Raw genomic sequence first — 55,457 nt, 5'->3', positions numbered from 1 at the left:
CGATAATCAGGTGGTCGGGGTAGGCGGCGGCCAATGCCTGGGCCTTCGCCGTTGCCAGTCGTAGCACCAGCGCTTCGGCGCTTTCCCCGGCCAGTGGGGCTTCATCGACCTGGGGAGCATCGCAGATAAAAGGCAGATGCAGTTTTTCCAATAGCATCTTGCGGTAGGTCGAGGTGGAGGCAAGCAGGAGTCTTTGCATAATTTTTTTCTTAAACCGTAGCGTAAATAGAGTAGGCATTTTAAACTGTCCGCCGCTGAGGAAGCGAATATTGGTGAAAGGTGCCGTTTTACGGCCTTTTTCTTTGACTCTAAGTCGTTACAAAGTTAATATGCGCGCCCTATGCAAAAGGTAAAATTACCCTTGACCATTGATGCGGTACGTACCGCTCAGAAACGCCTGGACTATGTTGGTTCCTATGCGCCTGAGCAGGTTACACGTGTCGCCGCCTCTGTGGTCAGTGTGGACAGTGATGTTGAGGTCTCGTTATCCTTTGATATTGATAACCAGCGCCTCGCGGTGATAACAGGGCATGCGGACGTCCAGGTAATGCTGATGTGCCAACGCTGTGGAGTTCCGTTTGAACATCATGTTCACACAACATATTGTTTTAGCCCGGTCGTCAATGATGAGCAGGCTGAGGCATTACCGGGAGCGTACGAGCCGATCGAAGTCGATGAGTTTGGCGAAGTCGATCTGCTGGCAATGATTGAAGACGAAATTATTCTTTCACTGCCTGTCGTCCCGGTACATGAATCTGAACACTGTGAAGTGTCCGAAGCGGATATGGTGTTTGGCAAACTGCCTGAAGAGGCGGAGAAACCAAATCCATTTGCCGTATTAGCCAGTTTAAAGCGTAAGTAATCAAGGAGTAAGGTCCATGGCCGTACAACAAAATAAACCAACCCGTTCCAAGCGTGGCATGCGTCGTTCACACGATGCTCTGACCACCGCCACTTTGTCTGTTGATAAAGCATCTGGCGAGACTCACCTGCGTCACCATATCACTGCCGACGGTTTCTACCGCGGTCGCAAGGTTATCGGCTAAGTAGCGATACCTTGACTCGTCTAACCCTGGCGTTAGATGCAATGGGCGGGGACTTCGGTCCCTGCGTCACAGTGCCTGCTTCATTGCAGGCACTGGCCTCTAATTTACAGCTTCATCTTCTGCTGGTCGGCAATCCCGACACCCTCTCTCCCTTACTTGCCAAAGCCGATCCGGTTCTTCTGGAACGTTTGCAAGTTGTGCCCGCTGAATCTGTGATTGCCGGCGACGCCAAACCCTCACAAGCGATACGCGCCAGCCGCGGTTCTTCCATGCGCATTGCGCTGGAACTGACTAAAAACGGCGATGCGCAAGGTTGCGTCAGCGCAGGTAATACCGGCGCGTTGATGGGGTTGGCGAAAATGCTGATCAAGCCGCTGGACGGTATTGAACGGCCGGCGCTGATGACGGTGATCCCGAATCAGCTGGGGGGCAAAACCGTGGTGCTGGATCTGGGCGCCAACGTCGAATGCGACAGTACCATGCTGGTGCAGTTCGCGGTGATGGGGGCGGTTATGGCCGAAGAGGTGGTGGGGATTGCGCAACCTCGCGTGGCGCTGCTGAATATTGGTGAAGAAGAAACCAAAGGCCTGGATAATATCCGCGAAGCGGCCGCCGTGCTAAAAAATACTCCGGCAATCAACTATATTGGTTACCTGGAAGGTAACGATCTTCTCACCGGTAAAACCGATGTGTTGGTCTGCGACGGCTTTGTGGGTAACGTCACCCTGAAGACCATGGAAGGGGTGGTAAGAGTATTTTTATCGCTGCTGAAATCATCCGGAGACGGTGGCAAGCAGGCGTGGTGGTTAAAATTGTTGGGCCGTTGGTTGCAAAAACGGGTGGTAAAGCGGTTCGGCCACCTGAACCCCGACCAGTATAATGGCGCATGTCTGTTAGGATTGCGCAGCACCGTAATCAAGAGCCACGGCGCTGCAAACCCACACGCGTTTGCAGTGGCAATCGAACAGGCTGTGCAGGCGGTGCAGCGGCAAGTCCCTGACAGGATTGCTGCGCGCCTTGAAGCTGTATTACCTAAGAGTGACTGATCGTACATGTATACAAAGATTCTCGGTACGGGGAGTTATTTACCCGTACAAGTGCGCACCAACGCTGACCTTGAAAAAATGGTGGATACCTCTGACGAGTGGATCGTCTCACGTACGGGTATCCGTGAACGCCGTATTGCCGCCGCTGATGAAACAGTCGCGACGATGGGCTTCCATGCGGCTGAAAAAGCGCTGGAAATGGCAGGTGTGGCTAAAGAAGACATCGGGCTGATCGTTGTGGCTACCACCACCTCGAGCCACGCATTCCCAAGTTCTGCCTGCCAGGTGCAGCAGATGCTGGGCATCAAAGACTGCGCGGCATTCGATCTGGCTGCGGCCTGTGCCGGTTTCACCTATGCGTTGAGCGTCGCCGATCAGTATGTTAAAAACGGCGCGGTGAAGCATGCTCTGGTGATCGGCGCAGACGTCTTGTCACGCACGCTGGATCCAGAAGATCGCGGCACTATCATTCTGTTTGGTGATGGCGCAGGCGCGGTGCTGTTGGGGGCTTCTGAAGAGCCGGGCATTTTGTCGACCCATCTGCACGCCGACGGCAGCTACGGTGGTTTGTTGACCTTGCCGTTCAAGGATCGTCAGGATCAGGACCAGCCGGCCTATGTCACCATGGCAGGTAATGAAGTCTTCAAGGTTGCGGTTACCGAACTGGCTCACATCGTTGATGAAACGCTGCAGGCCAATAATCTGGATCGCAGCGCGCTGGACTGGCTGGTACCGCACCAGGCTAATTTGCGTATTATCAGCGCGACGGCGAAAAAATTGGGTATGGGGCTGGATAAAGTGGTAGTGACGCTCGATCGTCACGGTAACACCTCTGCTGCCTCGGTCCCTGCAGCGCTCGACGAGGCTGTGCGTGATGGGCGGATCCAACGCGGTCAACTGGTGCTGCTGGAAGCCTTTGGCGGCGGCTTTACCTGGGGCTCGGCGCTGGTTCGTTTCTGATATAACAGGAAGAAAAAATGACGCAATTTGCTTTTGTTTTTCCAGGTCAGGGGTCACAGACTCTGGGCATGCTGGCCGATTTGGCCACTCAATATCCGATCGTTGAAGCGACCTTCAGCGAAGCCTCTTCCGTCCTGGGTTACGACCTGTGGCAACTGGTGCAGCAAGGGCCGGTGGAAGAACTGAACAAAACCTGGCAGACGCAGCCGGCATTGCTGGCCGCTTCCGTAGCGATTTTCCGCGTCTGGCAGCAGCAGGGCGGTAAAATGCCTGCCATCATGGCTGGTCATAGCCTGGGTGAATACTCAGCATTGGTGTGCGCGGGCGTGCTGGATTTCCAGGCGGCAATCCGTCTGGTTGAGCTGCGCGGCAAACTGATGCAGGAAGCGGTGCCGGAAGGCACTGGCGCGATGTCCGCCATTATCGGCCTGGACAACGCAGCCATCGCCAAGGCTTGTGAAGAGTCTGCCCAGGGGCAGGTAGTTTCACCGGTGAACTTCAATTCACCGGGCCAGGTGGTGATCGCCGGTAATAAAGAAGCGGTTGAACGTGCTGGTGCGGCCTGTAAAGCCGCTGGCGCCAAGCGTGCGTTGCCATTGCCGGTGAGCGTGCCTTCGCACTGCGCACTGATGAAACCGGCTGCAGACAAGCTGGCGGTGGCGTTGCAGGAGATTACCTTCAATGCTCCGCAGGTCTCGGTGGTGAATAACGTCGATGTGCGTACTGAAACCGATTCAGAAGCGATCCGCAGTGCTCTGGTGCGCCAGTTGTACAGCCCGGTACGTTGGACCGAAAGCGTAGAGTTTATGGCAGCACAGGGCGTTACCTTGCTGCTAGAGGTTGGTCCGGGTAAAGTTCTGACCGGGCTGACTAAACGTATTGTTGACACCCTGACGGCGGCGGCGGTTAATGACGCAGCCAGCCTGACAGCGGCGCTTGAACAATAAAGAGGAAAACAATGAGCTTCGAAGGTAAAGTTGTTCTGGTCACCGGCGCCAGCCGGGGTATTGGCCGGGCTATTGCAGAAACGTTTGTGGCACGTGGCGCCAAAGTCATCGGCACCGCCACCAGTGAAAGCGGCGCTGAGGCTATCAGCAGCTACCTGGGTGCAAGCGGCAAAGGGTTTGCGTTGAATGTGGTCGATGCTCAATCAATCGACAGCGTTCTGGCATCTATTCGTGCTGAATTTGGCGAAATCGACATTTTAGTGAATAATGCCGGTATTACGCGTGATAACCTCCTGATGCGTATGAAGGACGACGAGTGGCAGGATATCCTGAACACCAATCTGACTTCCGTATTCCGTCTGTCAAAAGCGGTAATGCGAGCTATGATGAAAAAGCGGTTTGGCCGTATCATCACCATCGGTTCCGTAGTTGGTACCATGGGGAACGCAGGGCAGGCTAATTACGCGGCGGCTAAAGCCGGTCTGATTGGTTTTAGTAAGTCTTTGGCACGCGAAGTTGCTTCGCGTGGCATTACGGTCAACGTCGTGGCACCTGGCTTTATTGAGACGGACATGACACGGGCGTTGACAGATGATCAGCGTGCAGGCATTTTGTCATCAGTTCCAGCCAATCGGCTGGGGGATGCTAAAGAAATCGCCAGCGCTGTTGCTTTTTTAGCCTCTGATGAGGCTGGCTACATCACCGGTGAAACGTTGCATGTCAATGGCGGCATGTACATGATTTAAAAAATGCGAAAACTATTTGCGTTATTTGGGGTAAAAACCGCAAAATAGCGTAAAATCGTGGTTTGACCAGCCGGGATTTAGTTGCATCTTTTTCAACATTTTATACACTACGAAAACCATCGCGAAAGCGAGTTTTGATAGGAAATTTAAGAGTATGAGCACTATCGAAGAACGCGTTAAGAAAATCATTGTTGAGCAGTTGGGTGTTAAACAGGAAGAAGTTTTAAATAACGCTTCTTTCGTTGAAGATCTGGGTGCTGATTCTCTTGACACCGTTGAGCTGGTAATGGCTCTGGAAGAAGAGTTCGACACAGAGATTCCAGACGAAGAAGCTGAGAAAATCACTACTGTTCAGGCAGCTATTGATTTCATCAACGCCAGCCAGCAGTAAGAGAACATATCTAGGCGGTCACTCGACCGCCTAAGTTTTTTCTATCCCTAGTGTCATATTTTCCCTCCTTGGAGGACAAACGTGTCTAAGCGTCGAGTAGTTGTGACCGGACTGGGCATGTTGTCTCCTGTCGGCAATACGGTAGAGTCCACATGGACAGCTCTTCTTGCCGGTCAGAGTGGCATCAGCCTGATCGACCATTTCGATACCGCAGCCTATGCGACCAAGTTTGCTGGCCTGGTAAAGAATTTTAATTCAGAGGATTTCATCTCACGCAAAGATGCGCGCAAGATGGACGCCTTTATTCAATACGGTATCGCTGCCGGCATGCAAGCCATGCAGGATGCACAATTGGATATCACCGAGGCTAACGCCAGCCGCATTGGTGCCGCTATCGGCTCCGGCATTGGCGGCCTGGGTTTGATTGAAGAGAACCACAGTTCACTGGTTAACGGTGGCCCACGGAAAATCAGTCCGTTTTTTGTGCCGTCAACCATCGTAAACATGATTGCAGGCCACCTGACCATCATGTACGGCATGCGTGGCCCGAGCATTTCGATCGCCACCGCCTGTACTTCAGGTGTGCATAACATTGGCCATGCCGCGCGTATCATTGCTTACAATGATGCCGACGTCATGCTGGCCGGTGGGGCAGAGAAAGCCAGTACTCCGTTGGGTGTCGGCGGCTTCGGCGCAGCACGCGCGTTGTCGACCCGTAACGAAGATCCTCAAGCGGCCAGCCGCCCATGGGACAAAGACCGTGACGGTTTTGTGCTGGGTGACGGTGCCGGCATGATGGTGCTGGAAGAGTACGAACACGCCAAAAAACGCGGCGCCAAGATTTATGCTGAAGTTGTCGGCTTTGGGATGAGCAGCGATGCTTATCACATGACGTCACCACCTGAAAACGGTGCGGGCGCAGCGCTGGCGATGGAGAATGCATTGCTTGATGCCGGTGTGACTACGTCACAAATTGGTTATATCAATGCGCACGGCACCTCAACGCCGGCCGGTGACAAAGCTGAAACGCAGGCGGTGAAGTCGGTATTTGGCATCGATGCCCAGCGCGTGATGGTCAGCTCGACCAAATCGATGACCGGCCACCTGTTGGGTGCCGCAGGCGCGATCGAGTCGATCTTCACCGTATTGGCCTTGCGTGACCAGGCCGTGCCGCCAACCATCAATCTGGATAATCCGGATGAAGGTTGTGATTTGGACTTTGTTCCGCATGAAGCTCGCCAGGTGAGTGATATGCAGTACACGCTGTGTAACTCCTTCGGTTTCGGCGGCACCAACGGTTCACTGATCTTCCGCAAGGTATAATGCCTCTGCTGGCAGACGGTAAAAAAGCCCGGTTTTTTAAACCGGGCTTTTTTTATGGCGCTGACCCGCGACTCGGAAAGCTCTGCTTGTCGGCGCTGTAGCCAAACGGCAAGCTGCTGCTAACGGCACCTGCGCCTGTTATTCTGTAGTGATACCAACGCAGTCAGGGGGAGTCTATGTACTGGATTAATGGACATCAGCACGATGCGCTAGCGCCAAGCGATCGCGGTTTGCAGTTTGGTGACGGCTGTTTCACTACCGCCCGGGTGATTGAGGGGAAAATAGACCTGCTGCCCTGGCATATCGAACGGCTGCAGTTGGCAGCGCAACGGCTGATGCTGCCATCCTGTGACTGGAACGCTTTGCAAGGTGAAATGGTGCGCGCGGCAGAATCTATCCCTTTGGGCGTGGTCAAAGCGATACTGACACGCGGCAGCGGTGGCAGGGGATACAGCCCGCAAGGGTGTGAGGCTCCTACACGCATAGTCTCTCGTAGCACCTATCCCATGCACTATTTGCCATGGCGAGAGCAAGGCATCAGCCTGACGCTCAGTCCGGTAGCGCTGGGACGCAATCCCCTGTTGGCAGGGCTGAAGCATTTAAACCGTTTGGAGCAGGTGTTGATCCGCACGCATCTTGACCAGACAACCGCCGACGAGGCGCTGGTGCTTGACACTGCCGGTATGCTGGTGGAATGCTGTGCGGCTAATTTGTTCTGGCGTAAGGGAAAAGCGGTATTTACGCCAGATTTGAGCCAGGCAGGCGTGTCTGGGCTGATGCGTCGCCGGGTTATTGAGCTTCTGGCGAGCAGTGAATATTCACTGCATTGCGTCAGCGAACCTCTCGAGACGCTGGCCGATGCTGAAGAGGTGCTGGTGAGCAATGCGTTAATGCCGTTGCTGCCGGTCAATACTGCGCAATCATGGTGTTACCCTTCACGCCAACTTTATGATTTTTTGCGCCCACACTGTTAACGATGGCTGATTGATGAAGAAAAGAAAGCTGAAGTTCGTTTCTATTATTGTTGTTCTGGTATTGGGCCTGCTGTTTTGGGGCTACCAGAAGGTTGAACGCTTCGCGGATACGCCATTGGCGATCCAGCAGGAAGCCATTTTCAAGCTGCCGGCAGGGACCGGTCGGGTTGGCCTGGAAGGGCTGCTGGTACGCGATAAGCTGATCCACAATGGGAAGTGGTTCCCATGGTTACTGCGCCTGGAACCGCAATTGGCGGAGTTTAAGGCCGGAACCTACCGTTTCACGCCAGGCATGACGGTGCGGGAGATGCTTAAACTGTTGGCCAGCGGTAAAGAAGCCCAATTCAGCGCACGCTTTATTGAAGGCTCCCGCCTGCGTGACTGGCTGCTGGTGCTGCAACAGTCAAAATATCTCAAACATACCTTGGCCGGTAAAAGCGAAGCGGAAATCGCCGGGGCGCTGGGCTTGCCGGAAGGCACCAACCCGGAAGGGCGCCTGTACCCGGATACCTATCTGTACACCGCAGGCATGAGTGATATGGCGCTATTGAAGCGTGCCCACCTGCGTATGATTAAAGCATTGGAGAGCGCCTGGCAGGGCCGTGAAGCCAACCTGCCGTACAAAACGCCGGAAGAGCTGCTGACCATGGCCTCAATCATTGAGAAAGAGACTGCGGTGCCGGAGGAACGTACCAAAGTGGCCTCGGTATTCATTAATCGCCTGCGTATTGGCATGCGTTTGCAGACCGACCCGACGGTGATCTACGGCATGGGTGAGGCGTATAATGGCAACATTACCCGCAAGGATTTGGAAACGCCGACGCCGTACAACACCTACGTGATCAACGGTCTGCCGCCAACGCCGATTGCCATGCCAAGCCAGGCTTCGCTGGAAGCCGCTGCCAATCCGGCGAAAACGCCTTATTTGTACTTTGTTGCCGACGGTAAGGGCGGGCATCAATTTACCACTAACCTGGCCAGCCATAATCAGGCGGTGCGTGCCTATCGCCAGGTGCTAAAGGAAAAGAATGAAAAGTAAATTCGTGGTTATCGAAGGGCTTGAAGGTGCGGGCAAAACGACCGCACGCGATACCGTAGTCGACGTACTGCGCGAGCATGGCATCAACGACATTGCCTTTACCCGTGAACCGGGCGGCACGCCGCTGGCGGAAAAACTGCGCGACCTGTTCAAACGCGGCGTGGATGGCGAACTGCCGACCATCAAGGCCGAGGTACTGATGCTGTATGCGGCCCGTGTACAGTTGGTGGAAACGGTGATCAAACCAGCGTTGGCGCGCGGTGCCTGGGTGGTTGGCGATCGGCACGACCTGTCTTCTCAAGCCTACCAGGGCGGCGGCCGGGGTGTGGATCAACAACTCATGGCCTCGCTGCGTGACACGGTATTAGGCGATTTTCGTCCTGATCTGACGCTTTATCTGGATTTGCCGCCGATAGTGGGCCTGCAGCGTGCCCGAGCACGGGGCGAACTGGATCGTATCGAACAGGAGGCATTGCCGTTCTTTGAACGTACCCGCGCACGTTATCAGGAGTTGGCGGCGCAAGATGCGTCCATTACCACTATAGATGCTTCTCAATCGCTTGATCTGGTGACGGCGGCGATTCGCCGTTGCGTCAGCCAATGGTTACAGCAGCAGGAAGGCGCGTAATGAACTGGTACCCGTGGCTGAATACCCCTTACCGCCAGTTGGTCGGGCAATATGCTACCGGGCGCGGCCATCACGCACTGTTGTTGCATGCCGCTGCGGGCCATGGTGAGGATGCGCTGGCCTATGGCCTGAGCCGTTGGTTGATCTGCCAACGTCGCAACGGTGAGAAAAGCTGCGGTGAATGCCATAGCTGCCGGTTGATGCTGGCGGGAAATCACCCGGATTATCACGTGCTGACGCCGGAAAAAGGCAAAAGCAGCCTGGGGGTGGAGCCCATCCGCCAGCTGATTGAGATCCTTTATTCTCATGCGCAGCAAGGCGGTGCCAAGGTGATCTGGCTGCCGCAGGCGGAATTGCTGACCGAGGCTGCCGCCAATGCCCTGTTGAAAACGCTCGAAGAGCCGCCGGAAAAAACCTATTTCCTGCTGAGCTGCCGTGAACCTTCACGCCTGCTGGCGACGTTGCGCAGCCGTTGTTTGTACTGGCATCTCGCCAGTCCGGACGAACAGCTCAGTCTGCAATGGCTGAATCGGCAGACGCCGGGTAATCAGATTGATCTCCTGACCGCCTTGCGCTTGCATGACGGCGCGCCGTTGGCCGCAGAGCAGTTGCTCCAGCCGGAACGTTGGCAACAACGTAGCATGCTGTGCACGGCCCTGAGTGCCGCTTTGCCGCAGCACGACATGTTGTCGCTGCTGCCGGTATTGAATCACGAAGACGTCGCTGAGCGGCTACACTGGCTATGTTCATTGTTGATGGACGCCATGAAATGGCAGCAGGGTGCCGCCAGCTTTGTTCTGAACCAGGATCAGCAACCGCTGGTGCACCAGTTGGCCAGCCGTCTGAGCAGTACGTCGTTGCAGCAAGCCGTGCAGCAATGGCTGCATTGTCGCCATCAGTTGCTTAGCGTCGTCGGCGTTAACCGCGAACTGCTGCTGACCGAACAGTTACTTGGCTGGGAGCAGTTGCTCGGCGCTACCGGCTATTTCCACCCTCATTCGCTGTAAAAGAGTTAAATATTATGTTGTTAGTAGATTCTCATTGTCACCTCGACGGCCTGGATTACCAAACGCTGCATCAAAATGTGGATGATGCTTTGGCGAAGGCCAAGGCGCGCGATGTCGGTTACGTGCTGGCGGTGGCCACCACTTTGCCGGGCTATCAGGCGATGACGCAATTGATTGGTCAACGCGATGACGTGGCCTTCTCCTGCGGGGTGCATCCGCTCAATCTGGAGGGGGGTTACGACTACGCTGAGCTGCGCCGCTTGGCGGCCGCGGAGCAAGTGGTGGCACTGGGTGAAACCGGGCTGGACTACTTCTATCAGAAAGACAATCTTGAGCTGCAGCAAGCGTCATTCCGTGAACACATTCGTATTGGCCGCGATCTGAACAAGCCGGTGATCGTGCATACCCGCGATGCACGGGAAGACACACTGGCTATTTTGCGTGAAGAAAATGCCCAGGACTGTGGCGGTGTACTGCACTGCTTCACCGAAGATTGCGCTACCGCAGAGGCGTTGCTGGATCTGGGGTTCTACATTTCTTTCTCAGGCATCCTGACCTTCCGCAATGCAGAGCAACTGCGTGAAGTAGCGCGCTATGTGCCACTGGATCGTATTCTGGTGGAAACCGACTCGCCGTATCTGGCCCCGGTGCCGCATCGCGGCAAAGAAAACCAACCTGCCTATGTGCGCGATGTGGCTGAATACATGGCGGTATTGAAGGGCGTGAGCCTGGAAACGCTGGCCGAAGCCACCACCGCCAACTTTTCACGCTTATTTCACATCGAACTCTAATCTTTGACCTAGGCTATAGCTGTGGTTAACAAAATCTGAATTCTTTTTAAGCTCGTAATTAATCGCCGAAACGGGTAATGTTCCCACCCGTTTTTCGGGCGATGTGCGGGCGTTTTTTGCTCATTCTTAACAAAAAATATGCAATGTAAGAAAAATACCCGGTTTTGTTCATCGAAACGTGACTGTCATCAAACATTGCGCAGCCTATTTATTTTACTCTGCGTAATAATTCAAGGGGTGCTCAGACACCCTGAATTGCAGGGGTTTTTCTCCCCCCCTTGCAACGCGAAGAATCGCGAAAAGTAGCAAAGCACTATTACTCAGGAGCACACTCAACTATGTTCAAGAACGCATTTGCAAACCTGCAAAAAGTAGGTAAGTCGCTAATGCTGCCGGTATCCGTATTGCCTATCGCAGGTATCCTGCTGGGCGTCGGTTCCGCCAACTTTAGCTGGCTACCCGCGGTAGTCTCACACGTGATGGCGGAAGCCGGCGGTTCCGTTTTCGCCAACATGCCGCTGATTTTTGCCATCGGTGTTGCCCTGGGCTTCACCAATAACGACGGTGTCTCCGCGTTAGCTGCGGTAGTGGCTTACGGCATCATGGTGAAAACCATGGCGGTGGTTGCACCGCTGGTGCTGCACCTGCCGGCTGAGGAAATTGCGGCCAAACACCTGGCGGATACCGGTGTGCTCGGGGGAATTATCTCCGGCTCCATCGCTGCCTATATGTTTAACCGTTTCTTCCGCATTCAGTTGCCGGAATATCTGGGCTTCTTTGCCGGTAAGCGCTTTGTGCCGATTATCTCCGGCCTGGCGGCAATCGTTCTGGGCGTAGTGCTTTCCTTTATCTGGCCTCCAATCGGTACGGCTATCCAGACCTTCTCCCAGTGGGCGGCTTATCAGAACCCGGTAGTGGCGTTTGGTATCTACGGCGTGGTTGAACGTGCGCTGGTACCGTTCGGTCTGCACCATATCTGGAACGTGCCGTTCCAAATGCAGATTGGTGAATACACCAACGCTGCGGGTCAGGTGTTCCACGGCGATATTCCACGTTATATGGCGGGTGACCCAACTGCGGGTAAACTGTCCGGTGGCTTCCTGTTCAAAATGTACGGTCTGCCAGCTGCGGCGATTGCCATCTGGCACTCAGCCAAGCCGGAAAACCGCGCTAAAGTCGGCGGTATCATGATCTCCGCTGCGCTGACCTCGTTCCTGACCGGTATCACCGAACCGATCGAGTTCTCCTTCATGTTCGTTGCGCCGATCCTGTACGCAATCCATGCCATCCTGGCTGGCCTGGCGTTCCCGATCTGTATCCTGTTGGGGATGCGTGACGGCACCAGCTTCTCACACGGTCTGATCGACTTTATCGTCCTGAGCGGCAACAGCAGCAAAATCTGGCTGTTCCCAATCGTCGGTATCATCTACGGTCTGGTGTACTACACCATCTTCCGCGTGCTGATTGCCAAGCTGGATCTGAAAACCCCAGGGCGTGAAGATACGGTTTCTGAGCAGGTTGCGCAGGGTGGTTCTGAAATGTCTGCGGCGCTGGTTCAGGCCTTTGGCGGTAAAGACAACATCACCAACCTGGATGCCTGCATCACCCGTCTGCGCGTTAGCGTGGCGGACGTGAGCAAGGTTGACCAGGCTGGCCTGAAAAAACTGGGTGCTGCCGGCGTCGTTGTCGCAGGCTCTGGCGTTCAGGCTATCTTTGGTACCAAATCTGACAACCTGAAAACGGATATGGACGAATACATCCGTAATCATTAATTCAGGCAGGGGAGTTTTGAGGGAGGCGAAAGCCTCCCTTTTTTATTGGCGAGGATTTATTTTACTGCGTGCTTTTGCAGATACTGTTCAAACACCGCCAGGGTGTCGTTAGAAATGTGATGTTCAATCCCTTCGCTGTCCAGCTCCGCCGTTTCATTCGGTACTCCGAGGCACACCAGCAGATCAACCACAATCCGGTGGCGACGCCGTACCTTCTGCGCCAGTTGTTCACCCTCTTCGGTCAGAAAAACCCCACGATAAGGGCGTGACTCTACCAAGCCAGCACTTTTCAACCGGGCGATGTTCTTGATCGCAGTCGGGTGCGAAACGCCGAAGCGTTTGGCGATATCCGTGGTTCTGGCTTCGCGGGTGGTGACCAGCAGGTCGGCAATCAGCTCAACATAATCCTCTATCAGCGCATTGGATTGCGCCTCACGAGCGCGGGTGAAGCGCAGGGCATGTTCAGCCTCATCCGGCATTTCAGCCACCACGGGGCGTTCTGCGTCGTCTGGTGCGCTTGTTGCCATAGTCTGAGACGTCCTTTAAACGTTAAACCAGTAAGTTGCAGGTCAGTGCGGTTCCGCCATACGTTAGTCCAAAGGCGGCGTATTATCAATTCGGCTGGCGTATTCGATGACAATAAGAAATATTTGTACACAAAGGCAGTTAATCTTCCATTTTGCATAAAGTGTAGCCGATGCTACATTGCTGTGAGTGTTGGGTGAAAAATAACCAGAATAAGATTGAGGGTAAATCATGCGTGATGCGGCAACCACCACATCGTTAACCGAACGGACCAATGCGGCAATTAGTAACGCACTTGCCGGGCGCAAGCGTGGTGCATTCACGCCGCTACTGTTCGCCGGCCCCGCAGTGATTGCCTCTATTGCTTATATGGACCCGGGTAATTTCGCCACCAATATTCAGGCCGGTTCGAAATACGGCTACAGCCTGTTATGGGTGGTGGTGATGGCCAACCTGATCGCCATGCTGTTTCAGGCGCTGTCGGCCAAGCTGGGCATCGTCACTAACCGTAATCTGGCAGAGATGTGCCGCGACCAGTTTTCTCGCCCGGTGGTCATTGGCATGTGGTTGCTCAGTGAGGTGGCGGCAATGGCTACCGATCTGGCGGAGTTTCTCGGCGGTGCGATAGCGCTGGCATTACTGTTCCATATGCCGCTGTTGCCAGGAATGGGGGTGACGGCGGTGATCACCTATGCCTTGCTGATGGTGGAGAAAAAAGGCTTCCGCCCGGTAGAACTGATGATCGGCGGGCTGGTCGCGGTGATTGCGCTGTGTTATCTGGTGGAGATGTTTATCGTGCCGGTCGATTGGGCGGCAGCGGGCATGGGCATGGTCACACCGCAATTGCCGGATGCACAGGCGCTGACTATTGCCGTTGGTATCATTGGTGCCACCGTGATGCCGCACGCCATCTTCCTGCACTCTGGCCTGACCCAGCACCGTGCGCCAGCCAGTGACAGCGGCGAGCGCCGTAAACTGCTGCGTTTTTCCAATATTGAAGTGGTGATTGCACTGTCTATTGCCGGGTTGGTGAATATCGCGATGGTGATTATGGCCTCCAGTGCCTTCCATGCCGGTAACAGTGATGTGGCGGAGATTGGCACCGCTTACCACACGCTGACGCCATTGTTTGGCGCCGCCGCCGCCGGTATCTTCCTGATGTCGCTGATTGCCTCCGGTATTTCCAGCTCGGTGGTGGGTACCATGGCGGGCCAGATGATCATGCAGGGGTTTGTCGGTTTCCGCATTCCTGTCTGGGTACGTCGTATGGTGACCATGATCCCGGCGTTCATCGTGGTCGCGTTAGGGGTTAATGCCACCGATGCACTGGTTTACAGCCAGGTGGTACTGAGCCTGGCGCTGCCGGCGCCGATGATTGCTCTGGTGATGTTCACCCGCCGTCGCGACATTATGGGCGAATTTGTCAATAGTCGCCTGACCAGCCTGGTGTCAATCATCGGGACGGTGATTATTCTTTTGCTCAATATGGTGTTACTGCTGCAGACCTTCGGCGTTGCTATCCCCGGTCTGGGCTGACCGACAAGCCGTGCAGTTTGGCTGTCACGGCTTGTGGCTTCGCTATCATTTCCGTTAAGGCGTTGTTTTCGGTGACGGGTTCTGACCATGGGTCAGCGCTTTTTCGTCGTTGGAAATACTGCCGGTATTTGCTGCCCACACGCCTTCCTGAGTCTTGGTTACTTTTTGATGGGTGGCATTCAGATTCTGGCCGACGGCGGCAATATGATTGGATTCCACGCCGCCGGTATTTTCCCCCCAGGGAATGGTCTGATCGTTGGCCTGGGCGATGCCGCCTAAAGCCAGTGGTATCAGCAGCAGCGCGATATTAATCAGGTTTTTTACTCTCATCGTCTTAATCTCCACTTATGCCCATGACACCCGGTTAGGGGATGCATGGTGTTATCAGGAAAATACAACGAGGGGGAGGGATAGCTAGGGTCAGTCGGGTTCTGGCTGGCGATAAGGGATCCACAATTCGCCCTGTTTGATCAGTGTAGGCAGTGGTGCCAGCCAGAGTGGTCGCGCTAATGTAAACGGAGTCCGCAATTGCTTACGGGGTATGTGATATTGTTGCAAGTGAAATAATTAGCGCTATTCGCTTAATGATGCAGGGATAAACCCTGGGTATTTTCCGACGCAATTACAAATTTCCCACGCCACCGTCGATCAGCAACTCACTGCCCACCATAAAGGCGGACTCGTCAGACGCCAAAAACACCGCCGCCTTGGCCAATTCCAGCGCCGTGCCCATGCGGCCAATCGGTACCAGTGCGCGGATCTCGTCGCGCAGTGTTTGCTCATCGGCCTCCTTCAGCCCGAGCTTGCCCAGCGCCGGGGTTTCTGTCGGGCCGGGGCTGAGGCCGTTAACCCGGATGCCGCGCGGATGTAATTCACCGGACAGCGTTCTGGCCAGCGACAGCAGGCCGGCTTTGCTGGCGGCGTAAACGTTGCTTAACGGCAGGCCAATATGCGCGCTGACCGAGCCACACAAAATAATCGATGCAGGATTGGCCAACAGTGGCAACAGTGCCTGGATCAGAAAGAACGGCCCCTTGAGATTGATGTCCATCAGCCGCTGATAGCTTTGCTCATCCCATTCCTGCAACGGATGGTGGGTGACGTCGCCGGCGTTGACGTACAGCACATCGAGACGCGGCCAATGGCTGGCCAGCTGCTGTGCCAAACTACGCTGCCCAGCAATATCCCCGGCATCGCTGCGCAACAACAGAACCTTGCTCAGAGCTTCACCCGCCGCGTCGAGGCCACTTTGGCTGCGGCCGGTGATCGCCACGGTGGCGCCTTCGGCAATAAACTGGCGCGCAGTTTCCAGACCAATACCGCTGGTGCCGCCGGTGATCAACGCATATTTACCTCTAAGTCGTGACATAGCCCACTCCCGTTTGTTGTCGATGCAGGCATTATTTGCGCTATAGTACCTTTTGCATAGTAGGCACCTTTTGGATACTAAAGGACAAGGTGGGATGAAATGACCGACGCAGGGCGTTCGACAGTGGAAAAAAATTTAGCGACGTTACCGGCAGCGGGTGAACCTTGCCCAATGGTGGGCTTCGTGAATCTGGTGGCGGGGAAATGGGCGATCCCGATCCTCTACCGACTGATACTGATCGACAGCCCGGTGCGTTTCAGCGAGCTGCAGCGTGCCGTGGCACCGATCGCCCAGAAAGAGCTGACACGCCAACTGCGGCAGTTTGAGCAGCGTGGCCTGGTCACGCGGCAGGTATTCCCGGAAGTCCCGCCGCGTGTTGAATACCAAATTACGCCGCTGGGCAAAACGCTGCGCCCGACGCTCGACTCGTTGGCCAACTGGATGCGCGCGCATGCACCCCAGTTGATATGAACTACTCGTCGCCAATGCCCGGTGGGTTGATGGTTGAGCGTGGGACCTTCTCATCGCGTTCGCCCCAACGGTCCAGCACCTGGCCATACTCGCCACTGGTGATCACCCCATTGATGGCGGCGTTGATGGCTGCAACCAGACCGTTATCTTTTTTGGTGGTCACCGCCACATAGGCCACGTTCGGGCCAATCCCGACCATTTTGGTTTTGCCGGTCAGTGCCGCCTTGTAGGCACCGGTAGAGTGGGGGCCGAAAAATGCATCGGTGCGTCCGGACTGAATGCTCAGATTGGCGGCGGCATCGTCGGTAACATAAATCGGCTGCACCGGTGCCAGACCGTTGGCGCGGTTCTGTTTATCCCAGCCAAGCAGGATATTTTCCTGATTGGTCCCCGAGCCGACAATAACCCGTAGCCCGGCAATGTCCGCAGGCTGGTTGATTGAGGTGATTTTGCTGGTGGATTTCACATAAAAACCCAGCGTATCCACGCGGTAGGTGGCGAAATCAAACTTGGTCTTGCGCAGTTTGGTGACGGCAATATTGAAAATGGCGGCATCGTACTTGCCCGAACTGATCCCGAGTGGCCAGTCTTCCCAGGAGGTGGGCACCAGATTAAGTTCCAGCCCCAGGCTGTCCGCCACCAGTTGTGCAATATCCGGGTCGCTGCCAATCAGCGTTTTATTGTCTTCGGCAAACAGCGCCAGTGGCGGAGAATTTTCAGACGCCACCGCGACGGTCAGCTTGCCCGGTACGGCAAAAGGGTAATTAGCCGGGATCAGTGCCACTGCGGCTGGGTTTTTCGCTGCACGCAAATGTTGCTGATTAGCCTGCAGGTCAATAATGCTTTTGGTTTCAGCCGCTGCATGGCCGCACAGCAGCAGCGCGCTCAGTACCAGGGTTTTGCATCGCATGTTGTCACCTATCCGTTTTTAATCATAGGGTTACTATTGGCGGCGGCCACAGGCAAGTAAAGCAACAATAGTGAATAACCAAAGTGAAAAAAATCAGATGAATGCCGCCGGGCAACGCTGACAGCGGCGCTATTTCCCTGATCGGTTGTCTGATTCTGCATCACTCAACGCGGAAAGTGCGCAATCAGGTTGAAAGCAGTAGAATTTGTCACTCATACTGCGTACAGCTTATTTTCCTCAACAAGGAACGCCAGATGGCCGAAGAAACGATTTTCAGTAAAATTATCCGCCGCGAAATCCCTGCTGATGTGGTCTACCAGGACGAACTGGTTACAGCCTTCCGTGATATTTCACCTCAGGCCCCGACCCATATTCTGATCGTGCCCAATGTGCTGATCCCCACCATTAACGACGTCACCGTTGAGCACGAAGCTGCTCTGGGCCGTATGATCACCGCCGCCGCCAGGATTGCCGAACAGGAAGGCATCGCCGAAGACGGCTACCGCCTGATTATCAATTGCAACCGTCATGGCGGCCAGGAGGTCTATCATATTCATATGCATTTGGTCGGTGGCCGCTCTTTGGGGCCGCTGCTGTCACGCTAATCGAGGAAAATAATGCGCTATAGCAAAACCCTGCGTTGTCTGATGGCGCTGACGTTGCCCGCCATTATACTGATGGGCTGTAGTAGCCCGCGAGGCATTGCGGTTAACGAACGTCAGACGGTCGTGATGGATTCGCCAGTGCTGACCGCGGGCATTCTGGCCGACAATCCGTCGATTTCGAATGCTTCCGGGCGGGTGATGGCGACCTCGGAGCTCAGCAACAGCCAACCAACGCCGGTCACGGTGCACTACCGCTTCTACTGGTATGACGATCAGGGGTTGGATATCCGGCCTTTTGAAGCGCCGCGCACCATTACTATTGCGCCAAATTCAGATGCCACCATTTACTCGCTCAATGGCAACCTCGATGCCAAGCGCGTGCGTCTGTATCTATTCTTGTAAACTCTTGGTTCATTGAGAGAGGGGTTAATGAAAAAGTATCTATTTGTCGCGCTGACCGCGTTGGTGTTAACCGGTTGTCTGTCGCGCCCGCCGGAGCCGGAACAACCGCAACCGCCAGTGACCGTTGAGCCTGTGACGCCGCCGGTGACCGAAGAACCGCAGCCGCCGGTGACCGAACCGGTGCCGCAACCGCCAAAGATTCAGCAGCTCGATTGGCTGAGCAGCGTACAGCCGCTGGTCAATCAGATGCTGAAAGCCGATGGCGTTAATCCGGGCAGCGTGTTGTTGTTGGACAGCGTGAAGAATAACACCAACGGTGCGCTGCAGACCGCGAAAGCGACCTCCGCACTGCATAAGGCTTTGGCATCAAATCAAACCTTCTCGATCGTGCCGGAAGCGCAGTTGGCCACCGCCAAGCAGACGCTGGGCCTGTCGGCGGATGACAGCCTGGGTTCACGCAGCAAGGCAATTGGTCTGGCGCGTATCGTCAGCGCGCAGTACGTGCTGTACAGCGACGTCAGCGGTGATGTGAAGTCACCCACGCTGGATATGCAATTGATGCTGGTGCAAAGCGGTGAAATCGTCTGGTCAGGTAATGGCGCCGTTACACACTGAAGTCGCACTGCGAAGACTGATTGAGCACGAACTGCCGGCGGTGAAAACCGCCGGTTGTCGTTTCAGTCCGGTGCAGGGACTGACCGGTGAAAGCTGGCGGATTGAAGGCGAAGGCGTGCAGTTACTGGCTCGCCAGCAAAGTCCAGAAAAAAGCGCGTTGGGTGTCAGTCGTCGGCGTGAGGCTCGGGTGTTGTGTCGTGTCGGTAAGGGCATCGGGCCGCAGGTTTTAGCGCAGAGTAATCAGTGGATTATCTTGCAATGGCTCAATGGTGACGTTGTCACTGAGGCCAGTTTTACCCGGCTGAATGAGGGCGGCAGTCTGGCTGAGTTGATGGCCGGGTTACATCAACAATCGCCCAGTGGCTACCCGCTGAGCCTGCATCGGCAGTTTACTCGCTACTGGCAGCAGCTGGATCCTCGACGCCTGACACCCGCCTGGCTAAAGTTGCATCAGCGTTTTCTGCATCATCGGCCCCCAACGCCGCTAAAACTGGCTCCCCTGCATATGGATATTCATCCGGGCAATCTGATTGCACAGGGCCAAGGCTTGCGGCTGATTGACTGGGAGTATGCGGCCGACGGGGATATCGCGCTGGACATCGCCGCACTGTTTCGCGGCAATGCCTGGTCGCCAGCCGATCAGCAGCAGTTTTTAGGGCATTATGCACGCATCGGCTACTCAAATTTACCCTTGCTGAGCGCGCAGGTGCAGCGTTGGTTGCCGTGGGTAGATTACCTGATGCTGTTATGGTTTGAAGTGCGCTGGCAACAAACCGGCGATCCTGAATTTTTGCGTTGGGGCGCAGTGTTGCACCGGCGTTTTTGTTTAACATCCCCATGTTCTGAATAAATATTGAAGTGAGGTGGCCGTGGGCCCAGTAATGTTAGATGTCGCCAGCTATGAGCTGGATGCAGAAGAACGTGAGATCCTGAAACACCCGCTGGTGGGCGGCCTGATCTTGTTCACCCGCAATTTCCACGATGCGCAACAGCTGCGTGAGCTGGTACGCCAAATCCGCGAGGCTTCTCACGATCGGCTGGTGGTAGCGGTGGATCAGGAAGGCGGCCGCGTGCAGCGCTTCCGCGAGGGGTTCACCCGTCTGCCGGCGGCGCAGTCATTTGCCGCATTAAACGAAGTGCATGAGGGCGGGCGTCTGGCACAGGAAGCAGGCTGGTTGATGGCGGCGGAAATGATCGCGCAGGATATCGATATCAGCTTCGCACCGGTACTGGATATTGGCCACGTCAGTGCGGCGATTGGCGAGCGCTCGTTCCACAGCGATCCGCAGCAGGCGCTGGTGATGGCCGAGCGCTTCATTCTGGGCATGCACAGCGCCGGGATGAAAACCACCGGTAAGCATTTCCCTGGCCACGGTGCCGTCAGTGCCGATTCGCACAAAGAAACCCCCCGCGATCCACGTCCGTTGGCTGAGATCCGCGAACATGATATGTCGATCTTCCGTGAATTGATTAACCGTCAGCTGCTGGATGCCGTGATGCCGGCGCACGTCATCTATACTGAAGCAGACCCACGTCCCGCCAGCGGCTCGCCTTACTGGCTAAAACAGATCCTGCGCCAGGAGTTGGGTTTTGACGGCGTTATCTTCTCGGACGATCTGTCGATGGAAGGGGCGGCAATTATGGGCAGCTATGCCGAGCGCGGTCAGGCAGCATTGGATGCGGGGTGCGACATGATCCTGGTATGCAATAACCGCGCAGGGGCGGTCAGCGTGCTGGATATCCTGTCCCCGGTCAAAGCAGAGCGGGTGAAGCGGTTATATCATCGCGGTCAATTCACCCGTCAGGAGCTGCGTGATTCCGCGCGCTGGCAGCAGGCGCATAAAGAGCTGAATGCGCTCAGCGAACGCTGGGAAGAGCACAAGCAGCATAATGCGGGGTGAACCCAGGACGTCGTAGTGCGGCGTAAATGATGAGGGCTGCGGTGCGGCCCTCCGTTTGTTGCGAGGATCCAGATGATTATCTATTTACATGGCTTTGATTCCACCAGTCCCGGCAATCATGAAAAGGTATTACAGCTACAGTTTATCGATCCTGACGTACGCTTTATCAGTTACAGCACCTTGCACCCACGCCATGACATGCAGCATTTGTTGAAAGAAGTGGACAAGGCGGTTCAGCAGGGAGGAGATAAACATTCGCTGATCTGCGGAGTGGGCCTCGGGGGTTTTTGGGCCGAACGTATCGGCTTTCTGTGCGGTATCCGCCAGGTGATCTTCAACCCCAATTTGTCTCCTGAACAACATATGCAAGGCAAAATCGACCGGCCGGAAGAGTATCGCGATATCGCCACCAAGTGCGTGGAAGACTTCCGTGAGAAAAATCGCGATCGCTGTCTGGCGGTGCTTTCCCGCCACGACGAGGTGCTGGACAGTCAGCTCAGTGCTGAACTGTTGCATAAATACTATGAAATTGTCTGGGATGAACAGCAGACCCACAAGTTCAAAAACCTGTCGCCACATCTGCAACGCATCAAGGCATTCAAGACTCTGCCTTAACAGTTTCATAACGCCCGACAGCGCCGCAATGATTGTTCTGAACAGGCAAGAATTGCGGCATTTCTTTGCCTGAAAGCCCCGTTTTTCCCGTTGAGGGCCAAAATTTAAAACTGTGATCTCGCGCTAACTATTTGAATCACAATCCTCAAAATTTCCCTTCGTCCAGGCTTTAACCAAAAAAGTTTGATGTACATCAATTTTGGTATGACCAAATAACCCCACATGCTATTCTGACTTCAGATAGCAGGTTTATTTTAAGCGAACCCTATGTATTCTAAGGATATTATTTATTTACCCTTAGGCAACAATTGGTTCACATTTAGGGGGTTATTTTGACAACGCCAAAGAAAAAAATCGTCATTGTCGGTGGTGGTGCCGGTGGTCTGGAACTGGCGACCAGCCTGGGCCATAAACTCGGTCGTAAGCACAAAGCAGAAATTACGCTGGTAGACCGCAATCACAGCCATCTGTGGAAACCTTTGCTGCATGAAGTAGCAACCGGCTCCCTTGATGACGGCGTCGACGCGCTGAGCTATCTGGCACATGCGCGCAATCACTCTTTCAGCTTCCAGCTGGGTTCGCTGACCAACATTAATCGTGAAACGCAAACCCTGCAGTTGGCGCAAATCTGCGATGAGCACGGCGCTGAACTGGTTCCTGCGCGTGAACTGCCTTATGACATCCTGGTGATGGCGCTGGGTAGCACCTCGAACGATTTCGGTACTGCCGGCGTGAAAGATCACTGTATTTTCCTGGACAACCCGCACCAGGCGCGTCGTTTCCACAACGAAATGCTGAACCTGTTCCTCAAGTTCTCGGCACAGCCAGGGCAAAAAGAGCGGGTGAATATTGCCATCGTTGGCGGTGGCGCCACCGGGGTGGAACTGTCTGCCGAGCTGCATAACGCGGTGAAGCAACTGCACAGCTATGGTTTTGAAGGCCTGGACAACAGCGCGCTGAACGTGACGCTGGTCGAAGCGGGCGAGCGTATTCTGCCTGCGTTGCCGCCGCGTATTTCCGCCGCTGCGCATCAGGAATTGAACAAACTGGGCGTGCGCGTCTTGACCAACACCATGGTCACCAGCGCGGATGCCAAGGGGTTGAACACCAAGGGCGGCGAATTTATTGATGCCGATCTGATGGTGTGGGCGGCCGGTATCAAGGCGCCGGACTTTATGAAGGACATCGCCGGGCTGGAAACCAACCGCATTAATCAGCTGGTGGTGGAACCCACGCTGCAGACCACGCGCGATCCGAATATCTTCGCTATCGGTGACTGTGCTTCCTGTCCGAAAGAGGGCGGTGGCTTTGTGCCACCACGCGCCCAGTCGGCGCACCAGATGGCATCCCGCTGCTTTACCAACATTCTGGCGCTGATGAACGGCCAGACGCTGAAGCCTTACGTGTATAAAGACCACGGTTCGCTGGTGTCTCTGTCCCGCTTCAGCACCGTTGGCAGCCTGATGGGCAACCTGATGCGCGGTTCGATGATGGTTGAAGGCCGCATTGCGCGCTTCGTCTATATCTCGCTGTACCGTATGCACCAGGTGGCTTTACACGGTTATATTAAAACCGGCCTGATGATGCTGGTCGGCGGCATCAACCGGGTGATCCGCCCGCGGTTGAAAATGCACTGATAGTTGCCGATCTTGACCCACCCACGCCGGTTCGCCCGCGTGGGTTTTTTTATGCCGGTCCCCGTGCGATGGGGCAGTTACGGGCTGATTATTCAGCACAATGTCCCGTGACTATGGGTAAAAGTCTTAAGATTCCTCCTAAACAATGGGGGTAGGGGCGATTTCCAGCATCATTGGTCACATTGTCTTATTGCGAGGTTCTGGAACATTGTGCAGACTTTATCTTGTTTACAGACGGCGCGTCGCGCACGCCGTAAACCGGAATACCACGTGCCGCCAATGCGCAAAATAATAAGCGCGGTGCAATGTCGGTAAAATCCCCGGTACAAATGCGTGGTAACACTTTCAGGAGGATTTCCTGTGAACAAGTCAATGTTAGCCGGTGTGGGTATTGGTATTGCAGCCGCTCTGGGTATTGCTGCGGTGGCCAGTCTTGATGTTTTTTCTTCAGGTCCGCAGTACGCGCAGGTTATTGCCGCAACGCCGATCAAAGAAACCATCAAAACACCGCGTCAGGAATGCCGCAATGTGACCGTCACTCATCGTGCGCCAGTGCAGGATGAGAACCGCATTGCCGGTTCGGTTCTGGGTGCAGTAGCCGGTGGCGTTATTGGCCATCAGTTCGGTGGTGGTCGTGGTCGTGATGTGGCGACGGTGGTGGGTGCCTTGGGCGGCGGTTACGCCGGTAACCAGGTACAGGGTGCGATGCAGAATAACGACAGCACCACCAGCACGCAGCAGCGTTGCAGAACGGTCTACGACAAATCACAGAAAATGCTGGGTTACGACGTGACCTACAAGATTGGCACTCAGCAGGGCAAGATCCGCATGGATCACGATCCCGGTACCCAGATCCCGCTGGATAAAAGCGGCCAACTGGTGCTGAATAAAGCCTAATCAACAGACAAGAATTAAACCCGCGGGCAGTGTTAGTTCTGATCGTTTAACGCAGTTAAGCGAGCGGCATTAATATTGACGCGGGTTTCTGTATTCTTCATCCCCACCGTTTTATCCCCAGGCCAGTTCTGACGTGACTTCCGACCTAATGTATCCGTGCGATTTATCCGGGCATACCTTCAATAGTGCAACAGTGTTTGTTATATTATTGTGCAGTTGAGTGGGTGTGATGGCGTCATCTCGCACCGGCCCAGTCCAGGTATTTGGTCTCCCGGAGACAGAGATAAAAACATGTTAGATTTTCGCTTTCCGACTGCAATGCAAATGGTACTTAGCGTGGCCGTGGCTGAAAAGCTGGGCGTGCGTTCGACCAGTGCGGTGCTTGCCGCCGGTCTGGAAGCCAACCCTAGCTTTATCCGCAAGCTGATGGTGCCCTTGACCAAAAATGGCATCATTGTTTCGACCCTGGGCCGTAACGGCTCAATTCACCTGGGCCGCCCGGCGGAGCAGATCACCCTGCGGGATATCTATCTGTCCGTTATTGAAGATAAACGCATTTGGGCCGCTCGACCGGAAGGGCCGGCGCGTTGCCTGGTCAGTGCCAACGCCTGCTGGTATTTCAAGTCGGTGGTGAACGAAGCGGAAGAGGCATCGCTGAACGTGCTGGCGCGCTATACGGTGGCGGATTCTCTGGCTGAGCTGGAGCGGGGCGACAAGCGTGCCTGCGCGGCATATGCAATGCAGGACGTGAAAGACGAAGAGACAGCAGAAAAATAGTCTGCGGTAGCTGCGGTATTAAACATAAGACAAAGAAAAGCCCGGTTTAAACGCCGGGCTTTTTTGTGGCTATGGCAGGCGAATTATTCCGCCACGGGTTGCCGTGTTTTGCGTGTCACCATACGGCGCAGAGTAACGTAGAACACCGGAGTCAGGAACAGCCCAAACAGTGTGACGCCCAGCATGCCGGAGAATACCGTGATGCCGGTGACGCCACGAACCTCGGCGCCGGCACCATGTCCGAGGATCAACGGAATAGTCCCGGCGATAAAGGCGATGGAGGTCATTACAATCGGCCGTAGTCGCAGACGACAGGCTTCCAGCGCCGCTTCCATAATACTTTTGCCCTGTAGCTCCAGTTCACGGGCGAACTCGACGATCAAAATGGCGTTCTTGCAGGCCAGGCCCATCAACACTACCAGCCCCACCTGTACGAACACGTTGTTATCACCGCCGGTCAACCAGACCCCGAACAGTGCCGACAGCATGGTCATCGGCACGATCAGGATCACCGCCAATGGCAGCGTCCAGCTTTCGTACAATGCTGCCAGCGCCAGGAAGGCCAACAGCACCGCCACCGGGAAGACAATAATGGCCGCATTGCCCTGGGTGGACTGCTGATAGCTCAGGTCGGTCCACTGAATGTTCATGCCGTTCGGCAACAGCTTGCTGGCCATGACCGTCAGTTCGCTCATGGCTTGTGACGATGACAGCACTCGCGGATCGGCATCACCAATCAGATCTGCCGCCGGGAAGCCGTTGTAACGGATCACCGGATCCGGGCCGTAGGTGGTGCTGATGCTGACCATGCTGCCAATCGGCACCATTTCCCCCTTATCGTTGCGGGTGCGCAGGTTGGCGATATCTTCCACGCTGTCGCGGAACTGACCGTCGGCCTGCGCCATCACCTTCCAGGTGCGGCCATAGCGGTTGAAGTCATTGATATAAGACGAACCGAGATAGGTCTGCAAGGTGCTGAACAGGGCATTGAGCGGCACCCCTTGCGCCTTGGCCTTGTCGCGGTCAATCTTCGCGTCCAGCTGCGGTACATTGGCCTGATAAGACGAGATCGGGAAGCCCATGCCCGGAGTTTGCATGATCGCGCCCGACATGGTGTTGATTGCGGTTTGCAGCGCGCCATAACCCAGACCGGCACGGTCCTGAATATACAGGGAGTAACCGGAACCCTGGCCGATACCGAGGATCGGTGGCGGCATAATCGAGAACGCAAACCCTTCCTGGATCTGCGAAATCTTGGCGTTAATCTCGGCATTGATCTGCGCCGCGCTGCGGGTGCGGGTGCTTAAGGACTCCAGCGCAAAGAACACGGTGCCGGTGTTGGGCGTATTGGTAAATTGCAATGCATTCAACCCGGGGAAGGAGACCGCATCCGTCACCCCATCGACGCTCAGGCCGATGGCGCTCATCTTGCGGATCACCGCGTCGGTGCGCTCCAGCGACGCGCCCTCAGGCATTTTCACGCCACCAATCAAATAAAGCTTGTCCTGCGTCGGGATGAATCCACCGGGCACGGTTTTAAACATCACCCCGGCAGCGCACAGCAGCAGCACGTACACCACAAATACCGCGCCGCGTTTGCCCAGCGCCCGGGAAACCCCACGTTGATAACGTTGTGAGCTGCTGGCAAAGAAGCGGTTAAACGGACGGAACAGCCAGCCGAACAAGCGATCAATCAGGCGTGATGGCATGTCTTTCGGTGCGCCATGCGGTTTCAACAGCAACGCCGCCAACGCCGGTGACAGGGTCAGCGAGTTGATAGCCGAGATCACGGTCGAAATGGCGATAGTCACGGCGAACTGCTTATAAAACTGGCCGGTGACGCCGGACAGAAACGCCATTGGCACGAACACTGCGCACAGCACGACGGCGATGGCGATAATCGGGCCGGATACTTCACGCATTGCCTGGTGCGCCGCCGCCAGCGGTGACAGACCCTCTTCGATATTACGCTCGACGTTCTCCACCACCACGATGGCATCATCGACCACGATACCGATGGCCAGCACCAGTCCGAACAGGCTCAGCGTATTGAGCGAAAAGCCCAACAGATAGAGCGCCGCAAAAGTACCGACGATGGAGATCGGTACGGCCAGCAGTGGAATGATAGACGCACGCCAGGTTTGCAGAAACAGAATGACCACCAGTACCACCAGCAGCACCGCTTCAAGCAGGGTATCTACCACCGAGCTGATCGAATCGCGCACGAATACCGTCGGGTCGTACGGTGATTGCCAGCTCATGCCGTCCGGAAAGCGGGTCGACAACTCGGCCATTTTGGCCCGCACCGCGTTGGACAGCTCGATAGCATTGGCCCCCGGAGCCTGGAAGATACCAATCCCCACCGCGTCCTTATTATTGAGCTGGGCACGCAGCGCGTAGCTGCCGGAGCCCATTTCAATGCGTGCGACGTCGCGCAGGCGAACGACTTCGCCGTTGTCGCCGCTCTTGAGGATAATATTGCCGAACTCTTCCTCGGTCTGCAGGCGCCCCTGCGCATTGATTGACAGCAGATAATCGCTGCGGGTCGGCATCGGTTCCGCACCCAGTTGCCCGGCAGAAACCTGTACGTTCTGCTCCTGCATGGCAGAGACCACATCAGAAGCGGTCAGCCCGCGTGAGGCCACCTTGTTCGGATCGAGCCAAATACGCATGGCGTACTCACCGGCACCGAAAATCTGTACCTGACCGATGCCGGGCAGGCGGGCCAGCTCATCCTTGACCTTCAGAGTGGCGTAGTTACGCAGGTAGAGCGAATCGTATTTACCGGAAGGGGAAACCAGATGGACCACCAGCGTCAGGGCCGGGGATTGCTTCTGGGTTGTCACCCCTTGCCGCCGCACGTCTTCCGGCAGGCGTGCTTCGGCCTGCGCCACGCGGTTTTGCACCTGAACCTGTGCCTGATCGGGGTCTGTTCCTGGGCGGAAGGTGACGGTGGTGACCAGCACGCCGTCAGAACCGGCCACCGACTTCATGTACATCATGTTTTCGACGCCGTTGATCGCCTCTTCCAGCGGGGTTGCCACCGTTTCAGCGATCTCTTTCGGGTTAGCGCCGGGGTATTGGGCACGCACCTGCACGCTGGGCGGCACCACGTCCGGATATTCGCTGATCGGCAGCAGCGGGATGGCAATAACACCGCCGACAAAAATCAGAATCGACAGTACCGCGGCAAATATCGGCCGGTCGATGAAAAAACGGGAAAAGTCCATGGATCAGGATCCTTTACTGGGGCTTAGTTAAGTGCGGAAGCGTCGGCGTTGATCGCCACGTTTTTGGCAGCGACCGGCATACCCGGCATAAACACTTTTTGCATGCCGTCGACGATCACCCGGTCACCGGCAGCCAGCCCCTTCTGTACAATACGTAGCCCGCCAGCTACCCGGCCCACTTCGATATCGCGTCGTTGCGCCTTGCCGTCCTTATCGACGATATAAACAAACTTGCGATCCTGATCGGTCATTACCGATTTATCGTTGATCAACATGGCATTGAACTCGGCACTGCCGGGCATCTGCACCCGGGCGAATAACCCTGGAGTGAAGCGGCGCTCAGCATTTTCCAGCAGGGCGCGCATGCGAATAGTGCCGGTACCGGCGTTCAGCTGGTTGTCGGTAAAATCAACAATGCCCTGGTGTGGATAGCCGTCTTCACCGACCAACCCGACCTTCACCGGCAGCTTTGTCGTGCGCCGCCCATCGTTTTGGTAACGCAGAAAAGTGGCTTCATCGACGTCGAAATAGACGTAAACCTTGTCGAGCGACACCAGCGTGGTGAGTACACTGGCACTGTCGCCGGTGGTCACCAGGTTACCGGCGGTGATCATCGCGCGACTGGCGCGCCCGTCAATCGGCGCAATCACTCGGGTAAAATCGAGGTTCAGTTGCGCCAGATCGAATTGGGCCTGAGCCGCCAATACGTTGCTCTGCGCCTGCGCGGCAGAGGAACGGCGTTGTTCCCACACCTCGGTCGATATCGCCTGGCTGCCGATCAGTTTCTCGGTACGGCCGGATTCGCTGCGGGCCAGTGCCGCCTGATTGCGTGCCCGAACCAGTTCGGCCTGTGCCTGCTCACGAGCGGCGCGGTAGGTACGATCGTCGATGGTGAACAGCACCTGGCCTTTTTTCACTTCATCGCCTTCGGTGTAATTCACTTTATCGATATAGCCGGAAACCCGTGGCCGTAGCTGGACGCTTTGCACCGCCTCGATCCGACCGTTAAAAGCATCCCATTGACTGATGGGTTTTATCACTACGTCGGCGGTGCTGACGGCCGGTGGTGGGGGAGCCGCATTTTGAGCGGCGCTGTTGTCACACCCGGCCAGCAGAGCGACCAGCAACGCGACGGCAGAGAGGCGTGTGCTGATACCGATGCCGCTTTGGCGACGGTGTGAATGAAACAATGGGTTTGGCTGGCTTGGCATTATTTTTCTTTCCAGTAGTAAGCACGATCTGGCGATACACCCGGCCCTGTTATCCGGGTAACTTCCCTGGCCTGTGACCGGCGGCAGAGCGGTTGCACCGGTCATTGGTGCAACGGTTAGGTTTTGAAACACATTGTTGTCACATTAATGTATCAATATCGGTTACATTAATTGGCTGGATTATAGAAGTGCCTCTCAGTTAAATGCAATAATAAAAATTGCATTTAATGCGAAACTGCTGCAACGTAATGACATCGGGCAGCGGATCTACCTGCCAAGTCATGGGAGCGTCAGCATGAACAGCACGGGTTTTATTACTGATTTGATTGAGTGGATTGATAACAATCTGGAAGAGAAGCTGGATATCAATACCGTAGCGGGCCGCGCGGGGTATTCCAAATGGCACCTGCAGCGAATGTTCAAACGCCAGACCGGCTACGCGTTGGGAGAGTATATTCGCATGCAGAAGCTGAGGGTCTCGGCAGAGCGCCTGGCCAACAGCGGCGAACCGATCGTCAGCGTGGCGATCTCACTCGGCTTTGACTCGCAGCAGTCCTTCAATCGCAGTTTTAAACGCCACTATGGTCAAACCCCGGGCGACTGGCGCCGCGCCGTGATGCAGCCATCCATGGTGGCTAGCCACACGCACTGAGGGCGATTGCAGATAACAAAAAAGCCTGAACTTGCGTTCAGGCTTTCTCGTAAAATATGGCGGTGAGGGAGGGGTTCGAACCCTCGATACACTTACGCGTATACACACTTTCCAGGCGTGCTCCTTCAGCCACTCAGACACCTCACCGTATTTTGTCGTTGCGTGCTCACTGCTGCAACGGGGCGGTACTATAGGGAGAGCGAGCGATCCGGTCAAGCAGAATTTCTGCGTTTCGGTGCGTCCGCTTAAGCCGTGTTCGCTTTGCTGAAAACTGCGGCGAACGGCAGGGGCGGGAGGCTGCCATCAGAATTCCCTGTCTTGCAGACAACAAAAAAGCCTGAACTTGCGTTCAGGCTTTCTCGTAAAATATGGCGGTGAGAGAGGGGTTCGAACCCTCGATACACTTACGCGTATACACACTTTCCAGGCGTGCTCCTTCAGCCACTCAGACACCTCACCGTTTTACTGCATCGCTAACGCATTGCGTTGTCGACGGGCGCTAATGTAGGAGAATCTGATCCCAGCGTCAACCCTCTTGTGACATAACCATGACTGTTTAGCTAAACTTGCAGCAATTTGCTGATTTCCCGAGCAATCGACCGGCATGTCGAATCAATTGATGGGGGAGACATAGCGTAAAATTATATAGCAGGCTAATATTTGAGCGCTTCAGTATGCGTTAGCTCAATATATCAGCAAGAGTGAAGTCTGCAGTGCTGTTATATGCATTAATACTGGATTATTAGTCATATGTGTCGCTAAATGGAAGGGTGCTGGTGCGGGGTTTTGGCAAGGATTTTCACACCGCCGCGCAGGTTGCCGGGCAATGACCCGGCGATAAGCAGACAGGGATTGATCTATCAAATAATAATGCAGCAGAGGTTCACTTTGACTTCGTCAGATTCCACACCGACGGCGCCACAGCGCCATGCCATCCCCCCGGGGGCCGGGGCACTGTTCTTTATTCAAATCTTCGCCACGCTGGGTTTTGCCGTGCTGTACTCCACGTTGGTACTGTACGCCACCAAGCGTTTGGGCTTCAGCGAAACTAACGCCAACGCCATGATGGGCGTGTTCGGGGCGTTCAACTACGGCTTGCATATGTTCGGCGGCTATCTGGGTGGGCGCTTCCTCAGTAACCGCAACCTGTTCGTACTGGGTATGGTACTGCAGGTGATTGGCTGCGCGTTGATCGCCGTTGCCGGGGTTTGGGGGCTCTACTGGGGTCTGGCGATGTTCCTGACCGGCAGTGGGCTGAACGTCACCTGCATTAATATGATGTTGACCCAGCGTTTTAAGCCGGACGACGATCGGCGTGAATCAGCCTTCTTGTGGAATTACGCCGGGATGAACCTGGGGTTCTTTGTCGGTTTTACCGTCGCCGGCTATTTCCAACTGACCGAAAACTACCGTGCGCTGTTCCTGTTCGCCACTCTGGGCAACGCGGCGGCAATCATCGTCGCCGTCAGCCGTTGGCGCATTCTGGCCGATCTCAACACACCATTGCACGACGCCAGTCGTGGAGAATACCGCTGGCGCATGCTGGTCGGGTTGGCGGTGCTGGTCGCGCTGGTACCAATCATCCGCGTGATGCTGACCCACGCCGAGTTCAGCGGTCACTTCGTCATTGGCCTCGGCGTGCTGATTTTCCTGATGCTGTGCGTGGTCACGTTACGCCATCATCCGCGTGACGAGCGTCGCAGGATGACCGCTTATCTGATCCTGGCATTGGGGTCCCTGGTGTTTTGGGCGCTGTACCAGTTGGCCCCAATGGGGTTGATGCTGTTCTCCGAGCACAACATCAATTTGAATGTCTACGGCATTCAGGTGGCACCGCAGTGGATCCAGAACATCAATACGCTGGTGATCGTGGTCGGTGGGCCGCTGATGGCCTGGTGGTTCAATCGCCTGCGCGCCCGTGGCTGCAAAATCGACATTCCCATGCAGTTCTCCGGTTCGTTGTTTTGTATCGGGCTGGGTATGCTGGTATTGCCGTTGGGTATCAGCCTGGCCGGCGGTGATGGGCTGGTGGCGTTTAAATGGATTGCCATCAGTTATGTGCTGCAGAGCATCGGTGAACTGATGATTTCCCCGATCGGCTACGCGATGATCGGTAAACTGGCTCCCCCGCGCTACCAGGGGGTGATGATGGGCTGCTGGATGATGGTCACCGGCGTCGCTTCGGTATTGGCGGGCTATGTTTCGGGTCTGATGCCGGAAAACAGCGGCAGTACCCCGGCATTGACCAACCCCGGTTACAGCGAAGTGTTTAGCGTGCTGGGCTGGGGAGCCGCAGGTGTCGGCGTGGTGATGCTGATTTTGATCCCGCTGCTGCGCCGCCTAATCAGGCAGGACACCCCCGTCGCAGTCTGAGATCCCGCGGTATGAAAACAGCCCCACTGGTCGGGGCTGTTTGCGTTTTGGGCTTTAACGCTTGCATCTGTCGGCGAATCGCGGAAGTCTGGATGGAAACAGATAAAAACAGACGGAGTCGCGAAGATGAACATCATTTTTTACCACCCTTTCTTTAATGCCGAGGAATGGCTGACCGGCCTGTCACAGCGCCTGCCGCAAGCGCAGGTTCGTGCCTGGCAACCGGGCGATGATCGTCCGGCAGATTACGCGCTGGTGTGGCGCCCCCCCCATGAGATGTTGGCTAACCGTGGTCGGTTGAAAGGCGTATTTGCCCTCGGCGCCGGCGTCGATGCTATCCTGGAGCAAGAACGTGCCTACCCGGGGACCCTGCCGGCAGGTGTGCCGTTGCTGCGCCTTGAAGATACCGGCATGGCGCAACAGATGCAGGAATATGCACTGAGCTATGTACTGCGCTATTTCCGCCGTTTTGATGAATACCAGCTGTTGCAACAGCAGCAAGAGTGGCGGCCGCTCGATCCTCATCAGCAGGATAACTTCACTATTGGCATTCTCGGCGCTGGGGTATTGGGCAAAAGCGTGGCGCAGAAGCTGACGGCGTTTGGCTTTAACGTGCGTTGCTGGAGCCGTAGCCCCAAACAAATCGACGGTGTGCAAAGTTTTGCCGGAGCCGAACAGCGCGCTGCGTTTCTCGATGGTGTGCAATTGCTGATCAACCTGCTGCCCAATACGCCGGAAACCGCCGGGATCCTCAATCAGCAACTGTTCGCGCATTTGGCTCCGGGGGCTTATCTGATCAACCTGGCACGCGGTGCGCATCTGGTTGAGGACGATTTGTTGCAGGCGCTGGAACAAGGTCAACTTGCCGCCGCTACATTGGATGTGTTCGTCACCGAGCCGCTGCCGCAGGCGCATCCGTTCTGGCGTCATCCGCGTGTCACCATTACCCCGCATATTGCTGCCATCACCTTGCCGGAAGCGGCGATGGATCAGATAGCGGCGAACATTCTCGCGCTCGAAGCCGGACAAACACCGGCCGGAGTGGTAGATGTGCAGCTCGGTTACTGATCTTCCGGTGATGCACCTGCTAAGCTAAATAAATAACAAACCGCGCCTGCCGCCGTACTCTGGCAGGCCGCTAAGAAGGAGAAGCAATGTACCCCGTTGATTTACATATGCACACCGTCGCCAGCACCCACGCCTATAGCACGCTGCATGATTACATCGTCGAAGCCCGGCAAAAGGGCATCAAACTTTTCGCCATCACCGACCACGGCCCGGATATGGCCGATGCACCGCATTATTGGCACTTTATGAACATGCACGTGTGGCCGCGCCTGGTGGACGGCGTGGGCATCCTGCGCGGCATCGAGGCCAACATCAAAAACCTGCAGGGTGATATCGACTGCACCGGTCCGATGCTGGATAAAATCGACGTAATTATCGCCGGTTTCCACGAGCCGGTGTTTGCGCCACAGGACAAAGCCGCCAATACCGAAGCGATGATTGCTGCGATGGCGCAGGGGGACGTGCACATTATCAGCCACCCCGGTAACCCAAGATACCCGATTGATATTGCCGCGGTTGCCGCGGCAGCAGCCAGGTATGAAGTGGCGCTGGAACTGAACAACTCGTCGTTCACCCATTCACGCAAGGGCAGCGAAGACAACTGCCGTGCGATTGCGGCTGCGGTGCGTGATGCCGGTGGCTGGCTGGCGCTGGGCTCGGATTCACATATTGCTTTCTCGCTCGGCGGTTTTGAACACTGCGAGCGCATTATTGCCGAAGTGGAGTTCCCGCAGGAACGCATCCTTAACGTTAGCCCACGGCGCCTGCTGGACTTTCTCGAACGGCGCGGCAAGCCGGCGATTGCGGAACTGGCCGATTTGTGACATCGTCCCGGCAAATTTTTCCGTATTGTATAAGGCATTACCATGAATGAGTTTTCTGTTGTTTGCCGCGTGCTGGGTACGCTGTTTTATCGTCAGCCGCAAGATCCGTTGCTGGTGCCGCTGTTTACGTTGATCAAAGAAGGCAAACTGAAGCAACACTGGCCGCTGGAGCAGGACGACCTGTTGGTGCGTCTGCAGCAGGGTTGTGATGTCAACCAGCTGTCCAGTGATTTCAACGCGATGTTTGTCGGCAGCGAGTGCAGCGTGTCACCATTCCGCTCTGCCTATGTTGAAGGGGCGACGGAAGCGGAAGTGCGTACTTTCCTGCAGCAGCGCGGGATGCCATTAAGCGAAGCGCCTGCCGATCACTTCGGTTCACTGCTGCTGGCCGCCTCATGGCTGGAAGATCAGGCGCAGGAAGACGAAGCGCAGGCGCAGATCACCTTGTTTGACGACTATCTGCTGCCCTGGTGCGGCCGTTTCCTCGGCAAAGTGGAAGCTCATGCCACTACCGGTTTTTACCGTACACTGTCGCTGTTGGCGCGTGAGTCAATTCAGGCGATGCGTGACGAACTGGCGGAGTACGAACAATACGAAGAACAGCCGGGCGAAGAGGGCGAACAGCCTTAATGCCTTGCCGGCCGGTTTGCGCCTGGCGGCGGAGCCGGCCACTTTCCCCGCTACACAGGTTTTCATCCCCCATACGTAAATTGACAAATAATCCCCTAATCTGACGGTTCACCGGCGGTGTGGCCAATCTGTGCCTGCGCGCTTCGTTTCCTTCGGCAAAGGGTAAAGTATGAAAAATAACTGGATGCAGCAGATCCAATCCATGATTGGGCAAAAGGCCGGTTCAATTGGTGGGTCGGAAGGCATCGGCAAACTGCTGGCCCCGACCGCACTGGGTGGCCTGGTGGGCGTCTTGCTGGCGAACAAGTCATCACGCAAATTGGTGGGGAAATTTGGCAAGAACGCGTTGATTATCGGCGGCAGCGCGGCGGTGGGCGCGGTGTTGTGGAACAAGTACAAGCAGCGCGTGAAAGAAACCCATCAGGATGAACCGCAGTTCGGTCTGCAAACCACGCCGGTAGATTTGCGCGCCAAACGGCTGGTGCAGGCGCTGGTGTTCGCCGCCAAAAGTGACGGCCATATCGATGCGGAAGAAAAACGCGCTATCGACCACAGCCTGGAACAGCTGCAGGTAGGAGAGGAAGCGCAAAAATGGGTGCAAGAGGCTATCGATCAGCCGCTGAACCCGGATCTGATCGCCCAGAGCGTGAAGAATGAAGATGAAGCGTTAGAAGTTTATTACCTGAGCTGCATGGTGATCGACGTCGATCACTTTATGGAGCGTGGTTATCTTGACGCGTTGGCGCAGTCGTTGAAGATCCCGGCGGACGTTAAGCAGGGCATTGAAAATGACGTGAACGAGAAAAAGCGCGAGCTGGCGTAGCGCCGCTTGGCAAGCCGGGGGGAATCGTGTCACTCTTGCCTTAATCAAGGTAAGCGGATGATTTAGCAATGATGACACCCCCTAAGGCAGAAAAACGTCCTTATCCCATCACTACCCACGGCGACACGCGGGTAGATGACTATTATTGGCTGCGCGACGACGAGCGCGCAGACCCCCAGGTGCTGGACTATCTGCAGGCGGAAAACGCCTTTACCGACGCGGTATTGAAACCGCAACAGGCGCTGCGTGAAACTTTGTATGAAGAGATGGTGGCGCGTATTCCTCAGCAGGAACATTCGGTGCCTTACGTCCGGCACGGCTACCGCTATCAGACGCGTTTCGAACCGGGCAATGAGTACGCGATTTACGTCCGTCAGCCGCAGGCCGAGAGCGAGCATTGGGATATCCTGATCGACGGCAATCAACGTGCCGAGCAGCGTGAGTTTTATACCCTGGGCGGGCTGGAAGTCAGCCCTGACAACCAAAAGCTGGCGGTCGCAGAAGATTTTCTCTCTCGTCGCCAGTATGACATTCGTTTCAAAAACCTCAGCGACGATAGCTGGACCGACGAAGTGCTGGAAAATACCTCCGGCAGCTTTGAATGGGCCAACGACTCGGCCACCGTGTATTACGTACGCAAACACGCCAAAACGTTGCTGCCTTATCAGGTCTATCGCCACGTGGTGGGCTCCGATCCGCAGTTCGATGAGCTGATCTACGAAGAGCTGGATGACACCTTCTACGTCGGCTTGGAAAAGACCACCTCCGATCGTTTTATTCTGATCCACCTGAGCAGCACCACCACCTCGGAAATCCTGCTGCTGGACGCCGATCGTGCCGACAGCAAGCCGCAGATGTTTGTGCCGCGTCGTAAGGATCATGAATACGGTATCGATCACTACCACCAACATTTCTATATCCGTTCCAACAAGGACGGCAAGAACTTCGGCCTATACCAGAGTGAGCAGGCGGATGAGGCGCAGTGGCAGACGCTGATCGCTCCGCGTATCGAAGTGATGCTGGAAGGCTTTAGCCTGTTCCGTGACTGGTTGGTGGTGGAAGAGCGCAGCGAAGGCCTGACCCAACTGCGACAGATCCACTGGCAGAGCGGTGAAGTGAAGCGTATTGCCTTCGACGATCCCACCTATACCACCTGGCTGGCGTACAACCCGGAACCGGAAACCGAGTTGCTACGCTATGGCTATTCTTCGATGACCACGCCGACCACGCTGTATGAGCTTAATCTCGACAGCGATGAGCGCGTGATGCTCAAGCAGCAGGAAGTGAAAAACTTCACCCCGGAAAATTACCGCAGCGAGCGGGTATGGGTGAAGGCACGCGATGGCGTCGAAGTCCCGGTTTCGCTGGTCTACCGCCACGATAGCTTCACGCGCGGCACTAACCCGCTGATGGTGTATGGCTACGGATCCTACGGCAGCAGCATGGATCCGGCCTTCAGCGCCAGTCGTTTAAGCCTGTTGGATCGCGGTTTTGTGTTTGTATTGGCGCACATTCGCGGCGGCGGTGAGCTGGGGCAACTGTGGTATGAAGACGGCAAACTGTTCAAAAAGCAAAACACCTTCAACGATTTCATCGACGTGACCGAGGCGTTGATCGCCCAGGGTTACGGTGATGCCAAACGGGTATTCGCCATGGGCGGCAGTGCCGGTGGTTTGCTGATGGGGGCGGTGATTAATCAGGCGCCCAGCTTGTTCAACGGCATTGTGGCACAGGTGCCCTTTGTTGATGTGGTCACCACCATGCTTGATGAGTCGATTCCGCTGACGACCGGCGAGTACGACGAATGGGGTAACCCGAACGAGCAGGCTTATTACGACTACATTTTGCAATACAGCCCGTACGATCAGGTTAAGGCGCAGGATTATCCGCATATGCTGGTCACTACCGGCCTGCATGACTCTCAGGTGCAGTATTGGGAGCCGGCGAAGTGGGTGGCCAAGCTGCGTGAGCTGAAGACCGACGATCGCCAACTGTTGCTGTATACCGACATGGATTCCGGTCACGGCGGTAAGTCCGGGCGTTTCAAAGCTTATGAAGATATCGCGCTGGAGTACGCCTTTATTCTGGCGCTGGCGGAGTAACCTCAGGCGGGCGGCTGGCGCTGCCCGCTTTTTCAACCAATCAGATAGTATTTCAGCGTGTGCTTCATGTCCGGACTGAGGTCTTCAATAGATTTCAGCATCCAGCGTAAATAGCCGGGATCTTCCTGCGCGATGCGATCGATTTCCTGTCCACGATACTTACCGAACTTAAACTTCTTCAGCAGCACTGGCTGGTCAGTGATTTGCGCCATCTGTTCCGGCGTCCAACCTGAATCCTTGATGATGCGTTGCAACAGCGCGGCGGTCACGTAGCAGTCGTATAACGCCCGGTGTGGGTAAAGCGTGGTGTCCTGCGGCAGTTGAACATCGAGATTCAGCGCATAGCGCAGATATTGGTTGCCGTATTTGATGTCCGGGTACAGGTTACGCGCCAGTTTCATGGTGCATATCCAGGCGCCGCGCATTTCTGGTAACACGCCGCGATCGAATGCCGCATTGTGCGCGACATAGTAGGGACTGCCCTGATAGCGACCGATGGCTACCGCGATGCGTGGTTTCCCTTCGACCATCTGCTCGGTGATATGGTGAATGGCCATGGCCTCAATGCCAATAGGGCGGTCGGGGCTGATTAAATCGCTCATTGGGTTGGTTGGCTGTCCGTCAATCAGATCAACAGAGGCCACCTCTACCACGCCGCCTTCCAGTCCGCAGGTTTCAGTGTCTATTACGCGTAAAATCATGGTTTCCTCAGAGTGGCTGTACAGGTTTAGCTTAACCGGCAGGCCAGCGCCTGCCAACCGCTGAAAGGTGGAGCATTATTTTAGGCAACAAAAAACCCGCCTTGGCGGGTTTAATTACGGTTAGAAGTTCGCTTACTCGCCGGTCGACTGGCCTTTCTTAGCGCGTTTGCCTGCACGTTTTTCTGCAGGGGTTTTCAACGGCTTCTTCTTCGCATTTTTTTTGCTATCCATTCCCTTACTCATGATGGCCTCTCAGTTACCTATGGTTGGGTGGGTTGCTCAGCCATTAACCCCCTTACGCCTGTCGGATGCAAGCAGGAAAGCGAGTGGTTTTGTTAATCGATTGTTTATAGGTGCAATTTTGTTTTCTTATGCATGGCCGCTTAATCATTATGATATGTTATAATATAACAATAAACTGATAAGCGGAGAGCGCAATGAACGTTGTGAGCTTACTAAATCAACAGCAGCTCCTGGCCATGCCGGAGTCTGATTACATGAACCCGGCGCAGCGGGCTTTTTTCCGCCAGCGCTTGCAGGACGAGCAACAAAAGCTGTTGCAGCATATTGATGCGCTGAAGCGGGATATCGATGGTGGGGAGGTGTCCGGTGATGAAGCGGACAAAGCCGCCCGCGAAGAAGACCTGCGGTTGCTGTTCCGTCAGTTGGATCGCGAAAGCCGCCTGCTGCCGAAAATCAGCGCGGCGCTGACGCGATTACATAACGGCGAATACGGCTATTGCCGTGAAAGCGGCGAGCCTATTGGGCTGGCGCGCCTGTTGCTGCGGCCGACGGCGGAACTGAGTATTGAAGCCAAAACCGCTCAGGAAATGCGTGAGCCACATCTGCGTAAACGGGGCTAAATTCACGGCTGGCGACTTGTGGCCAGCCGGTATTTTGCCGTCAGTTCGTATTCATTTTAAGCAAACGCACCTTAACTTGTTGGGGAGGGTGGGAGTTTTCAGGTTTTACCGTTGACCAAATGAGTGGCTTCGGCTTTTATGAGGGTATGACCCATTCAGAGACGGAAGCGCCATGGAACAATTAAGAGGTTTGTACCCGCCGTTAGCAGCATATGACAGCGGTTGGCTGGACACTGGAGATGGCCACCGGATCTACTGGGAGCTGAGCGGTAACCCAAAGGGTAAGCCGGCAGTCTTTATTCACGGCGGGCCGGGCGGTGGTATTTCCCCTTATCATCGCCAACTGTTTGATCCGCAGCGTTATAAAGTGTTGCTGTTCGATCAGCGTGGCTGTGGCCGTTCCAAGCCGCACGCCAGCCTGGAAAACAACACCACCTGGCACCTGGTGCAGGACATTGAACGCCTGCGCGAAATGGCCGGTGTCGATCAGTGGCTGGTGTTTGGTGGTTCCTGGGGCTCGACGTTAGCGTTAGCCTACGCGCAAACCCACCCGCAGCGCGTCAGCGAGATGGTGCTGCGCGGTATCTTCACACTGCGTAAGCAGGAGTTGCATTGGTACTATCAGGACGGTGCTTCGCGCTTCTTCCCGGAAAAATGGGAGCGCGTCTTGTCGATTCTTTCAGAGGAAGAGCGTAAGGACGTCATTGCGTCTTATCGCCAGCGCCTGACCTCAACGGATTTGCAGGTGCAGCTTGAGGCGGCGAAGCTGTGGAGCGTGTGGGAAGGGGAGACGGTTACCTTGCTGCCAAGCAGCGAGTCGGCTTCTTTTGGTGAGGATGATTTTGCGCTGGCGTTTGCCCGCATAGAAAACCACTATTTCACTCATCTGGGCTTCCTGGAGAGCGATGACCAACTGCTGCGCAATGTCCCGCTGATCCGTCATATTCCGGCGGTAATTATCCATGGTCGCTACGATATGGCTTGCCAGGTACAAAACGCCTGGGATCTGGCGAAGGCCTGGCCGGAGGCGGAATTGCATATCGTCGAAGGGGCCGGACACTCCTTTGACGAACCGGGCATCCTGCATCAGCTGATGCTGGCCACCGACAGGTTTGCTGCCAAGTGACATTAAGCCCGCCCTTTCGGCGGGCTTTTTACTATTTGGACTTCGGCTCGTACGGCAGACGTGAAAACTTGTGTGATTCGACGCGGTAATGCGCAACGCGTTCGCGGAAATAATCACGCAGGTGCGCCGGCTGTTCGCGCTCAACCATTTCCGGGATCACCGGCATGTTGTAGCGTTCTTTGAATGCCACACCGGAAGCTGCGAGATCAACGTTCACTTTGTCCATCTCTTCTTTGGAAAGCTCTGCCAGATTGTAACCCACCGTATTCTCCTTACTGTTACCGCATTGGATCAGCGCAGAAGGTAATGCACCCGGCGGCGCTTGGCAAGCCTGAAGCGCAGAAGGGGAGTTAAGTACAAAGAATGACAGGCGGCATAAAGGGTTATTTATTACACCGATGGCAATGTAATCTATTTATTATTTTAAATAAGAATGATTCGCCTTCTGATTAAATATATAGATGTAAATGGTTATCATAATAATTCAAATGAATAATTTATGTTTTTCATAAGGCATTGATTTTTATTTAATTAAAAATTAAATGGGTAATGATGTAAATCAAGTGTGTTTATTCTGTTTTCACCAAGGCATAATGCGGGGAAATTAAGTTGATACCTGCAAAATAAAGGGATAATTATGCTGACGCCAGAAATGACCAAGAAGCTGAATGAGCAACTGAACCTGGAGTTTTACTCTGCCAATCTGTACCTGCAAATGAGCGCATGGTGTAGCGATAAAGGCTTTGAAGGGGCCGCCTCATTCCTTAAAGAGCATTCTCAGGAAGAGATGCAGCACATGCAACGCCTGTTCGAATACCTGAGCGACACCGGTTCCCTGCCGCTGCTGGGCAGTATCGCTGCACCGCCGGTTGAGTTTGCCTCCCTGGCGGATGTGTTCCAGCAGACTTACGAACATGAACAACTGATTACCCGTCAGATCAACGAACTGGCGCATGCTGCAATGACCGCCCACGATTACTCGACCTTCAACTTCCTGCAGTGGTACGTTGCCGAGCAGCACGAAGAAGAGAAGCTGTTCAAATCCGTGCTGGATAAACTGGCGCTGGTGGGTAACAGCGGTAATGCACTGTTCTTCATTGATAAAGATCTGAAGAAAATGGGTGCGGCCGGCGAAAGTGCTAACGGCCAGGTCTAATTGCCTTTGTTGAAAACCGCGTGCCGGCTTTGCCCGGTGCGCGGTTTTTTTATGCCCTGAGTTTATCGTGGTTATGCAGCGATATGTGCTACCAGATCGCAAAATGCCAGCGTTCTGCTCGACTTGCATAATGACACTCGTTATCATTTGACCCGATACGCTACAGGGATGGTAGAGAGTTAAAACAGTGGGTTACTGGTTAATCCCTTCTTCTGTTTACCCGTGGCGCAATCATCTGCGGTGGGTTGGGCTGCTGATACATCGCCCTGGCGGTTGGCCTTAATCCTTGTCACCCTCGATTATTGCTTTAAGGGATATCACTGTGATTGGTAAAATTCGTTCTTCTTATCGCCTGCTTTCCACTATTTTCGTACTGTTTGTCGGGCTTTCTTCCCAGCAGGCACTGGCCCATGCTCATTTGAAAGTTGAAACGCCGGCGGCAGATGCCAGCGTTAGCCCGGCACCAAAAGTGCTGACGCTTAACTTCTCCGAAGGTATCGAGCCTAACTTTAGCGGCATTAAAATCACCGGGCCAGACAACGCCGAAGTGAAAACCGGCAAGTTGCAGCTTGATGCAAACAACAATACCCAGGTCAATCTGCCTATCGAGGGCGATCTGGCAGCAGGAAAATATAACGTCAGCTGGCATGTGGTTTCGGTCGACGGTCATAAAACCAAAGGCCAGTACAGCTTCACCGTAAACTAACTCATGAGTCTGGCGACCCTGTTTGTCCTGTGTCGCTTTGTGCACTTTGCGGCGGTGATGCTGATGTTTGGCTCCAGCCTGTTCACCGCCTTATTGTCGCCGCAGCGCCTTTCCCCGTATCTCACCCGTGATGTGCGTCCTTTGCTGGTCTCTTGCACCTGGCTTGCCGGGCTTTCTGCCGTGGCGTTGTTGGCTATTCAGGCCGGACAGATGGGCGACGGTTGGGCCGATACCTGGCGGCTGGACGTGTGGTGGGCGGTACTGGGCACCACCTTCGGTGAGGTTTGGCGCTGGCACCTGGGCATTTCATTATTGGCGTTGCTGAGTCTGTGGTTGGCAGAACCGCGCCGCACGCAGTTTTTGGCCCTGCTTTCTACACTGTTGCTGGTCAGCATGGCGTTTATCGGCCATGCAGCAATGCATGATGGAGCGCTCGGCGTAGCGCATCGTTTTAACCATGCACTGCATTTGTTGGCGGCCGGTTACTGGTTTGGCAGCCTGCTGCCGTTGCTGATTTGCCTGCGTTATCTGGCTCAACCACAAAGCCGCAGCGATGCGATCACCACGCTGATTCGCTTCTCGCGTTGGGGCCACCTGTCGGTTGCGCTGGTGGTGTTGACCGGTGTGATCAACAGTTTGATCATTCTCGGTAGTTGGCCGCTGGACGTCAATTCATCTTACCAGCGCCTGCTGCTGTTCAAAACCGCACTGGTGGCGATGATGGTGATGGTGGCGTTGGCCAACCGTTACGCTATCGTCCCGGCAATGAGCAGTATGCCGCAGTTGGCACAGCGCGGGCTGGTGCTGGCCTGCTGGATTGAAGTGGGGTTGGGTGCAGGCGTGCTGCTGCTGGTCAGTTTATTTGCAACTTATGCGCCGGTGTAACATTGCGGCTTGCCGGATGCCCCCGAACTGCGGGAAAATTGAATCAAATAGCAACCTTAAGGCCACAACATGAAATTGGCATTACTTGGTATAACGCTGTTGGCAACCGCGACCGGTGCGCTGGCGGCAGATCAACTGGTGAACATCACCAAGCTGGAATACGGCAAACAATGGGCGTTCACCAAAGAAGAGGTGACGTTGCAGTGCCGCAGCGGCGGCGCACTGTTTGTTCTCAACAACAGCACGCTGATGCAGTACCCCCTCAACGAAGCCGCAGAGGCGCAGGTGAAAGCAGGGCAACAGCGCGCCCAGCCGCTGGACGTGATCCTGCTGGATGACGCTGCCAATCCCGGTCATAAAATGAGCGTTGAGCCGTACCGCGAACGCGCCGAGAAGCTGTGCGCTCACTAATCGCTTATCGCACAATGGGTTAGTTTGGGGTTAACCGGTGATGAAAAACATGTGGAAATAATTTCTTAATGAAACTATCACTCGCCGTGTGGCTGGCTGGCAAAAATAGCGCGGTAAGCTACTCTTAAAGTGCACGGCTGAACAAGCTTTGCACAAAATGCCAACTTTTAGCGCACGGCTCTCTCCCAAGAGCCATTTCCCTAGACCGAATATAGGAATCGTATTCGGTCTTTTTTTAAGTTATTGATTTTAAAGTGTTTATTTTGATTTGTCCGAAAATGTCCGAATTATGTCCGAATTTCTATATTCGGTCTTTTACAACATCACGTATTCTTTCCCCCGCGTATCGAGATATTTACCCGTCATTTTTTCGGATTTATGCCCCAGTAATTTCTGCGCAAATTCTTTCCCTTTTTCCTTCTCATACAACCGTCCGGCCAGGCTCCTGATCTCGTGGAACGTCGGCGGATTTTCCTCAAATTGCAACCCTGAGGCCTTTCGCGTAGCAACAAACTTTTTCGTTAATCCATCTGGGTGCAAGGAGCCGTCCGGGCTGTTTTTCCTGATGCCGGCACTGAGCATAAATTCGGTGTTGCTGGCGAGCCGGCAACGGTCAATCACCGTACCGAGGCGCAGGCCTACCGATTTCAGTTCCAGATCGAGGGGAAGGGAGATCATGGCGCCTGTTTTACCTTGCTCGATCTGTAGCCGCCCATTTACGACGTGCTCGAATCGGAATTGCGTCAAATCCTCGCGTCGTTGCCCGGTGACCAGCGCGAGATCCATCGCCAGACCGAACCACGGCGGCATGGTGACAGCAGTTTCACGAATGGACATGTACTGCGCCAACTCTAGCCGCTCGCGCTTCACCACCACCTTTGCGGCTCGCGTGGGCGTAACGGGGTTGTTTTCGATATGACCTTCCACAATTGCTTCACGAAATATGTCAGACAGTACGGAGCGCATAGTTGCTGCCATTGTTTTTTTATCCTGGGCAATCCAAATTTCGAGGAACTCGGCAACGTGGCGAGTCGTGATTTTTGATAGCACCATGCTGCCTAACTTTTCGCTGATCATGGCAAACTGACCGATGCGCACCTTGTAAGTGTTCTCGGCCAGACTCCGGCGCTTGAAAAGGACATCGTACCGCTCGAGCCAGGAGTTTAGCGTGTACTCGTGGCTGCCTTTGATTTTCTCCAATAACAAAATCGGGGAGTAATTTTCCTCGATGTAATGATTGGCTTCGATCGCCTGCGCTATGGCGTCACGTCGCGCAATCTGCCCAAGAGATATTTCCTTTTTTGTGACCGGATTGCGCCAATAAAATGCGTTCCTATTACGACGAAACGTAAGGTTTTTCGGTAAGCGCATGTCATAACCCTCCCTTCGCCGTGCCATTGATCACCTTTTCCATGAACGCTTGCCTCGCCGGTTGTGGGCTCTGCGCTTCCTTTATTTTTTTCCCCAGGGTGAGATCATTGGGGTTGATGTAGATAGTCCCTGGTGTCAGCCGGTACTGTTTGCCGTGTTTTTCTGCTGGCGGATAAAAATTCCCATTTCTGGCCCAACGCCATAATGTTTGCAGTGTTGGTTTCTTGCCTGGGTAAGTTTCATCGCACCATTCTTCTAACGTCAGCTTTTTACTCATTGGTTATGCTCCTACGCACAACCGGCCACGATCTTAGCCGTGGCCTGCGTTGTGTTTTGATTTTCAAAAATCAGTTTTCAGATCGAAATACTTCGCTGCAGTACAAAACAGCGCGGGGCCGGCGCAACTGGATAGCCTCTTTCACCTTCTCGCACCCGTCGAGGCTTGAGTAAATCCGTTCAGATACCGGCAACCCGTCGCAGGCGTCGTGGCCGCACGGACTGACCAGCAGAACGAAACCGATCAGTATGCTCATTACTGGTACTCCGGCCGCAGGTCATCCAGTGCCAACTGGAAGCGCTCTAACTCGTCGACGTTCAGGTCACGTTCAGACCGTCTGATCAACGACTCAACCGCGGCGAAATCCTCAGGAGTACGGCAATCCTTCAATTGGGTGCTGATATCTGCCGTTGCGGTGATCTGTCGGTGGCGCTTCACCACTTTGTTTTTCAGCTCTGTGTATGCGCTGATGCCTAGTTTCTGTTTCAACTCTTCCACCTGGGCACGGATAGAGGAGGCTTGATCTGTCGTCACTGCTATTTCAATTGATGCTCTGATATCGCTGGCGATATCGTCAGAAGCCACTGGCGGGGCGCTACGTTGAGCCGCTGTTACCGGTGGCGCGTCGGCTAACTGACTGACGCTAACGCGTGACGTTGCCTGCTGTGGGTTTATTTCACGCTCGGTGCGTTGCTCCAGCTCATCGAAGGTATACACGCCGAGGATCACTTCCGGGCAATACAGGCGCGCCCAGCGCTTAACGGCCAAATAGGCAAGTTGTTGACGTGGATCATCTGCCCACAACGTCGAGTTACGTGTACGAGCCTGCGCCAGCAAAATGGTCAATTCTCGCGGATCATTTTCGCCTTTTAACGTTGCCCAAACACGAATGCCAATCCCTTCCTCATCCGCAAATTTCCAACCCGGAACCCGATATTCGCCTTTGTCACCTTTCTTAATTTCAAACTTGCCGATCACCTTTTCCCACGGACCAAACCAGTCATAGTTGATGCGATCGACCAGCGGACCACGAGTTGAAATAACTGCGTTGACCAACTGCGCCTCATATCCAAGAACTCCGCCAACGGTGAAAGTTTTCTGCGCTACTGCGAATGGGTTCATTTGCCATTGTGCGGCTTGCATAGCGATTGCCATGCAGTCAGCAGGGTTTCCCTGTAAATGACGAGGAATTGTTGACACGCCGCTTGCCATCACCTGGGCGAAGTTATTAATAGCTGTCAGGTACTGAGGGTTAAACAGCGCGACGTTTGAGTCAGTAACCGATGCAGTTTTTTCTTCTGGAATGCTGATATTGCTCATAGTTTGGTTTCTCCTCATGCCACGCGCAGCGCTTCGATGCGACGCTGGTCAAAATCGTTAAGGTCATCGACGATCTCTTCTGTGATCGGTGCTAGCCAGGTTTCTGTGTCGTAAGCGTGCTTGATGTCGCGCATGGCTTTTTTGTATTCCAGTCGGCCTAGCTCCAGTAGGTCTGGCGATGCTTCGACAATTGCGACCCAGTGATAGCCTTCGTCCTTGTTGACGAAGATCCAGAAGAACTGGTCGAAAGCGGCGACGTCGCTATACATGGCGGCGCTCAAGTGATAATCACGGTCGATGATTTCCCGGTGAAGTTTGGTGCGCAGGGCGTCCTGCTTCACTCGGCCCATACTGATTGATTTCAGGTCTACGCCGACGCGAACACCATTGAGATCGATTTCTAAGTCAGGGCGAACACGAACCTCGAGGCCGGTCTCTTCATCAAAGCCGAAATAGCTAGCCTCTACAGCACGATGCTCATGCTGTAGCAACGGCCCGGCCGACGGATGAGTAAATAGCGCACGCTGGATTGCTTTGGCATGCTGAATTTGTTGCTGGGTAACTAATTGGCGTCCGTCGCCCGCATTTCTCCAAACATCAATCAATTCATCAGCAAAAATTGCCGTTGGTAAGATGGTTCTAATTCGCGTTGCCATATCCTCTTTGCTGCCGCTGACTGGAAGAGGGGACGGGATCGCTTTTTCCAACGTGGCGAACTCCAGATCAATGAGTGCCAACTGTTCGAGTAACGCCTCGCGTGGACCTGATGTTTTCAGTGGTTCGGGCAATGTTGCGTTGTACTCTTTGATACAAGCTTTCATGGCTGTAGACGTGAATTTCTGGCCATCAGGGATGCTCTGGAACTCAGGCGGCAGCAGAGCATATATCCTGCCAATCTCATCGACATTCCCACCCAGCGCGTAGGGCGTAGGCAGCTTGGCGTTGTGTTCGTCCATGATTGACCGCAGGGTGTCCGAGTCTGTCATTTTCGGCAGAGTTTCATTATGTGCGTCGATAAACGCGCGCATTGATGCCGTGTTGGAGAAAGCACCCTCCGGAATGATGGGTTCGACGTTGAAGTCTCGTTCCATCTTCTCTGGCTCCAGCGCAAGAGTGTGCACCAGGGATCCGAATGTCAGCGCGTCGCTGCGGTCACGACCGATCGTCTTGATGACGTGGCGGCCGTGGTAATACATCAGACTGATCCGCGCATCCTTTGCCATTGTGCTGCTGATACCGTTGGCCGAGTGGTAGACCTCGTTAGGGACATCGTGATAGCGGCCCGGCTCGAAATATGGCGGGACCGATAGTAACGGCTTCTCTGTGGGCTTTTCATCGTTCGGCGTTACGCCGTCACCTGACAATTTAGTCGTTTCACCTGACAAATCGGCCGCTTTGGTTGACGAATTCAGGAATCCCCGAACACCTTCGGTTGTCAGATCCTCATTTTCCCGAAAATCTGTTGATATGGATTCTGCTGTACTGATGTTAGCCAGTGGTGACTCAGCAAATAGCGCAGACACGTCGAATTGGCCACCACCCATGCTGCGCAGTTCTCCGGCTGCAGGTGCAGAGGCCTCAGTTTGTTCCAATGCCTGGCGTGCTTCTCTCAGGTAGAACTCGACTCGCTCGTTGATGAAAGCAACGCGCGGATCTTTGTCATCTACCCAGTTCTCCAGCACGTCGCAGGTAAGGTGATGAATTTCATCAGCGGCCAGCTGTTGCAGCGGGTCGCACGGTTCGATCTCTTTGGCCAGTAGTCGAGCAATGTAGGTGTATTTCATACCTTCGTCGATTGCAGCCATGAGCTTAGCGACGTCATCTTCACCCATCACACCAGTGTCGCCGCTCAATGCCGCTATAACTTCGCCGCGGATCCATGCTCGGCGTTCAGTTTCAAACTCGACAACCGTAGTATCAACGGTCGCCACTTCTTCTTTTTCACCCTCATTTGAGGCGATTTGGTGCGCGTCGACACCGTTCTGTTGCGTGAATTCCGGTTTTTGTTGCACGGCATTGCTGCTGACTTCAATCAGGTTTGCGTTGATGTAGGTACGCAGGGCGCCCGGAGTAACGTGGATATTTTCTTCGGCGCTACGAATCAGCGTTACGATGGCCTCTCGGGAAAAATCGAGCACACCCGGAGTCTCGCGCAACAGCTCGTACCAGCCCGCCAGTGCTTTGTCTTTTCGGGCTTTCATTTCACGGACGGCATTCACAATCGAACCCGGTGGATTGCTGATATCAAAATCGGACGGGTAGAGCGCACAGCCGATTACAATTTCCAACGTTTGGAATGAATCGATCGGCGTGCCCTGTGCGGGGTCTTTACCCGTGCTAGCCAGTGCGCCGGAAGAAGTGCGCAACTGCTCTTCTGCCGGTTCGGCAGGCTTGGTGCCGCCAGTAGAAGTGAGCCACTTTGTGATAATGTCAACGCGCTGCTCTATCTTGGCGTCTAAATATTCGGTCGCAAACTGGCAAAGTTTCCCAAGTTCCGGGGCTTTCCCGAATGGTGGCCACACGGCCTTCATTCCAGCTATCGCAGCAACCGGCATTTCTGGATATAGAAATTCGAATTGCTTGAGGCTGGTCAGCGCCAGAATTACGTTTTGTGGGTAACGCTGGGCATCGTCCATTACGAGCGCTTTAGCTGTTTTTAACTGGTCCTCGTTCAGTTTCAAGCAGTCGCGGTCATACAGCCAGGCAGCGGCGATCACGGTGTGCTTATCGAGGTTTGTCGCGAAATACTCACCCGTAGGCTTGTTCTGCTCCTGCTGTTGTTCGCCGGCTGTGGTGATCAATTGCCAAGTACGTTTGTCGTCTGCCAGTTCGTAACGATCGCACCAGGTATCAGAAAATGCACCCTCTGGAGGCAGATCATCATTAACAGGGTAATCGGTACGGGCGGCCTTGAAGTAATCCTTCTCTTCCAGTTCCGCATCCTCAATGTAGTTGGCGAGATCACGCTGGGCGCGACTGTCGTTCTTCGCGTCGAACCAGATAAAGAGGGAAGGTTTCCCGGTTTTTTGTTTGGCCTTGAGGTAAAAGGCATATACGTTTTGCATTGTGCAATTCTCCTGAAACTTAGGTAGAATGCAGGCCGATCAGTGGCCCGCCTCGGTTGGTCATTGGTTATGCTCCGGTTATTGGGGGTGGTTCCCCGGTAACCCGTCTCCGGGACGTTAAGCCGGTAGACTGGCCCGCCTTGTGCGGGCCTTTTTACGTTTTAATCGCAGTAACTGCGGTTGCAGTGCGGGCAGCCAGTGACCAACTGAGAACCAGCACGACGAACTGAAATACCGGTGACGGAAAAACCATTATCAATGCGTGCGTAAATATCCTTTTTGCAGCGAAAGCAAATGCCATCTAATGGCGCAAAATGCGGAGCGTGTTTTTCTTCGCAATATTTCTTTTGAGCTTGCCGGGCCGATTCGGAATCAAATACATTTTCAGTATTCAAAAACTCAATACCTGCCGGAGTCGCGATAGCACCGAAAAATGGCACTTGGTCGCTACCGTCGCCCTCGTATGCCATTGGCTTGCAAATGTCGATATATTCCGGGTGAAGTTTCTGTATTTCACGCAATTGCATGGCGATGTGACGGGCGTATATATCAGCCCCATCACGAATACCATCTAATGCTTCAATTAATCGTTGTTCCATATACTTCTCCTTTTGTTATTGAAATATGCCCGGCGAGTTGACGCCCCGGATGGGAAACGCTGGACACATTTTAATAACTTCAAAAAGCCCCGCCAGCGACGGCGGGGAAGACTACACACAGCAATTATTCGTCTGCGAGCATCGCCAGTAACGCCAGCAGGAGCAGTTTTCTCGGGGAAGGGCGGCCCTTGACTTTGAACTCTGTGGCGTATTCACTACCCACGTTAAAGTGCGTACGCACTGCGGCATCAATGGCACATTTCGGGCAATCAAAGTCACCAGCATCATCCCCTGTTGGGGTCACCAGAGAATGTGGCTTTTCTTTGTTTTCCGTATTAACGATAAAGCCAATGGTTTCACCCTCGCTTAATACCTCAACGATGTTTTTGTGCAGAAGGTTAATTTTAATTTCTACGGTCTTGATCATGGTTATGCTCCAATTTTAGGTAATGGGATCCCGTGGCTGAATTAATCAGCCAGTGAGTTAATTATTTAGTGCTGCGTTTTAGTGCGTTCCAGCAGGCTCGAAATATGCCGGGATACTGCGAGATTCGAACGACGACTTGATCGCACGAAGATTGCCTGTTGGTTCAAAGCGATACACTTGGCAGTGGATATCGTAATGCGCCACCCATGCTGCACCGGTACGCTTGTTGCGGAAACTGGTGGCCTTACCGCTGTGTGGAACTGCCGTGCTGATCATTGGTTATGCTCCTAATCCTGCCGTGGCGAATACACCTGCCCAGAAAACAATGCAGGCACCTACAACAATCAAAAACCAGAAACCTCTGTTGCTCATGATTGCCTCTTTCGAGTGGTTGGTCATTGGTTATGCTCGCCGTCTTTCCGGCTGTCAGAACGTTTTTCACCTGCTGCGTTAGCGAATCATTCCGGTCTTCATGCGTCCCGGACGACTACTTCGTGGGCTTCCTGCCTGTTCGCTGCTGCTTGATGAGGTAAAGACTACAAAATAAATTATCATGCGTCAATGTTAAATGATGATTAAAATTGTATGTGATCTTTTTATTTTCAAATTGTGGCGGGGGATTTATGATAGGGCATAAAAAAACCGCCTGGAAGGCGGCTTAACAATCGACATTAAGAGCTGTAGTGGTGAGATGAAAGCAAAATGAAGCTATGCTTTATGAGATTATTTAATAAAATATCTAGAAAAAACAGCCAACAAGACTGTTACTACCAATGCCGTGACTATTTTCCAAGTCTGCGAATTCATTTCTTTTTGAAGGTCTTCTTTTGTGGCAGCAGTCGCCTTAAGAACCGCTAAATCTATTGCAATTGTCGAGATCCTTTCTTCCAATTTTTTTACTTTTTCTTCCAACATATCGCCACCTCCACCTTCACCACCTGATTTAGGGAGTCTAGCAAACTGAACGACATTTTCATCATTGGTTTTCATCAGAGCCCTCCAGAGGGTATTTATCTCTGAACCAGTTGAGTAGTCTCCAGGCATTAAAGAATGTGGTATGCCCGCAATTTCCGCATACGACTGCAAAACTAGAGATTCCTGGCATCTTTTTATCAATTAGGCTAGGTGATTGATAAATAGCAACATAATCATGTGGCTTAGATGTCAGGATTGTTGTTCCTCTATACTCAACATGCATCAATGGGGTCGTTCTGTCAGTGCTACCACAGGCAGGGCATATATCAGAAACATTCTTTTCTTTCAGATAGATAGCTAAAATACTTGGGGTAATCCTTTTGAACATATCATCTGTTGACTCGACTGACATGGTTTGTTTCTCTTAGTTTGCGAGTTATTACCAATTCGCTCAGATTAGTCTGAAGATGTGGGCTTTCTTCTCTGCAAGTATTGCTCTACGAAGGAATCCAGCTCCTTTAATCGAGCTGAAAAGGCTGCAATCATGTTCTCTTGTTCATTGGTTGGCAATTGTTCGAAGAGGTTGATAAGTTCCATATGTTTTTCAGTAAGTGAATGATTATTTTCGGATAATGTAAGTCCTTTCTCCTCATCCTCACTTAAAAAAAACCAATACAGTGGCTTACCTAGAACTGCAGGTAGCATTTCCAGTTTGTCTTTCCGAGGAAAAATTCCAGAACACCAACCGCTAACCGATTGCGAATTTACACCTACCCTGCGGCCGAGCTCTGCTTGTGACATCCCTGACTCTTCTAAGGCTTGTTGTAAACGTTGTTCAAAGATCATTTCACCCTCTCATGCCATATGACAACCCAGTATACAAAATTTATTTGCATGTCAGTAGTCGCCAATTTTATTGACATTGAAAATTAAATTTGCTGTTATATGAAAAATTAATGAGGAGGCAAAATGGACAAAACAACACAAGCAAAGATCCTTTCTGTATGCAGTCAGTCGGAGTTAGGCCGCAGGTTGGGGAAGAAGTCTCAGACCGTCAGCGCATGGTTCCGCAATGGCGTAGCAAAAGGCGAAGTGATTAACGTTTGCCAAGCATTGGGGTGGGTTGTAACTCCACACCAACTTCGACCGGATATTTATCCTAACCCGCAAGATGCCCTACCACCAGAACAGCAGGATACCAAGCCTGCAGCCTAAGGACATGATTTATGGAAATCAAACATGAGCAGATCCGCGATGCGCTGCGCGGATGGGCCACGGAGGCCACACAGCGCACGGTCGCAGCGGAGATTACCCGTGCTTATTTCGACCAGCAGATACAGGAACCGCACCTGGCGCAAATCGAGCACGCCGACGGCTGCGTTGATGATGCTGCATGGCACAACAACAAACAGCAGATTTTCCGATGGCTGGACGGTGATAGTGCTTCTGCCCAGCAGAAAATTCAGCAGTTGCAGCCTGCAATTCTTGCTGCGCTGCCGGCGGAGCTGCGCGCCCGGCTGGTTGCCGGTAACAGCATTGAATATCTGGCAATACGTGCGCTGAAAGAACACCAAGAGGCGATAGCGGCGGCGCTGCTGCATGCGTCACCGGCAGATTTTGAAAGAGAGTGCGATGAGGCCGAACGCAGCTTTTACGAGCTGCGCCGCGCCTATTCAGCACTGCACTAACCGGAGCATAAACCAATGGCCAATTTTTCAAGAGAACAGGTTGAGGCGCAGATCCGCGGTCAACTGGAACGTGAGGGGATTTCTGCTGATGTGGCGCGTTCTGCTGCAGTGCAGGGTGCCGATCACTACTTGGGACATACAAACACCTCGATCACCAGCAGCCTAGCTGCCGCCAAGGCATACGCAAAGACACTAAAGCGAGTGAAGGACAAGCCGGACCGCCCACATGTTCCAGGGCGCCGCATGGGGCGCCGGTGATTTGGGTAATGACATCAGACAAAAGTAAAGGCAAGACCTATGGCTAACCCTTTGGCTAAGACCAAGGCAAATAATGAGCCTTACCGTAAGGTAAAAATCACGATGTGGAATGACCCAAGTTTTAGGGCGTTATCCCCATTGCCGCCCAGTGGGCAGAGCCTGTTTGTTTATCTGCTCACCGGTCCGTTCACTGGGATTATACCTGGCCTTTTCAAAGCGGGGCGTGCTGCCTTGTCCGAGGAGTTGGGGTGGGATGTCGAAGCCTTCGACTTAGCCTTAGGCGAAGCCTTATCTCTAGGGATGGTGAAAGCCGACACCCAAGCCAGAGTTTTTTGGTTGCCGAACGCGGCAAAGCATAACCCGCCAACGTCGGTGAACGTCATTAAATCATGGGTGCGAGCATTTGAATTACTGCCTGAATGCAACCTTAAATATGAGGCGCTGGAATCGCTAAGAGCCGCGTCACACGGCGTTTCTGGGTCTATGGGCTTGGCTTTCGATAAGGCTTTCGCTTTGGCTAATCCTTTGGCTAAGGATAAGGCTAAGCCTTTGCCAAGACCTTTCCAGAAAGCAGTAAGCAGTAAACAGATCTTAAAAGAAAAACCACTCTCTCAGGCGGGTGTGAGTGAAATTTCACCAGAGGGCCAAACACCACCAATGGCCGAGCCACCGTTCTGGGATGACCAAGACGACGAGTCGCCACAGTTTGGAAAATTCCTGATGAGCACCAGTTGGCGACCATCTCCAGAATTCCAGCGGCAGGCTGTGCTGTGGAATAAAAAACTGGAAGGTCCGGCGCCGGGATACACCCCTGAGGAACTGGCGAGCTTCTCCGCCTTCTGGAAAGCCGAGGGCCGGGTGTACCACCAAACCCAATGGGAACAGAAATTTGCCGACAGCGTGCTCTACGAACGCCAGGCGGCAGCGAAACGAAACCAGCAAGCAGGAGGTTCAAATGCGACCAGACACACCGCAGCAGCCGCTACCGCTCAGCAGCAGGTCAGAGCCGCACGCAACGCAGAACGGGAGCGACAGGGCTTGGCTCCTCTGGGAGACGATGGCGGGGATTTACGCCAATCGTTGGGTGACCAAGAACGGAGTGGCACCATCCACGATCTGGGGCCAAACGATTTCTCGATTCTCGAATGAACAACTTGCATTTGCCGCACAGCGTTGCATGGAGCGCTGTAGCGCCGGTAATCACTGGCCGCCAGACCTCGCGGAGTTCACCGCGATTGTAGGCGAGTGCACGGCTAATCCATTCGGTCTCACCGTTGAAGATGTGATGACTGAGTATCACCGGTGGCGCAATGATTCATGGCGCTATGACAGCGCCGACAGTTTCAACTGGCACCACCCGGTACTGTTCCAGATTTGCACTGAAATTCGCCGGGTTGGCGTTGAGCGAAAATTGGGACAAAACGAACTGGCCGCGCTGGCCGGTCGCCTGCTGACCAAGTGGGCGAAGCAGGTAGAAATGGGCTATTCCGTCCCACCGATACGAAAAACTAAGGCGCTGGAACACCGACCACCGGGCCACGCACAGGCTGCTGATACAGACGGGCGTTATCAGCAAAAAGGTATGGAAATGTTGGCAAAGATCCGCGCTGGCATGGGTAATAAAAACACGAAGTAACCGGAGCATAAACCAATGACCAGAATCACAACTCGGCAGTTTGTCGAACTTATCCAGGACAAAAATCTTTCCACAGCGGAGATCAGTGCGCTGACGAAGGAAAAATACCCGTGACCTGCTCCCAGTTGATTAGTACACCCCGATGTTAGTAATGTCTTCATAAGCCACATGAGGACATCCCCATGAAGAAGCGTTTTTCCGACCAACAGA

General features: G+C 54.2%; 63 protein-coding genes and 2 tRNA genes (1 of these 65 running past the window's edge). 43 read left to right on the top strand and 22 right to left on the bottom strand.

The genetic code is table 11. The annotated features are described in order from the left end of the window. Window positions 1-199, bottom strand: partial view of a Maf family protein gene (locus OCH02_RS21865; RefSeq protein WP_261432937.1) — the 5' end (the start) only. 383 nt of this gene lie to the left of the window's left edge; the window shows 199 of its 582 coding nt (coding positions 1-199); the start codon lies at window positions 197-199; its stop codon lies off the left edge, out of view. Between the two features lie 141 nt (window positions 200-340). Here OCH02_RS21865 and yceD point away from each other — a divergent pair, with 141 nt between their 5' ends. The 14 genes from yceD (at window position 341) to ptsG (ending at window position 12,670) form a co-directional block, all read left to right on the top strand. Further along, complete coding sequence (yceD, locus tag OCH02_RS21860; protein ID WP_012006326.1) at window positions 341-862, top strand: 23S rRNA accumulation protein YceD; 522 nt, start codon at window positions 341-343, stop codon at window positions 860-862. Window positions 863-878: 16 nt separating this feature from the next. Continuing rightward, window positions 879-1,046, top strand: a complete 168-nt coding sequence (gene rpmF, locus OCH02_RS21855) for a 50S ribosomal protein L32 (RefSeq protein WP_012006327.1) — start codon at window positions 879-881, stop codon at window positions 1,044-1,046. Window positions 1,047-1,057: 11 nt separating this feature from the next. Further along, the gene (plsX, locus tag OCH02_RS21850; protein ID WP_012006328.1) at window positions 1,058-2,092 is read left to right on the top strand and encodes a phosphate acyltransferase PlsX; all 1,035 of its coding nucleotides are present in this window, start codon (window positions 1,058-1,060) and stop codon (window positions 2,090-2,092) included. Between the two features lie 6 nt (window positions 2,093-2,098). Continuing rightward, a complete protein-coding gene (locus OCH02_RS21845; RefSeq protein WP_261432936.1) occupies window positions 2,099-3,052 on the top strand; it encodes a beta-ketoacyl-ACP synthase III in 954 nt (317 codons plus the stop codon). 17 nt (window positions 3,053-3,069) lie between these two features. Next, a complete protein-coding gene (gene fabD, locus OCH02_RS21840) occupies window positions 3,070-3,999 on the top strand; it encodes an ACP S-malonyltransferase (RefSeq protein ID WP_261432935.1) in 930 nt (309 codons plus the stop codon). Between the two features lie 11 nt (window positions 4,000-4,010). After that, window positions 4,011-4,745, top strand: coding sequence for a 3-oxoacyl-ACP reductase FabG (gene fabG, locus OCH02_RS21835; protein ID WP_012006331.1), 735 nt, complete (start codon window positions 4,011-4,013; stop codon window positions 4,743-4,745). Window positions 4,746-4,899: 154 nt separating this feature from the next. Then, window positions 4,900-5,136 carry an acyl carrier protein gene (gene acpP, locus OCH02_RS21830; RefSeq protein WP_004719003.1) on the top strand — a complete coding sequence of 79 codons (237 nt, stop codon included), beginning with the start codon at window positions 4,900-4,902 and terminating at the stop codon, window positions 5,134-5,136. A gap of 81 nt (window positions 5,137-5,217) precedes the next feature. Further along, window positions 5,218-6,459 (top strand): beta-ketoacyl-ACP synthase II, encoded by a 1,242-nt coding sequence (fabF, locus tag OCH02_RS21825; protein ID WP_261432934.1) that lies wholly within the window; start codon window positions 5,218-5,220, stop codon window positions 6,457-6,459. Between the two features lie 176 nt (window positions 6,460-6,635). After that, a complete protein-coding gene (gene pabC, locus OCH02_RS21820; protein ID WP_261432933.1) occupies window positions 6,636-7,433 on the top strand; it encodes an aminodeoxychorismate lyase in 798 nt (265 codons plus the stop codon). A gap of 13 nt (window positions 7,434-7,446) precedes the next feature. Next, window positions 7,447-8,472, top strand: coding sequence for an endolytic transglycosylase MltG (gene mltG / locus OCH02_RS21815; RefSeq protein WP_261432932.1), 1,026 nt, complete (start codon window positions 7,447-7,449; stop codon window positions 8,470-8,472). Further along, window positions 8,462-9,100 carry a dTMP kinase gene (tmk, locus tag OCH02_RS21810; RefSeq protein ID WP_261432931.1) on the top strand — a complete coding sequence of 213 codons (639 nt, stop codon included), beginning with the start codon at window positions 8,462-8,464 and terminating at the stop codon, window positions 9,098-9,100. Before mltG ends, tmk begins: the two co-directional genes overlap by 11 nt. Then, window positions 9,100-10,107, top strand: coding sequence for a DNA polymerase III subunit delta' (gene holB, locus OCH02_RS21805; protein ID WP_261432930.1), 1,008 nt, complete (start codon window positions 9,100-9,102; stop codon window positions 10,105-10,107). The genes tmk and holB overlap by 1 nt, the downstream gene beginning before the upstream one ends. Before the next feature lie 14 nt (window positions 10,108-10,121). Further along, window positions 10,122-10,898 (top strand): metal-dependent hydrolase, encoded by a 777-nt coding sequence (locus OCH02_RS21800; RefSeq protein WP_012006337.1) that lies wholly within the window; start codon window positions 10,122-10,124, stop codon window positions 10,896-10,898. Window positions 10,899-11,236: 338 nt separating this feature from the next. Then, window positions 11,237-12,670, top strand: coding sequence for a PTS glucose transporter subunit IIBC (ptsG, locus tag OCH02_RS21795; RefSeq protein ID WP_135316092.1), 1,434 nt, complete (start codon window positions 11,237-11,239; stop codon window positions 12,668-12,670). Window positions 12,671-12,726: 56 nt separating this feature from the next. Here ptsG and mntR read toward each other — a convergent pair whose 3' ends face one another. Then, entirely contained in the window at window positions 12,727-13,197 is a 471-nt protein-coding gene (gene mntR / locus OCH02_RS21790; RefSeq protein ID WP_261095170.1) for a manganese-binding transcriptional regulator MntR, read from the bottom strand. A 229-nt stretch (window positions 13,198-13,426) separates the two neighbouring features. On the opposite strand from mntR, the gene OCH02_RS21785 reads away from it, so the two are divergent. After that, a complete protein-coding gene (locus OCH02_RS21785; RefSeq protein ID WP_261432928.1) occupies window positions 13,427-14,731 on the top strand; it encodes an Nramp family divalent metal transporter in 1,305 nt (434 codons plus the stop codon). A gap of 54 nt (window positions 14,732-14,785) precedes the next feature. Here the strand turns inward: OCH02_RS21785 and OCH02_RS21780 are convergent, their stop codons facing one another. Beyond that, a complete protein-coding gene (locus OCH02_RS21780; protein ID WP_261432927.1) occupies window positions 14,786-15,061 on the bottom strand; it encodes a hypothetical protein in 276 nt (91 codons plus the stop codon). A 292-nt stretch (window positions 15,062-15,353) separates the two neighbouring features. Further along, a complete protein-coding gene (locus OCH02_RS21775; RefSeq protein WP_261432925.1) occupies window positions 15,354-16,100 on the bottom strand; it encodes an SDR family oxidoreductase in 747 nt (248 codons plus the stop codon). A 99-nt stretch (window positions 16,101-16,199) separates the two neighbouring features. Between OCH02_RS21775 and OCH02_RS21770 the strand changes: the two genes are divergently transcribed. Beyond that, complete coding sequence (locus OCH02_RS21770; protein WP_261432923.1) at window positions 16,200-16,571, top strand: winged helix-turn-helix transcriptional regulator; 372 nt, start codon at window positions 16,200-16,202, stop codon at window positions 16,569-16,571. Between the two features lies 1 nt (window position 16,572). Here OCH02_RS21770 and OCH02_RS21765 read toward each other — a convergent pair whose 3' ends face one another. After that, complete coding sequence (locus OCH02_RS21765) at window positions 16,573-17,481, bottom strand: ABC transporter substrate-binding protein (protein ID WP_261432921.1); 909 nt, start codon at window positions 17,479-17,481, stop codon at window positions 16,573-16,575. Between the two features lie 254 nt (window positions 17,482-17,735). Between OCH02_RS21765 and hinT the strand changes: the two genes are divergently transcribed. The 9 genes from hinT to OCH02_RS21720 all read left to right on the top strand — a co-directional run bounded on the left by hinT (window position 17,736) and on the right by OCH02_RS21720 (window position 24,930). Continuing rightward, window positions 17,736-18,086: a purine nucleoside phosphoramidase gene (gene hinT, locus OCH02_RS21760; protein ID WP_026142310.1), complete on the top strand. Its 351-nt coding sequence runs from the start codon at window positions 17,736-17,738 to the stop codon at window positions 18,084-18,086. Between the two features lie 12 nt (window positions 18,087-18,098). Then, window positions 18,099-18,488 carry a YcfL family protein gene (locus OCH02_RS21755; protein WP_261088847.1) on the top strand — a complete coding sequence of 130 codons (390 nt, stop codon included), beginning with the start codon at window positions 18,099-18,101 and terminating at the stop codon, window positions 18,486-18,488. Between the two features lie 27 nt (window positions 18,489-18,515). Beyond that, on the top strand, window positions 18,516-19,103 hold the full coding sequence (gene lpoB, locus OCH02_RS21750; RefSeq protein WP_261432920.1) for a penicillin-binding protein activator LpoB: 588 nt from the start codon (window positions 18,516-18,518) through the stop codon (window positions 19,101-19,103). After that, window positions 19,084-19,953: a phosphotransferase gene (locus tag OCH02_RS21745; RefSeq protein WP_261432919.1), complete on the top strand. Its 870-nt coding sequence runs from the start codon at window positions 19,084-19,086 to the stop codon at window positions 19,951-19,953. Before lpoB ends, OCH02_RS21745 begins: the two co-directional genes overlap by 20 nt. A 31-nt stretch (window positions 19,954-19,984) precedes the next feature. Then, window positions 19,985-21,004 carry a beta-N-acetylhexosaminidase gene (nagZ, locus tag OCH02_RS21740; protein WP_261432917.1) on the top strand — a complete coding sequence of 340 codons (1,020 nt, stop codon included), beginning with the start codon at window positions 19,985-19,987 and terminating at the stop codon, window positions 21,002-21,004. 72 nt (window positions 21,005-21,076) lie between these two features. Beyond that, window positions 21,077-21,619: an alpha/beta hydrolase YcfP gene (ycfP, locus tag OCH02_RS21735; protein WP_017892435.1), complete on the top strand. Its 543-nt coding sequence runs from the start codon at window positions 21,077-21,079 to the stop codon at window positions 21,617-21,619. Between the two features lie 332 nt (window positions 21,620-21,951). Continuing rightward, the gene (locus OCH02_RS21730) at window positions 21,952-23,256 is read left to right on the top strand and encodes an NAD(P)/FAD-dependent oxidoreductase (protein ID WP_174352702.1); all 1,305 of its coding nucleotides are present in this window, start codon (window positions 21,952-21,954) and stop codon (window positions 23,254-23,256) included. A gap of 360 nt (window positions 23,257-23,616) precedes the next feature. Beyond that, on the top strand, window positions 23,617-24,153 hold the full coding sequence (locus tag OCH02_RS21725) for a glycine zipper 2TM domain-containing protein (protein ID WP_174352701.1): 537 nt from the start codon (window positions 23,617-23,619) through the stop codon (window positions 24,151-24,153). Between the two features lie 291 nt (window positions 24,154-24,444). Then, entirely contained in the window at window positions 24,445-24,930 is a 486-nt protein-coding gene (locus tag OCH02_RS21720; RefSeq protein WP_261432915.1) for an RrF2 family transcriptional regulator, read from the top strand. Between the two features lie 83 nt (window positions 24,931-25,013). On the opposite strand, the gene sdeB is transcribed toward OCH02_RS21720, so the two are convergent. After that, a complete protein-coding gene (gene sdeB / locus OCH02_RS21715) occupies window positions 25,014-28,160 on the bottom strand; it encodes a multidrug efflux RND transporter permease subunit SdeB (protein ID WP_261432914.1) in 3,147 nt (1,048 codons plus the stop codon). Between the two features lie 23 nt (window positions 28,161-28,183). Next, window positions 28,184-29,371 (bottom strand): efflux RND transporter periplasmic adaptor subunit, encoded by a 1,188-nt coding sequence (locus tag OCH02_RS21710; RefSeq protein ID WP_261432913.1) that lies wholly within the window; start codon window positions 29,369-29,371, stop codon window positions 28,184-28,186. A 295-nt stretch (window positions 29,372-29,666) separates the two neighbouring features. Between OCH02_RS21710 and OCH02_RS21705 the strand changes: the two genes are divergently transcribed. Further along, window positions 29,667-30,023 carry a helix-turn-helix domain-containing protein gene (locus OCH02_RS21705; protein WP_261432911.1) on the top strand — a complete coding sequence of 119 codons (357 nt, stop codon included), beginning with the start codon at window positions 29,667-29,669 and terminating at the stop codon, window positions 30,021-30,023. Window positions 30,024-30,080: 57 nt separating this feature from the next. Here the strand turns inward: OCH02_RS21705 and OCH02_RS21700 are convergent. Continuing rightward, a tRNA-Ser gene (locus tag OCH02_RS21700) sits at window positions 30,081-30,170 on the bottom strand. 222 nt (window positions 30,171-30,392) lie between these two features. Continuing rightward, window positions 30,393-30,482, bottom strand: a tRNA-Ser gene (locus tag OCH02_RS21695). 411 nt (window positions 30,483-30,893) lie between these two features. On the opposite strand from OCH02_RS21695, the gene OCH02_RS21690 reads away from it, so the two are divergent. The 6 genes from OCH02_RS21690 to OCH02_RS21665 all read left to right on the top strand — a co-directional run bounded on the left by OCH02_RS21690 (window position 30,894) and on the right by OCH02_RS21665 (window position 37,843). Then, window positions 30,894-32,396, top strand: coding sequence for a peptide MFS transporter (locus OCH02_RS21690; RefSeq protein WP_261432910.1), 1,503 nt, complete (start codon window positions 30,894-30,896; stop codon window positions 32,394-32,396). A gap of 126 nt (window positions 32,397-32,522) precedes the next feature. Further along, window positions 32,523-33,464 carry a glyoxylate/hydroxypyruvate reductase GhrA gene (gene ghrA, locus OCH02_RS21685; RefSeq protein WP_261432909.1) on the top strand — a complete coding sequence of 314 codons (942 nt, stop codon included), beginning with the start codon at window positions 32,523-32,525 and terminating at the stop codon, window positions 33,462-33,464. An 86-nt stretch (window positions 33,465-33,550) separates the two neighbouring features. Continuing rightward, window positions 33,551-34,288, top strand: a complete 738-nt coding sequence (locus tag OCH02_RS21680; RefSeq protein ID WP_261432908.1) for a phosphatase — start codon at window positions 33,551-33,553, stop codon at window positions 34,286-34,288. Between the two features lie 42 nt (window positions 34,289-34,330). Beyond that, window positions 34,331-34,918 (top strand): molecular chaperone, encoded by a 588-nt coding sequence (locus tag OCH02_RS21675; RefSeq protein ID WP_261432907.1) that lies wholly within the window; start codon window positions 34,331-34,333, stop codon window positions 34,916-34,918. Window positions 34,919-35,087: 169 nt separating this feature from the next. Beyond that, window positions 35,088-35,741, top strand: coding sequence for a tellurite resistance TerB family protein (locus tag OCH02_RS21670; RefSeq protein WP_012006360.1), 654 nt, complete (start codon window positions 35,088-35,090; stop codon window positions 35,739-35,741). A gap of 68 nt (window positions 35,742-35,809) precedes the next feature. Further along, window positions 35,810-37,843, top strand: coding sequence for a S9 family peptidase (locus OCH02_RS21665; RefSeq protein WP_261432906.1), 2,034 nt, complete (start codon window positions 35,810-35,812; stop codon window positions 37,841-37,843). A gap of 32 nt (window positions 37,844-37,875) precedes the next feature. On the opposite strand, the gene exoX is transcribed toward OCH02_RS21665, so the two are convergent. After that, a complete protein-coding gene (exoX, locus tag OCH02_RS21660) occupies window positions 37,876-38,544 on the bottom strand; it encodes an exodeoxyribonuclease X (RefSeq protein WP_261432905.1) in 669 nt (222 codons plus the stop codon). A 437-nt stretch (window positions 38,545-38,981) separates the two neighbouring features. On the opposite strand from exoX, the gene dksA reads away from it, so the two are divergent. Together dksA and pip are read left to right on the top strand one after the other, a co-directional pair. Further along, entirely contained in the window at window positions 38,982-39,407 is a 426-nt protein-coding gene (dksA, locus tag OCH02_RS21655; protein ID WP_261432904.1) for an RNA polymerase-binding protein DksA, read from the top strand. Between the two features lie 172 nt (window positions 39,408-39,579). Next, window positions 39,580-40,533, top strand: a complete 954-nt coding sequence (pip, locus tag OCH02_RS21650; RefSeq protein ID WP_261432903.1) for a prolyl aminopeptidase — start codon at window positions 39,580-39,582, stop codon at window positions 40,531-40,533. A gap of 31 nt (window positions 40,534-40,564) precedes the next feature. Here pip and OCH02_RS21645 read toward each other — a convergent pair whose 3' ends face one another. Further along, entirely contained in the window at window positions 40,565-40,795 is a 231-nt protein-coding gene (locus OCH02_RS21645; RefSeq protein ID WP_012006365.1) for a DNA polymerase III subunit theta, read from the bottom strand. A gap of 375 nt (window positions 40,796-41,170) precedes the next feature. On the opposite strand from OCH02_RS21645, the gene ftnA reads away from it, so the two are divergent. The 4 genes from ftnA to OCH02_RS21625 all read left to right on the top strand — a co-directional run bounded on the left by ftnA (window position 41,171) and on the right by OCH02_RS21625 (window position 43,691). Further along, the gene (gene ftnA, locus OCH02_RS21640; RefSeq protein ID WP_012006366.1) at window positions 41,171-41,689 is read left to right on the top strand and encodes a non-heme ferritin; all 519 of its coding nucleotides are present in this window, start codon (window positions 41,171-41,173) and stop codon (window positions 41,687-41,689) included. Between the two features lie 322 nt (window positions 41,690-42,011). Further along, window positions 42,012-42,395 (top strand): CopC domain-containing protein YobA, encoded by a 384-nt coding sequence (gene yobA / locus OCH02_RS21635; RefSeq protein ID WP_012006367.1) that lies wholly within the window; start codon window positions 42,012-42,014, stop codon window positions 42,393-42,395. 3 nt (window positions 42,396-42,398) lie between these two features. Then, window positions 42,399-43,280 (top strand): copper homeostasis membrane protein CopD, encoded by an 882-nt coding sequence (gene copD / locus OCH02_RS21630; RefSeq protein ID WP_261432902.1) that lies wholly within the window; start codon window positions 42,399-42,401, stop codon window positions 43,278-43,280. A gap of 69 nt (window positions 43,281-43,349) precedes the next feature. Continuing rightward, window positions 43,350-43,691, top strand: a complete 342-nt coding sequence (locus tag OCH02_RS21625; RefSeq protein ID WP_261432901.1) for a YebY family protein — start codon at window positions 43,350-43,352, stop codon at window positions 43,689-43,691. Window positions 43,692-44,006: 315 nt separating this feature from the next. Here the strand turns inward: OCH02_RS21625 and OCH02_RS21620 are convergent, their stop codons facing one another. From OCH02_RS21620 to OCH02_RS21570, 11 genes are all read right to left on the bottom strand, one after another. Further along, window positions 44,007-45,062 (bottom strand): tyrosine-type recombinase/integrase, encoded by a 1,056-nt coding sequence (locus OCH02_RS21620; RefSeq protein ID WP_410001273.1) that lies wholly within the window; start codon window positions 45,060-45,062, stop codon window positions 44,007-44,009. 1 nt (window position 45,063) lies between these two features. After that, window positions 45,064-45,339 (bottom strand): excisionase, encoded by a 276-nt coding sequence (locus tag OCH02_RS21615; RefSeq protein ID WP_261432899.1) that lies wholly within the window; start codon window positions 45,337-45,339, stop codon window positions 45,064-45,066. Window positions 45,340-45,409: 70 nt separating this feature from the next. Next, window positions 45,410-45,589 (bottom strand): hypothetical protein, encoded by a 180-nt coding sequence (locus OCH02_RS21610; RefSeq protein ID WP_261433040.1) that lies wholly within the window; start codon window positions 45,587-45,589, stop codon window positions 45,410-45,412. A gap of 5 nt (window positions 45,590-45,594) precedes the next feature. Beyond that, entirely contained in the window at window positions 45,595-46,659 is a 1,065-nt protein-coding gene (locus OCH02_RS21605; protein WP_261432898.1) for a recombinase RecT, read from the bottom strand. 14 nt (window positions 46,660-46,673) lie between these two features. Continuing rightward, window positions 46,674-49,724 (bottom strand): RecE family exodeoxyribonuclease, encoded by a 3,051-nt coding sequence (locus OCH02_RS21600; RefSeq protein WP_261432896.1) that lies wholly within the window; start codon window positions 49,722-49,724, stop codon window positions 46,674-46,676. Window positions 49,725-49,885: 161 nt separating this feature from the next. Next, a complete protein-coding gene (locus OCH02_RS21595; protein ID WP_261432895.1) occupies window positions 49,886-50,323 on the bottom strand; it encodes a hypothetical protein in 438 nt (145 codons plus the stop codon). Between the two features lie 124 nt (window positions 50,324-50,447). Further along, window positions 50,448-50,750 carry a hypothetical protein gene (locus OCH02_RS21590; protein WP_261432894.1) on the bottom strand — a complete coding sequence of 101 codons (303 nt, stop codon included), beginning with the start codon at window positions 50,748-50,750 and terminating at the stop codon, window positions 50,448-50,450. A 78-nt stretch (window positions 50,751-50,828) separates the two neighbouring features. Continuing rightward, window positions 50,829-51,026 carry a hypothetical protein gene (locus OCH02_RS21585; protein WP_261432893.1) on the bottom strand — a complete coding sequence of 66 codons (198 nt, stop codon included), beginning with the start codon at window positions 51,024-51,026 and terminating at the stop codon, window positions 50,829-50,831. 447 nt (window positions 51,027-51,473) lie between these two features. Continuing rightward, window positions 51,474-51,740, bottom strand: coding sequence for a hemolysin XhlA (locus OCH02_RS21580; protein ID WP_261432892.1), 267 nt, complete (start codon window positions 51,738-51,740; stop codon window positions 51,474-51,476). Beyond that, on the bottom strand, window positions 51,727-52,077 hold the full coding sequence (locus tag OCH02_RS21575; protein WP_261432891.1) for a hypothetical protein: 351 nt from the start codon (window positions 52,075-52,077) through the stop codon (window positions 51,727-51,729). Before OCH02_RS21575 ends, OCH02_RS21580 begins: the two co-directional genes overlap by 14 nt. Before the next feature lie 44 nt (window positions 52,078-52,121). Further along, window positions 52,122-52,511: a helix-turn-helix domain-containing protein gene (locus OCH02_RS21570; protein ID WP_261432889.1), complete on the bottom strand. Its 390-nt coding sequence runs from the start codon at window positions 52,509-52,511 to the stop codon at window positions 52,122-52,124. A gap of 123 nt (window positions 52,512-52,634) precedes the next feature. Between OCH02_RS21570 and OCH02_RS21565 the strand changes: the two genes are divergently transcribed. From OCH02_RS21565 to OCH02_RS21545, 5 genes are read left to right on the top strand one after another with little or no spacing between them, the layout of a single operon-like run. Next, on the top strand, window positions 52,635-52,880 hold the full coding sequence (locus OCH02_RS21565; RefSeq protein ID WP_261432888.1) for a transcriptional regulator: 246 nt from the start codon (window positions 52,635-52,637) through the stop codon (window positions 52,878-52,880). Window positions 52,881-52,891: 11 nt separating this feature from the next. After that, the gene (locus OCH02_RS21560; RefSeq protein ID WP_261432887.1) at window positions 52,892-53,353 is read left to right on the top strand and encodes a toxin YdaT domain-containing protein; all 462 of its coding nucleotides are present in this window, start codon (window positions 52,892-52,894) and stop codon (window positions 53,351-53,353) included. Between the two features lie 15 nt (window positions 53,354-53,368). Beyond that, the gene (locus OCH02_RS21555) at window positions 53,369-53,611 is read left to right on the top strand and encodes a cell envelope biogenesis protein OmpA (protein ID WP_261432886.1); all 243 of its coding nucleotides are present in this window, start codon (window positions 53,369-53,371) and stop codon (window positions 53,609-53,611) included. A gap of 39 nt (window positions 53,612-53,650) precedes the next feature. Continuing rightward, window positions 53,651-54,760: a DnaT-like ssDNA-binding domain-containing protein gene (locus OCH02_RS21550; protein ID WP_261432885.1), complete on the top strand. Its 1,110-nt coding sequence runs from the start codon at window positions 53,651-53,653 to the stop codon at window positions 54,758-54,760. Then, window positions 54,669-55,247, top strand: coding sequence for a replication protein P (locus tag OCH02_RS21545; RefSeq protein WP_315899238.1), 579 nt, complete (start codon window positions 54,669-54,671; stop codon window positions 55,245-55,247). Before OCH02_RS21550 ends, OCH02_RS21545 begins: the two co-directional genes overlap by 92 nt. The last annotated feature ends 210 nt before the right edge of the window (window positions 55,248-55,457 follow it).

The sequence above is a fragment of the Serratia quinivorans genome, from assembly GCF_946227985.1.
Lineage (GTDB): Bacteria > Pseudomonadota > Gammaproteobacteria > Enterobacterales > Enterobacteriaceae > Serratia > Serratia quinivorans_A.
The sequence above is the reverse complement of the archived record's forward strand: the minus strand, read 5'-3'. Positions and strand labels throughout refer to the sequence as shown.

Bases quoted from the DNA above. Each gene is read 5' to 3' on its own strand.
- OCH02_RS21600 (WP_261432896.1), bottom strand. From the start codon at position 49,724: ATGCAAAACGTATATGCCTTTTACCTCAAGGCCAAACAAAAAACCGGG.
- fabG (WP_012006331.1), top strand. From the start codon at position 4,011: ATGAGCTTCGAAGGTAAAGTTGTTCTGGTCACCGGCGCCAGCCGGGGT.
- OCH02_RS21690 (WP_261432910.1), top strand. From the start codon at position 30,894: ATGCAGCAGAGGTTCACTTTGACTTCGTCAGATTCCACACCGACGGCG.
- pip (WP_261432903.1), top strand. From the start codon at position 39,580: ATGGAACAATTAAGAGGTTTGTACCCGCCGTTAGCAGCATATGACAGC.
- mltG (WP_261432932.1), top strand. From the start codon at position 7,447: ATGAAGAAAAGAAAGCTGAAGTTCGTTTCTATTATTGTTGTTCTGGTA.
- OCH02_RS21785 (WP_261432928.1), top strand. From the start codon at position 13,427: ATGCGTGATGCGGCAACCACCACATCGTTAACCGAACGGACCAATGCG.
- OCH02_RS21680 (WP_261432908.1), top strand. From the start codon at position 33,551: ATGTACCCCGTTGATTTACATATGCACACCGTCGCCAGCACCCACGCC.
- mntR (WP_261095170.1), bottom strand. From the start codon at position 13,197: ATGGCAACAAGCGCACCAGACGACGCAGAACGCCCCGTGGTGGCTGAA.
- acpP (WP_004719003.1), top strand. From the start codon at position 4,900: ATGAGCACTATCGAAGAACGCGTTAAGAAAATCATTGTTGAGCAGTTG.
- ptsG (WP_135316092.1), top strand. From the start codon at position 11,237: ATGTTCAAGAACGCATTTGCAAACCTGCAAAAAGTAGGTAAGTCGCTA.
- OCH02_RS21550 (WP_261432885.1), top strand. From the start codon at position 53,651: ATGGCTAACCCTTTGGCTAAGACCAAGGCAAATAATGAGCCTTACCGT.
- OCH02_RS21780 (WP_261432927.1), bottom strand. From the start codon at position 15,061: ATGAGAGTAAAAAACCTGATTAATATCGCGCTGCTGCTGATACCACTG.
- nagZ (WP_261432917.1), top strand. From the start codon at position 19,985: ATGTTAGATGTCGCCAGCTATGAGCTGGATGCAGAAGAACGTGAGATC.
- OCH02_RS21665 (WP_261432906.1), top strand. From the start codon at position 35,810: ATGATGACACCCCCTAAGGCAGAAAAACGTCCTTATCCCATCACTACC.
- ghrA (WP_261432909.1), top strand. From the start codon at position 32,523: ATGAACATCATTTTTTACCACCCTTTCTTTAATGCCGAGGAATGGCTG.
- OCH02_RS21625 (WP_261432901.1), top strand. From the start codon at position 43,350: ATGAAATTGGCATTACTTGGTATAACGCTGTTGGCAACCGCGACCGGT.
- lpoB (WP_261432920.1), top strand. From the start codon at position 18,516: ATGAAAAAGTATCTATTTGTCGCGCTGACCGCGTTGGTGTTAACCGGT.
- dksA (WP_261432904.1), top strand. From the start codon at position 38,982: ATGAACGTTGTGAGCTTACTAAATCAACAGCAGCTCCTGGCCATGCCG.
- holB (WP_261432930.1), top strand. From the start codon at position 9,100: ATGAACTGGTACCCGTGGCTGAATACCCCTTACCGCCAGTTGGTCGGG.
- OCH02_RS21675 (WP_261432907.1), top strand. From the start codon at position 34,331: ATGAATGAGTTTTCTGTTGTTTGCCGCGTGCTGGGTACGCTGTTTTAT.
- OCH02_RS21615 (WP_261432899.1), bottom strand. From the start codon at position 45,339: ATGAGTAAAAAGCTGACGTTAGAAGAATGGTGCGATGAAACTTACCCA.
- fabD (WP_261432935.1), top strand. From the start codon at position 3,070: ATGACGCAATTTGCTTTTGTTTTTCCAGGTCAGGGGTCACAGACTCTG.
- hinT (WP_026142310.1), top strand. From the start codon at position 17,736: ATGGCCGAAGAAACGATTTTCAGTAAAATTATCCGCCGCGAAATCCCT.
- OCH02_RS21800 (WP_012006337.1), top strand. From the start codon at position 10,122: ATGTTGTTAGTAGATTCTCATTGTCACCTCGACGGCCTGGATTACCAA.
- OCH02_RS21770 (WP_261432923.1), top strand. From the start codon at position 16,200: ATGACCGACGCAGGGCGTTCGACAGTGGAAAAAAATTTAGCGACGTTA.
- OCH02_RS21565 (WP_261432888.1), top strand. From the start codon at position 52,635: ATGGACAAAACAACACAAGCAAAGATCCTTTCTGTATGCAGTCAGTCG.
- sdeB (WP_261432914.1), bottom strand. From the start codon at position 28,160: ATGGACTTTTCCCGTTTTTTCATCGACCGGCCGATATTTGCCGCGGTA.
- OCH02_RS21580 (WP_261432892.1), bottom strand. From the start codon at position 51,740: ATGAAAACCAATGATGAAAATGTCGTTCAGTTTGCTAGACTCCCTAAA.
- OCH02_RS21595 (WP_261432895.1), bottom strand. From the start codon at position 50,323: ATGGAACAACGATTAATTGAAGCATTAGATGGTATTCGTGATGGGGCT.
- OCH02_RS21570 (WP_261432889.1), bottom strand. From the start codon at position 52,511: ATGATCTTTGAACAACGTTTACAACAAGCCTTAGAAGAGTCAGGGATG.
- OCH02_RS21670 (WP_012006360.1), top strand. From the start codon at position 35,088: ATGAAAAATAACTGGATGCAGCAGATCCAATCCATGATTGGGCAAAAG.
- rpmF (WP_012006327.1), top strand. From the start codon at position 879: ATGGCCGTACAACAAAATAAACCAACCCGTTCCAAGCGTGGCATGCGT.
- OCH02_RS21585 (WP_261432893.1), bottom strand. From the start codon at position 51,026: ATGATCAGCACGGCAGTTCCACACAGCGGTAAGGCCACCAGTTTCCGC.
- OCH02_RS21745 (WP_261432919.1), top strand. From the start codon at position 19,084: ATGGCGCCGTTACACACTGAAGTCGCACTGCGAAGACTGATTGAGCAC.
- OCH02_RS21605 (WP_261432898.1), bottom strand. From the start codon at position 46,659: ATGAGCAATATCAGCATTCCAGAAGAAAAAACTGCATCGGTTACTGAC.
- ycfP (WP_017892435.1), top strand. From the start codon at position 21,077: ATGATTATCTATTTACATGGCTTTGATTCCACCAGTCCCGGCAATCAT.
- OCH02_RS21720 (WP_261432915.1), top strand. From the start codon at position 24,445: ATGTTAGATTTTCGCTTTCCGACTGCAATGCAAATGGTACTTAGCGTG.
- OCH02_RS21705 (WP_261432911.1), top strand. From the start codon at position 29,667: ATGAACAGCACGGGTTTTATTACTGATTTGATTGAGTGGATTGATAAC.
- OCH02_RS21555 (WP_261432886.1), top strand. From the start codon at position 53,369: ATGGCCAATTTTTCAAGAGAACAGGTTGAGGCGCAGATCCGCGGTCAA.
- exoX (WP_261432905.1), bottom strand. From the start codon at position 38,544: ATGATTTTACGCGTAATAGACACTGAAACCTGCGGACTGGAAGGCGGC.
- OCH02_RS21620 (WP_410001273.1), bottom strand. From the start codon at position 45,062: ATGCGCTTACCGAAAAACCTTACGTTTCGTCGTAATAGGAACGCATTT.
- OCH02_RS21575 (WP_261432891.1), bottom strand. From the start codon at position 52,077: ATGTCAGTCGAGTCAACAGATGATATGTTCAAAAGGATTACCCCAAGT.
- OCH02_RS21560 (WP_261432887.1), top strand. From the start codon at position 52,892: ATGGAAATCAAACATGAGCAGATCCGCGATGCGCTGCGCGGATGGGCC.
- OCH02_RS21775 (WP_261432925.1), bottom strand. From the start codon at position 16,100: ATGTCACGACTTAGAGGTAAATATGCGTTGATCACCGGCGGCACCAGC.
- OCH02_RS21765 (WP_261432921.1), bottom strand. From the start codon at position 17,481: ATGCGATGCAAAACCCTGGTACTGAGCGCGCTGCTGCTGTGCGGCCAT.
- OCH02_RS21755 (WP_261088847.1), top strand. From the start codon at position 18,099: ATGCGCTATAGCAAAACCCTGCGTTGTCTGATGGCGCTGACGTTGCCC.
- OCH02_RS21710 (WP_261432913.1), bottom strand. From the start codon at position 29,371: ATGCCAAGCCAGCCAAACCCATTGTTTCATTCACACCGTCGCCAAAGC.
- OCH02_RS21845 (WP_261432936.1), top strand. From the start codon at position 2,099: ATGTATACAAAGATTCTCGGTACGGGGAGTTATTTACCCGTACAAGTG.
- pabC (WP_261432933.1), top strand. From the start codon at position 6,636: ATGTACTGGATTAATGGACATCAGCACGATGCGCTAGCGCCAAGCGAT.
- ftnA (WP_012006366.1), top strand. From the start codon at position 41,171: ATGCTGACGCCAGAAATGACCAAGAAGCTGAATGAGCAACTGAACCTG.
- tmk (WP_261432931.1), top strand. From the start codon at position 8,462: ATGAAAAGTAAATTCGTGGTTATCGAAGGGCTTGAAGGTGCGGGCAAA.
- yceD (WP_012006326.1), top strand. From the start codon at position 341: ATGCAAAAGGTAAAATTACCCTTGACCATTGATGCGGTACGTACCGCT.
- OCH02_RS21545 (WP_315899238.1), top strand. From the start codon at position 54,669: ATGGCGGGGATTTACGCCAATCGTTGGGTGACCAAGAACGGAGTGGCA.
- copD (WP_261432902.1), top strand. From the start codon at position 42,399: ATGAGTCTGGCGACCCTGTTTGTCCTGTGTCGCTTTGTGCACTTTGCG.
- OCH02_RS21590 (WP_261432894.1), bottom strand. From the start codon at position 50,750: ATGATCAAGACCGTAGAAATTAAAATTAACCTTCTGCACAAAAACATC.